Below are 57671 nucleotides of genomic sequence, written 5' to 3'. Positions count from 1 at the left end.
AAAGAATAGCAAAGAGTTTTATATTTACAATCTGTAATATGAAAGGAATTTAAAAATGTTTATACTTTGGGTTACGCTGGCTTTAGTTTATATTCTTTCTTTTTTAGCAAGATATTTTTCTACTCCTGTAATAATGGGACCACACATTGTTCAATCAAAGCCCAATAAGCTGTTAGTATTTTTGACAATAGTTATTCTTGTAATGGTGTCTGGTCTCCGTAATAATATCGGGGATACTTTTTTTTATATGTATTCTTATAAAAAAGATACGTTTGATTGGGAACATATAAAAGAAGGAAAAGATATGGGTTTTAATGTGCTTCAGATGATTTTAAAACAGTTCTCTAATGACCCTCAAATATTGATTTTTGTAACGGCACTGATAACAAATGTGCTTATTGTATTGGTTTTATATAAATATACAAGAATGTTTGAATTAAGTTTATATGTATATATAACAGGTGGAATGTATTTAATATCAATGAATGGGATAAGGCAATTTCTTGCAGCAGCAATTATTTTTGCTGCAACAAAATATATATTTGAAGGTAACTGGAAAAAGTATATTTTAATTATTCTATTTGCATCAACAATACATCAAACTGCACTTATCCTTATTCCAATATATTTTATGATTAGGAGAAAAGCATGGTCATGGGAAACGTATGTAACTCTTTTTTGCTCTGTATTCATAGTTATAGGGTTTAATCAATTTTTAGATACGTTATTCTCAGTCATAGGAGATAGTCAGTATGGAGATTACAAGAACTTTTCTGAGGGCGGAGCAAATATACTTAGAGTTGGAGTTAATATTCCTCCAATTATTATTGCTTACATTGGAAGAGAGAAACTTAGGGAAATATTTCCTAAAAGTGACTATGTAGTAAATATGTCTATATTAGGACTTGTATTCATGATAATTTCAACACAAAATTGGATTTTTGCAAGATTTTCTATATATTTTGGATTATACCAATTAATTTTAATTTCATGGATTATAAAATTATTTACTGATAAAGACCAAAAACTAGTTTATTATGCAATATTAGTATTTTATTTTATTTTCTATGCATACGAGAATGTAATAACATTAAACATTATTTATAAAAGTAATTTTTTAAATTTCTAAGTTTTTTAAGGTGAAATATGTTAATGACTAGTTGATCAATGAAATATGGAAATTTAGGTGTATAGGTATATTATTCTATATAGTTTAGAAAGGGGATACTGAGTTGGCATTTACAGAAAAGATTCCACGCATCATTCACTATTGTTGGTTTGGTAAAGGAGAAAAACCTATAATAGTAAAAAAATGTATAGATAGCTGGAAAGAGAATTTAGCTGGTTATGAAATAATTGAGTGGAATGAAGATAATTTTGATATAAATTGTAATTTATATGTCAAGGAAGCCTATGAACACAAAAAATTTGCATTTGTAAGTGATTATGTAAGAGTATACGCTCTTTATAAATTTGGAGGAATTTACTTAGATACGGATGTGGAGGTATTCAAATCTTTTGATGATATGCTACATCATGATTCATTTTGGGGATTTGAACAAGAGAACTATATAGCTACAAGTACAATAGGAGCGACTAAAGGAAATGTGTTAATAAGAATGTTTCTAGATTCATACGAAGTAAAAAGTTTTATTAAAGAGGATGGAAAGTATGACAGTTTAACCAATGTGGCCATTATAAGCGAGATACTAAAAAATAAAGGATTACAGTTGAATGGAGAATATCAAGAAATAAGTGGGATAGGAGCCTTCTATCCTCAAACATATTTTTCTCCATATGATTATATTAACTGTAGAAAATTTATTACTCCAAATACATATGCAATGCATCATTTTTATAAAAGTTGGTTACCACCTAAAGCAAGATTGAAGAGTGGTTTAAAACTGTTAGCATCTAAGGTTATAGGTGGAGAAAATATAGCGCGGATAAGAAAATTTGTTACAAAAAATTAGGAGGCATATATGAAGGATATACTGGTGGCCTCATTTGATATGGAAGTTGGAGGAGTAGAAAGAAGCCTTATAAGTATGCTTGAGGGTTTTGATTACAAAAAATACGCTGTTGATTTAATGCTGTATAGACATCAAGGGGATTTTATGGAATTAGTTTGTAACAAGGTAAATTTATTAGAAGAAGTTCCACAATACACCACCTTTAGGAAGTCAATCGGAGAAACTTTAAAGGATAAAGAGTATGGCATTGGATTTTCTAGAATTTTATCTAAGATAAATACTCGTTTTGCAGGAAAAGCTAAAGGAATAGTAGAGACGGGATATTATCAAATGCAATTAATGTGGAAATATGCTATTCCATTTTTACCTAAACTAGATAAAGAGTATGATGTTGCAATTAGTTATTTGTGGCCGCATTATTTTGTAGCAGATAAGGTCAAGGCTAAGAAAAAAATAGCATGGATTCATACAGATTATTCTACAATTGAGACAGATATAGAGATGGATTTAAAAGTATGGAATAAATTTGATTGTATTGTAGCTGTATCAGAGGCATGCAAAAATTCATTTTTAAAAAAATATAGTGCATTAAAAAATAAGGTTATAGTAATGGAAAATATAACCTCCCCGCAGTTTATTAGAGACATGGCGAATGAAGAAATAGATACCCCTATGCTTCTTGATAACCGTTTTAAAGTTATAACTGTGGCTAGACTATCTCATGCAAAAGGAATCGATAATGCTGTTAGGGCTTTAAGGATATTGAAAGATAAAGGCTATGAGAATATAGCCTGGTATGTAGTTGGATATGGTGGAGACGAAACAATGATTAAAAATCTAATAAGGGATTTGAAATTAGAAAATAGCTTTGTGTTGCTAGGAAAGCAAATTAATCCATATCCATATATAAAAGAAGCTGATTTATATGTCCAACCATCTAGATATGAGGGAAAAGCTGTTACAGTAGGAGAGGCTCAGATACTTGCAAAACCAGTCCTAATTACAAATTATACAACCGCAAACAGTCAAGTGAAAAATGGGGTTGACGGATATATTACGGAATTATCCGTTGAAGGAATAGCAGATGGAATAGAAAAATTGTATAAGGATGCTACCGTAAGAAAGCAGTTAGCTAACAATTGTAGTAATACTGATTATAGTAATAAGTATGAATTAAATAAGTTGTATGAAATTATAGAGGCTTAAAAGTTTATTAAGTGTATTGGTACAACTACAAAAATTTTTAAAAATGAAAGTATAAGGGATTCAAAGCAAAGGGGTGATTTGCCCATGAATAGAAATGTCAGTGTAATTATACCGGTTTATAATGCTGGTAAATATATTACTCGGTGTATAGAATCACTGTTAAATCAGGTGCTTCATAACTGCGAATTTATCTTTATTAATGATGGTTCAACGGACAATAGCGTAGAGATTATTGAAAAGTATAGGGCACTAGATGACAGGATTATACTTATAAATCAAAAAAATCAAGGTGTGAGTATTGCAAGGAATCAAGGACTTCTTATAGCTAATGGTGAATATATTGGATTTGTTGATGCTGATGATTATGTAGAAGCGGATATGTATGAAACTCTGTATAATTCAGCAAAACAAAGCAATTGTGATGTAGTTATATCAAATTTAAGAAGTGAGATTGAAGGGCATAAGGTAACAATTGAATATCCATTTCCAACTAATATCGTTCTAAAAAAAGAATATATAAATAAAGAGATACTACCCTATTTTCTTAAAAGCGATAATTTAAATACTGCTGTAAACAAAATTTATAAAAATAGCATAATAACGAAAAATAATGTGAAGTTTCCAGAGAAGGTCGCATTAGGAGAAGATGGAATGTTTAATATTCAATTTTTTAGCAATGCAACTAATATGGAATATATAGATTATACGGGATATTATTATAGGGATGTAGCGGGTAGCGCAACTCGGGATATCTCAAAAAAAGATTATTTCAAGCGAGCTGTGGAAGTATATAATATGGAACTACCGAAAATTTACATCGAAAAGGTCGATAAGGCAAAGATACGTGAATTGAAATCAAGAAAGTTTATAAATAGTGTAATTTCCTACGTATATATTTATTTTGAACCGTCTAAGGAAATACGGTTTAGTGAGAGATATGAATACATAAAAAATATGATATGCAATAAATATGTTAGAGAGGCATTGCCGCTATATTGTGAAGTAACTTATAGCAAGCTTGGTAGATATGAGAAATTTTTAATAAATATGATTAAAAGAAAATCTACTGTGGGGTTATACTTCGCAGTCTCTTACAGCAGGCTTAGAAATAAATAAAACTGGAGGAATTTAGTGTGAAGTTTATGATGTTTGCCCATGGGGGCAGTTTGAATAGAGGGTGCGAAGCGATAGTTCGAGCTTCTACAAATATTATAAAAGAAAAAATAGATGGGGCAAAAGTATGTTTGGCATCAGATAGACCTGAAACAGATAAGGTAATCAATAAGTTAGATTATATATATGATGGTTCTAGCCGCAGTCTGAAAAAATATTCATATGATTGGTTATTGTCCTCAGTTAAAGTAAAACTCTTTAACGATGAGTCTTATGCATTAGGGAAAATTCATCATAACATAATAAAGCATATAAAAAGTTCCGATGTATGTTTATCTATCGGAGGGGATAATTATTGCTATGGAGAGCAACCTGGGTGGTATGAGATTGATAGAAGAGTAAAAATGCAGGGGAAAAAGCTAGTACTATGGGGATGTTCTATAGGAGAAGAGGATATGTCTGAAAGAAAGTTGGAAGATCTAAAGCTCTTTGATTTAATATTAGCACGCGAAAGCCTTACCTATAATATGTTAATAAAACAAGGATTAAATAATGTTCAATTGTGTGCTGATGCTGCGTTTACAATGGAAAAAGAAGAATTGGAGTTGCCTAATGGATGGCAGGAAGGAAATACAATGGGTCTTAATTTTAGCCCGCTTGTATGGAATAGAAATGAGAATTCTCAAGTCGCGGTAAGAGAGTTAATTAATCATATATTAAATACTACAGATATGACGATTGCTCTTACACCTCACGTTATTGAAGATGGGAACAATGATTACGAAGTTCTCTACAAATATTACCAAGAATTTAAGGACACAGGCAGAGTGATTCTGTTACCAGATAACTTAAATGCAATACAGTATAAGGGGTATATAGCTAGAATGCGTTTCTTTATAGGAGCTCGAACGCATGCAACTATAGCTGCTTACTCTAGTTTTATTCCGACTATGGTATTGGGATATAGTGTAAAGTCCAAAGGGATATCTAAAGATATATTTGGGGAAGAAAAATTAGTTTTAGATATAGAGGAGATATCTGATAGTAATAAATTAAAAGCAAGATTTGATGAGATGGTACGGGAGGAAGAGGAAATAAGGCAAAAGCTACGACAATCTATACCTAATGTAAAGAAAATGTCCTACAAAGCAGTAGAGTATTTGAAAGAATTGTCTAATTAATTTGGGGTATATTATGAAAAAAAAACTACTATTTGTTATGCCTAGTTTATCTACTGGTGGTGGAGAGAAAAGCTTGATAAATCTACTATCACAAATAGATTACAGTTTATATGATGTAGATTTATTTTTGTTTAGTAAAACAGGAACATTCATGAATTCAATACCAAGAGAGGTAAATATATTAGATTTGCCAAGTGATTATAAAATATTTGCATCGAGCCTTAAAAATTCAATAATGGGCTTTTTAAAGAATGGGCAAATTAAATTGGTATATTCAAGATTAATGTTCACCATCAAGAATAGATTGATAAAGAATGCTGCTATTTCAGAACAGTATACATGGGAATATCAAAGTAAGTCATTTGAAGTTTTAAGGAAAGAGTACGATGTAGCGATTGGTTATCTTGAGAAGTCTTCAATATATTTTGTAGTTGATAAAGTGAATGCGAAAAAAAAGGCCGGATGGATACATACAAACTACTCGAATTCAGGTATGGATCGTCAGTTTGATAATCCATATTTTGAACAACTAGATAATCTAATAACGGTTTCGGAAGAGTGTGCAAAATCGTTACAAGAAAATTTTCCACAACTAAAAAATAAAGTTACGATTATATATAATATAGTAGCTCCTAGCATTATATACGATTTATCTAAAGAAGATATAGAAGATGACAGTTTGTTTGATAGACATTATACCAATATTATTACTGTCGCCAGATTAAGTCATGAAAAGGGTTTAGATTTAGCGGTGAAATCTTGCAAGTTACTTCTTGAAAAAGGATACAAGATAAAGTGGTACGTATTAGGGGATGGAAATGAAAAAGATGCATTAGAACGTTTAATAGAAGATCATCATCTATCAAACCATTTTACAATTTTGGGGGTTCGAGAAAATCCCTATCCTTATATACGAAAAGCAGATATATATGTGCAACCATCTAGGTATGAAGGTAAGTCTATAGCAATTGATGAAGCAAAAATATTGCATAAACCGATAGTGGTGACCAACTTTGAAACTGCAAAAGATCAAATGAATCATGGAATAAACGGAATTATTGCTGAGATGTCTGAAGAAGGAATAGCAACTGAAATTGAAAGGCTTATCAAAGATATAGAATTAAGGGAAAGAATCGTAAATAATTTATCTACAGAAAAGTTAGGAACCGAAAAAGAAATAAATAAGCTCTACGGAATTCTTTAAAAGGTGATTATTATGAAAAAAGACGTATTATTTGTTATCAATAATTTGAACTGCGGTGGGGCTGAAAAGTCATTAATCTCTCTGTTGAATACGATGGATTACTCTCGCTATAATGTGGATTTATTTTTATTTAAGCATGAAGGTTTATTCCTTAATAAAATCCCTAAACAAGTGAATGTATTGGAAGAACCTTCTGAGTATCAGTTGTTTGATATGCCGATAAAAGCAGCTATCATGAAATGCTTGCGACAAGGAAGACTAGATATAGCCTTATCAAGGGTTTGTGCAGGTTACATATTTAAAAGTGAAAAAAACAAAGCCCGTTGTGAACAGAGAGTATGGCGATATCTATCAAAATCTTTACAGAATATAAGTAAAAAGTATGATGTAGCGATTGGGTACTTAGAAAAAAACCCAGTTTACTTTTGTATAGACAAAGTAAATGCGAATAAGAAAATTGGTTTTATACACACTGATTATGACAAATTAGGAATGGATCCTAGCATTGATATGGGTTATTTTCGTTCATTGGATCATATAGTGACGGTGTCTGAGGAATGTGCCAATGTTTTAAAACAAAGATTTTCTATATATAACGACAAAATAGGTGTTATTCATAACATCGTATCTCCAAGTACGATAAATAAAATGTCACAGGAAAAGGTAGATCTAGAGCGTAAAGGGGTAAAGCTTGTTTCTGTAGGAAGGTTAAGTCATGAAAAGGGATTTGATTTGGCTATAGAAGCATGTAAGAATCTGGTTGGAGATGGATATGAAATAAAGTGGTATATCATTGGAGAAGGGGAAGGGCGAGGTAAGTTAGAAAAAATGATAGAAGAAAATCAACTTCAAGATCATTTTTTACTGTTAGGACTGAAAGAAAATCCCTATCCGTATATAAGAGAAGCAGATATATATGTACAACCATCCAGGTTCGAAGGAAAATCTATCGCAATAGACGAAGCAAAAATACTGCATAAACCAATAGTGTTAACAAATTTCAGTACAGCTAAAGACCAAATTAAAAATGAAGAAAATGGGCTGATTATAGACATGGATGCTCACTCACTTTCGGAGGGAATTAAGAAATTAATACATAATGAAGAATTAAGAAATAAGTTAATAAAGAACTTATCAGATGAAGAGCTAGGAACCGAGTCGGAGATAAAAAAATTATATACATTATTTAAGTAGTATAGAAAGGACATAATTATATGGTTATACAGGCAGCGTGCTTTGTGTTACTTGCCGTAATTGCAATTATTGTAGTGATTGATTTCATTCCTATAGGAAAGAATTGGTTGGGAAGAATAAAAATAGGAAGATATACGGATAAAAGCTTATGGAATCAGTCAATCACTCATATAGGTGTTAAGTGGCTAAATAAAACACCAAAGATTAAGGTAACTGATAACACAAGATTAATAGCAATTGATATGTTGAAAGGAAATTATACGAAAAGCGCTATACAGCATTGGCAAGAAGCATCTTTAATATTAGGGTTGTCTGAATACCTGAAATATAATGATGACAGAGCAGTAAAACATGAAATCACAAAGTTTTTGAACTCCAAATTTGATTCTAACGGTCAGTGGGTACACAAACCTCAGTATGTAGATGGAGCAATACTTGCTTATGCTATTATGAAGCTGGATTTTGAGGAGATAGATAAATATAAAAAAGCTTTGGATGCTACCTGGGAAATGATACAAGAGCATATAGGTGAGGATGGTACGATAGAATATAGAAAGTTTATGAAGGGGTATCGATACGTAGATACTATTGGTTTCATATGTCCATTCTTAGTGACTTACGGCATTAGGTATAACAAAAGTGAGTGTATAGATTTGGCTGTAAAGCAGATTAAAGAATATGAAACATATGGAATGTTAAACTTAAGTCATATACCATGTCATGCTTATAGATTAGAAGATAAAGTTCCCCTAGGTTTATATGGCTGGGGAAGAGGTCTTGGATGGTTTGCTATAGGTCTTATAGATACCTGGAATGAATTACCAGAAAACAACGGCTATAAACCTGTATTAGAAGAAAGTGTACGTGAATTTGCAAAAGCTACGATGAAATTTCAACAACAAGGCAATTGGAATTGGACTGTAACCAGGAACGAATGCGGACCAGATTCCTCCGCTACATCCACACTGGGGTGGTTTATGTTGAATGCAGCAAAGATAGAAGATATTTCAAAGGAATGTTTGGAAAGTGCAGATAAAGCTATCGGTTATTTGATGGGAGTGACAAGAAGAAACGGAGCGGTCGACTTCTCTCAAGGTGATACGAAGGATATAGGTGTATATTCTAAGTTATTCGAGATATTGCCATTCACACAAGGGTTTTGTATTAGATTAATTAATTTACGTAATAATTATAAAATTTAGTCATCCTTATAAGGATGACTAAATTTTAATAGTCAGATTAATAAATTTATTTTAGAACAGAGGGAAGAATTATGACGAGACGTTATAAAGAATTGGATTCCCTTCGGGGTATTGCTGCAATCATTGTTCTATTAGGACACTTCTTAGCATTATTTCCGATATTAGGTAAAAAGGTAATGTATTCAACATTTGGAGCCTATTTTTCTATATTATGGCAAGGTCATTCGGCTGTTATTATATTTTTTGTGTTAAGTGGATTTGTTCTATCCTTGCCTTTTTATAAAGGGACGGAATTTAATTATTTAAAGTATCTTATTAAAAGAGTTTGTAGGATTTACATTCCTTATATTGTGATTCTTTTTATTGCAATAGGAATTAAATTGGGGATTCATTCTAAAATTGGTACCATTCCTGGTTTGGTACAATGGGGTTCATGGAACATAGAAGTTTCTTTTAATAGAGTAATGGATCATATTTTATTCTTGAGAGAATTTAATTCTGATGCGTTTATTATGGTGATTTGGTCATTAGTTCACGAGATGCGAATTTCCATAGTGTTTCCTTTAATTATTTTTCTTTTACTTAGAGTAAACTGGAAAGTAAGTATTGGGATAGCGATGTTTTTATCAGTTATTGGTTATTTATTAATGAAGAACATTCCAAGCGAATTTAATATGCCAGTATCCACCAATTACTTTATCACATTACATTATAGCTCAATGTTTATTATTGGTGCACTACTAGCCAAAAACAGAGAATATTTAGTGAGTAAAATTATTAATTCAAAAGTAAAATATATATTATTGCCTTTAGGTCTTTTATTTTTTAGCTATCCACGTATCCCATTTATGTTACTTTCCAAACTAATTGGTGAAATTGATTATGATTTGTATCTTATTATCATCGATTGGTATATATGTTTTGGTGCAGTTTTAATTATTCTATCCGCTCTAAGTTCAAAACTATTTTCTAAATTATTACTGATTAAACCAGTACAATTTATAGGGGAAATATCATATAGTCTTTATTTAGTACATCCAATTGTTCTATTAACAACAGTTCATATTTTCTATGGAAAGATACCAGTGCCTTTAATTTTATTAATTTCTTTCTTATTTACTATGGTTGTGTCGGTCTTATGCTATAAATTTATTGAAATTCCATCAATAAAAATAGGCCGGAAACTTGCCACTAAAAATTCTAGAGGCGATGTTTCGTTGAGAAAAAAGGCTAGTTGAAAAATTGGAAAATAATAAGAATAAATATTATGTAAGATGTGAATAGAGGGATAAGAGTAATTTTCTTAAGAAAAAGAGGAAAGATAATCTAATGCTCTATCGAGAAAAGTATTAGAAAGGAGCTTGGTATGGTGCAAATAAAAATAAAAAGTATGTTAGTTTTTATTTGGAATAAATGGATCGATATCAAAATTCAGAGTTTGAATCGATTAACTATCATAAAAGATCGATTCACGAAGTGCTTTTTCAAGCCCCCTAGAATTCAATCTATAGATGAAACTTTAAAAAAAATTATTCATGATAAAGCTTCCGTAGCCAGGTATGGTGATGGTGAATTTAAATTAATTCATAATCTAGATATAACATTTCAACGGGCTGATCATTTGTTATCAAAAAGATTAAAAGAAATATTGCTAAGTGAAGATGAGAAGTTCTTAGTTTGTTTGCCGGATGTTTTTCAAGATTTATCAAAATATGCAGATGAACCAAAGGATTATTGGAGTCTTCATACTGCAAAATATAGATTAAAGTGGTATAAAGACTTGAAGAAGGGAAAAGTATATTATAATTCCTTTATATCGAGATTCTATTATCCCTTTCGAGATAAGTCAAAATGTAAAGAATGGTTTATATTATTAAAATTAATATGGAAAGATAGGGATATAGTTTTAATAGAGGGTAGTAAGAGTAGATTAGGTATTGGAAATGATCTGTTTGAAAATGCTAAATCAATTGAAAGGATTTTAGTACCAGAGGAGCACGCATTCTTACATTACAATAACATCTTAACAGCAGCAAAAAAAAATAATAAATCTAAATTGATTCTATTAGCAATAGGGCCTACTGCTACTATATTAGCATATGATTTGTATAAAGAGGGATATCAAGCAATTGATATAGGGCATGTGGATATTGAATACGAATGGTTTTTAAGACAAGCAAAAACTAAAATCAAAATTGAAAATAAGTACGTATGTGAAGCGGGTGCTGGACAAAATGTGGGCGATATTCAAGATGAGAAATATTTAAGTGAAATTAAAGCTGTAATAAGATAGGCATGAGGGTTTAACTTATGTAAGTAATGTAGAGGTGAAAGGATTGCATGAATTAATAAGTGTTATTGTTCCCATATATAATGTGGAAAAATGGTTAGCTAGATGTATTGAAAGTGTTTTAAAACAGCCTTTCGTCAATATTGAATTAGTTCTAGTCAATGATGGTTCAACAGATAAATGTGGTGAAATATGTGAAGAATATTTAGAAAAGGATAATAGAATTAAAGTAATCTATAAAGAAAATGGAGGAGTGAGTAGCGCAAGGAATGCAGGGATCGAGGCTGCTACAGGGAAGTATATAGTGTTTATAGATCCCGATGATGAGGTAAGCGAAAACTATTTTACTAGGTTATATGGTATTGCGGAAGATAAAAAGTGTGATGCTGTAATATGCGGATACAAAACTGTTCCAAATAATAATAGTATTATTCCTAACTTCAAATTAGATACTGTTATGAACGGGAGAGATTTTGTACTGAGCTCTCCAAATGTTCATTCCAAGAATGATCTATGCTTTGCATGGAGGTATATATACAATTTAAGCATTATAAAAGAAGAAAACATCAGATTTAATGAACAAGTGTTTATTGGAGAAGATGTTATTTTTAATTTAGAGTTTTTATTGCACTCACAAAGGGTATGTGCAGTCTCAGAAGTTCTTTATTTTTATACTATTAATAATCCAAATAGCTTAATGAGGGTTCCGTATAAACCAAATTTAGAGAACAGTTTAGTTTTACAATATCAAATGAGAAGACAACTTTCACAAGAATTTGGTTTACTACACGATAAGCAATTTAAAAAAGATATGGCTAATTATTATATAAATCACATATATAGACTCTTGATTAATAATTTAAAAAGCGCCCCTAATGTGGATGTTAATAATGCTTTTCGTAGAATAGTGAATTATGAAATGTTCTCAGATAGTGTAAAAGGAATTGGTTTTTCATATCGATGCAATAACTTTAAGGAGTATATATATTATTTAGCAATAAAGTTTAAAGTGTATCCTTTAATAGTTGCAGCATATAAAAGAGAAATCAGGTAATGCTCGTGGGTTGAAAGTGATTTCATACTTTCTGAAGTGGGAGGAAAAATGAGAGTTAAAAATTCAATAATTAATATATCAGCCGGTATAGGTAGTCAAGTTATTATTACGTTACTAAGTTTTGCTTCCAGAACCATATTTATTACTTATTTAGGTGTTGAGTATCTGGGGGTAAATGGATTATTTACTAATATATTAGGAATGTTATCTTTAGCTGAAGCAGGAATAGGATCTGCTATCATATATAATCTATATAAACCAGTGGCAGAAAATAATCAGGATAGAATCAATATGCTTATGAATTTTTATAGAAAGGCATATATGGCAATAGCTTTAATAGTATTGTTACTAGGATTACTTTTGTTACCTTTTCTTGGATATATCGCTAAAGATGCAAAGGTAGACAATATTCATTTTATTTATATTATATTTTTAATTAATACAGCTTCATCTTATCTATTTTCTTATAAAACCTCATTTTTAAATGTTTGTCAAAAGGGATATATTGTTACAGGGATTTATTCTATCTCATCTATTATATCTACTTGCATTAAAATAGGAATTTTATACTTTACGCATAGTTATATTTTATATCTAATAATCGATATTATTATAACAATCAGTACCTCTGCGTTCTTGGCTATATTGGTAGATAAGATGTACCCATTTTTAAAAAATAAAGCAGCAAGCAAATTAGATAGTGAAACCAAAAGTAATATTGTTAAAAATGTAAAGGCTTTAGTGCTACATAATATAGGTGGATATATTGTCTTTGGTACTGATAACATGTTAATTGCGTCTTTTGTCAGTGTTACAGCTGTTGGATTGTATTCAAATTATTATATGTTAATTAACATTTGTAGAACCTTTATAAATCAAATATTTGATAATATTAATCATAGTGTAGGGAATTTGGTGGCAAAAGAAAGCGATGAAAAAATTTATAGTATATTTAAGATTACTATGCTTTGTAATTTTTGGATATACTCATTTTTTTCCATATTTTTATATATTATAATGCAACCCTTTATTACTTTATGGATTGGTTCGAAATTTATTATGGATATAAGTGTGTTAATTATATTAATGATGAATTTTTATGTATCAGGAATGAGACGCTCTATATCTATGGTCAAAACAACATCAGGGATTTTTCATGAAGATAGGTATGCGCCCTTTTTAGAGGCTGCCGTGAATCTGGTGGCTTCTATTGTCTTGGTGCAATATATGGGCATAACAGGTGTTTTTATTGGAACACTTATAAGTACACTAGTGGTTCCATTTTGGATTGCTCCTTATTTAGTATATAAGAAAGTATTCCGTAAACCGGTTAGGGATTATTTTTTAAAATATACTTACTATGTGATGATAGGGCTAGGAGCTTGTGTTATCACAAGTTTAATATGTGGTCTTATTCCGTATAATGGATTACTAGAATTAATATTAAGAGGGATGATTTGTTTAATAATTCCAAATACTATTTATGTATTTGTTTTTTATAAGACAGATGAATTTAAGTATTTATTTGGAGTTGTTAAAAGTATAATGGGAAACCTGAGGGTGAAAATTCAGTCAAACAAAAAGGGCACTTTTTAATTTGAAATCTACATTTCTATAATCCTGTTACTAACCCAATCCATCGAGCACCAGCGCCTAATGAATTGACACAAAATTATAATGCTTTAAAGTAAGAGCAAGTAAATAAAAGGAAAATATTAAGAATCTTTTAGAAATGAAACACCACTATGTTCTGTTGAATATGGTGGTGTTCTTATTACTGAGTATTTTAATTAAATATTTTGCATGACATGTCCCTAAATAAAAAAGTAAATCAATTCGTTATTTTTCAACTATGAATGGGGCTGCTTTTTATGAAGATAGAAGTTTTAGGCAGTTATAGAGTAGAGGTTAATACATAAACCAAATTAGGAGTATGATTATATATGAAAAGACTTTTCGATTTGTTCGTTTCTTTGTCATTATTGGTGTTTCTTTTACCTCTTATTATAATAGTGGCTGTTTTAGTTAGAATTAAGTTGGGTTCCCCTATCATATTTAAGCAGCAACGCCCGGGATTGCATGGTGTCCCTTTTTTTCTTTATAAGTTTAGAACTATGACTGACGAGAAGGATAGTGAGGGGAATGTGTTGCCCGATGATGTAAGGTTTACCCGTTTCGGAGGGTTTCTGAGAAAATATAGTTTAGATGAATGGCCACAGTTGTTTAATGTTATAAAAGGGGACTTAAGTTTGGTAGGTCCAAGACCATTATTGATGGAGTATTTGGAACTATACACAGAAGAGCAGGCCAAGCGACATAATGTCAGACCAGGGATTACGGGATGGGCCCAAGTAAATGGCAGAAACGCGATTTCTTGGGAGGAAAAATTTGATTTTGATGTATGGTATGCAAAAAAACGGACTTTTTGGCTTGATATGAAAATTTTGTTGTTAACGGCAAAGAAAGTATTTAAGTCAGAAGGAATCAATCAGGTTGGGCATGTAACTGTGGAAAAATTTAATGGGACAAAGAATTCTTGAGGAGGTGAGATGGATGCGAATAATTATGATTGGGGCAGGTGGTCATAGTAAAGTAATCCGAGATATTATCCTATCGTATGGAAATTATGAAATCATTGCGCAATTAGATGATGTGTATAAAGAGTTAAAAATTGAGGATGGTGTTTATTTTGGACCTATTTCTGCAGCTGTAAAGTTAATGGATGAGCATGTAGATACAAAGTTCGTGATAGCTATAGGGAATAACAGAACAAGAAAGATAATTATGGAGCAGTTAGAGATTCCCAGTCATCGCTATGCGACGCTTATACATAAACAATCTATTGTTAGTTTAAGTGCAAAGATTGGAGCTGGTACGGTTATTATGCCAGGTGCAATTGTTAATGCAGATGTTGGAATTGGGAATCACGTTATTGTCAATTCAGGCGCTATTATTGAACATGATAATAAGGTAAATGATTTTGCACATATTTCCCCCAATGCAGTGCTTACAGGATCCGTTACTGTAGGAACAGGAGTACATATAGGAGCAGGAGTTAATGTGATTCCAAATATTACAATTGGCGATTGGTCCGTTATCGGTGCCGGAGCAACAGTGATCCGTGACATTGTAGCGAATTGTAAGGCAGTTGGTATTCCAGCTAGAGTAATAAACAAAGAATTATAGGAGAGTGTTTAAAGTGGTATACTCACAGGAAAAAACAAGAATCTATCTCTCCGCTCCACATATGAGCGGTAATGAACAAAAATATATAGGGGAAGCATTTGATATGAATTGGATTGCTCCACTTGGTCCAAATGTAGATGCGTTTGAAAGTGAACTTTCATCCCATGTTGGAGTTCTTGATGCGGCTGCAGTTAGTTCAGGAACCTCTGCTATCCATTTGGCACTTCGCTTACTGGATGTAAAAGATGGAGATACGGTGTTTTGTTCAAGCCTTACTTTTATAGCGAGCGCAAATCCAATTTTATATTTAGGGGCTAAACCAGTATTTATTGATTCTGAGCTTGAAACGTGGAATATGTCGCCACAAGCTTTAGAACGTGCATTACGTGATGCAAATGAGAAAGGAGTACTTCCGAAAGCTGTCATTGTTGTGAATCTATATGGACAAAGCGCTAAAATGGATGAGATTCTTTCGTTATGTAATACATATAATGTTCCAGTAGTAGAAGATGCAGCGGAATCACTTGGTTCTTCCTACAAAGGTAAAGCGAGTGGGACATTCGGGAAATTCGGTGTTTATTCATTCAATGGCAATAAAATCATTACAACCTCAGGTGGAGGTATGCTTGTTTCGGATGATGTCGAAGCATTGAGAAAAGCAAGATTTTTAGCTACTCAAGCAAGAGATCCGGCTCCACACTACCAACATAGTGAGGTTGGATATAATTATCGTATGAGTAATATTTTAGCAGGTGTAGGTAGAGCACAGCTGCAGGTCTTACAAGAGAGAGTACATGCAAGAAGACGAATATTCGATAGATATTATCAAGAATTATCTCATATTCCAGGGATACAGTTTATGCCTGAGTTAGAGGATACTTATTCAAACCGGTGGCTTACAGTTCTTACTGTAGATGAAGAAAAAACAGGAGTACCGATTCAGGCATTACTGAAACAACTGGAAAATGAAAACATTGAGGCGCGTCCTGTTTGGAAGCCTCTTCATATGCAACCTTTATTTGAAGATGTAATGTATTATCCGCATAGTGAGGATGTTTCTAGAAAATTATTTGAAACAGGCGTATGCCTTCCGTCTGGATCAGGTATGACAGAAAAAAATCAGACAAGAGTTATTACATGTATTAAGAATATATTGATGGTAAGTGCTGGCATGTAAAGATAAAAAATAGAAACAGCTTTAATTAAGAAAGGTGTTAATGAACTAGGAGGATTTAATATCTTATTTAGTGCTGTTTTTGTGAAATCTCATTTTACTAAAAAAAATTTTCTTTGAATGAAAGTCACGGCAATCCCTATAAAGAGTGAAATAGTAAGCGTACATAATCTTATGGTAAATGCGGATGGTATTTTTTATTAGTGGTAAACGCATATTATATCATCCCCTTTGTGAAAATGGTATAAATATAAAAAGGTTATTCTCCTGTTTCGATTAAAGAAGCAGGAGAATAAAGTAATAGAGAACATAACACGTGAAAAATCAACTTTAATTAGTGGGTTAATAATAAATTATATAAAATATCATAGCACAGAAATTTTAAAAATATAAAAAGATGAAAATTCTCCTGTTTATTTGTAAGATATAACGTTTATCCTGCTATTTATGAGTATTAAGAGCACTACCTTAAGATTTTAGGGAAACTAAGAAAATAGATGGAATGTTCGTAAAAGCTCGATTGGTGAGATTAATAGTCGGTAGGGATGTAAAGCCTCCTACCGATTAAAGTTTTACTGTATTACTTGTTCTTACAGTTACTAAAAAAGATACATAAATATTCGTTTTATTGAGTATATAGATACTTGACAATGCAATAGTGAAATGGTAATCTGAGTTTATATTCTTTATAAAGAATATAAACGTTTTATTGATATATTAAATTCAGTGATTTTTATTTATATAAAATTCAGATGGTAATATTTTGATTCGAATTAAGAAAATCACACCTTTGTTCTTTTTTTGAGAAAATTAAAATGCGAGGGTTTACAATAGGATAGGTAGCTTGAAAGCTTGAATACTTCAACTGAAAAAAGATTTAAGGCTATAAAATTGGGTTTTAAAATCTGTTATGCGTAAATGAGGTAGTTTGAGGAAAGGGTTTTCTGGTATATTAATAACATTTTTTTGATATATCTAGTAATTTGCTTATCCATCGGGTTTTCCCTTAATTGTCTCGTAGTGGGAGGAAAAAATGAGTGCAATAACCGGAATTTACCATTTAAATGGAGAACCGATACCGCCTGAACATAGGATTGGAATCATGAAAGATTTATCTCGTTATCCAGGTGACAATACCGATATATGGCACAAGGAAAATATTTTTTTTGGCTCCCATGCAAAATGGATAACATCTGAATCTATTAATGAACAATTACCTTACTATGATTATGAAACACAGTTGGTTATAACTGCTGATGCTATTATTGATAATCGCAATGAATTATTCGATAGATTGCAAGTAGACAAGGTACATAGAAGAGAGATGCCTGATAGTAAGTTGATTTTACTCGCTTATCAAAAGTGGGGAGAGCATGTACCAAAGTATCTAATTGGTGATTTTGCTTTTATGATTTGGGATGAGAGAAAGCAATTGCTTTTTGGTGCACGTGATTTTTCAGGAAGTCGGACTTTTTACTTTTACCGCAATCAAAATCAATTTGCTTTTTGTACTAGCATACAGCCGCTGTTTTCTTTACCGTACGTCGGGAAGGAATTGAATGAGCAATGGTTAGCTGAATATTTAGCGATACCTAATATGCTTGATACAATAGATGCATTTTCAACAGTGCATAAAAATATAGAGCAAGTCCCGCCTTCTCATACTATCTCCGTAGTTAAGGGAAGAGTTAGTATTGCGAAATATGACACGTTATTTGTAGAGGAGCAGTTGCAACTCAAATCAAATGAAGATTATGAAGAGGCGTTCAGGGACGTATTTGAAAGCGCAGTAACATCAAGGTTACGTACTCATCGTAATGTTGGTTCTCATTTAAGTGGGGGATTAGATTCAGGAGCTGTTGCTAGCTTTGCCGCGAGAGCCCTGCAAAAAGAGAACAAAAAATTATATACATTCAGCTCAGTACCTGCGGAAGGGTTTACTGATTGGACTCGTGGTCATACGATTGCTGATGAAAAGCCATTTATTCAAACTACAGTACAACATGTAGGGAATATTAAAGGGAATTATTTGAATTTTCCGGGAGAAAATTCTTTCTCAGAAATTGATGATTGGCTTGAGATTATGGAGATGCCATATAAATTTTTCGAAAATTCCGTCTGGGTGAAAGGAATTTATGAAAAAGCCCAACAACAAGGGATTGGGGTGCTCTTAAATGGAGCGAGAGGAAATTTCACAATCTCTTGGGGGCCAGCTTTAGATTATTATGCGATTTTACTTAAAAAGTTCAGCTGGTTGCAGCTTTATCGTGAAATTGATTTGTATGGTAAGAACGTTGGGGTCAAAAAATCGAGAATACTGAAAGTTATAGGGGAGAAAGCATTTCCATCGATAAAAAACATGTTTTCCTCGGAACAGCAATACGAACTGCCAACGTTAGTTAGTCCAGAACTTGCAAAACGTACTGATGTATTTAGAAAGCTTGAAGAACATGGTGTGAAAGTAACAGGGGCTTCTATCCCAAATATATATGAAATAAGGCAGAAACATTTTGAACAGCTAAACTTGTGGAATACAACGGGTACAAGTGGAACAAAGCTCTCCTTGCGTTATGGTTTACAAGGGCATGATCCAACGAATGACTTACGGGTAATTCGATTCTGTTTATCGTTACCACTCGAACAATTTGTTCAAAATGGCTTAAATCGTGCACTTGTCCGGAGGTCCACAAAAGGATTTCTTCCTGACAAAGTAAGATTAAATCAGCGTGTGCGGGGAATACAGGCAGCTGATGTGGTTCATCGCATGATTCCTTCATGGAAAATGTTTATCGAGGAACTTCAGCAGCTTAGTAAAGACCCAGTGGCCTCTAACTTTTTTAATATGGAGATTATTAAGAGCGCGATTTTGAAAATTCAAGGAGAACCACGAGTAGAATACGTGTTTGATCCAGATTTTAGAATTTTGATGCGTAGTCTTATTGTCTATCGATTTATCAAAAAATATATTTGAAAGGGGGTGAAATTATGAAACAAGAATGGCAATCACCAGTATTAGAAGTACTTGATATCAACATGACAATGGCTGGACCTGGAAAGAGACTTGTTGACCAAGTTTTTGAAGATGAGGATGAGCAAGGCGCTCTTCACCACAGCTAATGCACTAATATTTAAATAAGATTTATATGCTTTACAGCCCTTATATAGTTTAATTACGGTATAAGGGTTTTTTTAATCAATTTTTCAACTATTTGGAGTGAGAAAGATGATACATACTGTAAAGAAAGAGATTTACAAAGCCTTCGGATTAGCCCTATTAAGTGAGATTCCCCTGCCGGAATTGCCTCAAGTAAGTAATTACGAAAATGAAGTAGACGTAAAAATAGAAACTGCAGATTTGTCCCAATTATGGGGAGAGTTATCTTCTCCGAAGTCAGTGTTTGTAGTTGAAGAAGAATTAATTATGTTTCAAATCCCCGAAACTGCTACGTTTTGTATTCAAAATGGAGAAAAAATCATTGTTTCACCTATGAAAGGGTCTGATCAAGATAAGATTCGGCTTTATATTCTTGGGACTTGTATGGGGGCATTGTTGATGCAGAGAAAAATACTCCCTCTGCATGGAAGTGTAATAGCCATCAATGGAAAGGCGTATGCTTTTGTAGGAAGATCAGGAGCTGGAAAATCAACTCTTGCATCAGCCCTTTTAAGCAAAGGTTATAAGCTTTTGAGCGATGATGTAATTGCTGTGTCTCTTTCTGAGGATAATACTCCTTTTGTTACACCATCTTACCCGCAACAAAAGTTATGGAAAGAGAGTCTTGATCAGTTTGGAATGGAGACAGCGCATTATCAGCCATTATTTGAAAGGGAAACTAAATATGCTGTCCCCGTTACAGCTAACTTTTTCGAGGAACCATTACCATTGGCAGGTGTATTCGAGTTAGTGAAAGTAGAAAATGGGGATGTTGAACTTCAGCAGATTGAAGGACTGGAGAGACTACGCACATTGCTACGTCATACATATAGGAATTCATTAATCCCACGATTGGGGATGATGGAATGGCATTTTATGCATTCAACAAATATCGTAAACAAAATAGATATGTTTCAATTGAGACGTCCTATTTCAAAGTTTACGGCACATGATTTAGTATCCAAAATTCTAGAGTCTTTAAAAGAGGAGGAAAAATAATGAGTAGTAAACAAACAATTTCATTACACAGTTTTGTTGTACAAGGTCAGGAAAATGTAGTGAGCGATATGGATGGGGAGAAAGTGATGATGAGCATCCATAATGGGAAATACTATAACTTAGGAGGTATAGGTGGTGAAATTTGGAGTTTAATTAATGAATTAATATCTGTCAATCAAGTGATCGATATATTATTGTCTCGATATATGATTGAAGAGGCAGAATGTAAGGAACAAGTACTCTCTTTCTTAAATCATTTGTATGCAGAAGGGTTAATCTCGGTTGATGAAAAACTTTGATTTTTAATTGAACGTTCCAGATTTAATAGATTAGGAGTAGAATCGATGAATATCATAAATAAAGCCAAAGCTTTCTTGTCGTTCGATATGGGAACAAAATTATTACTTATAGAAGCTTTCTTTTATTTAGGCTGGGCTCGTATTCTTAAAAGTATACCGTTTTCTAAAGCTGCTCCTATATTAGGAATTCATATGGCAGAAACGTCTTTAAGCTATGATGAATCGGAAAAGATTACGTTAAGGAAAATTTCTCAAGCAGTGCATATGATGAGCCGTTATACATTTTGGGAAAGCCAGTGTCTCGTTAAAGCTATCGCTGCAATGAAAATGTTGGAGAAGCGTCAAATTGAAAGTACCCTTTACTTAGGGACCGCGAAAGATGAGACGGGAAATATGATTGCCCATGCGTGGTTACGTAGCGGGCCCTTTTATATTACTGGCGTAGAAGAAATGAAGAGATTTACCGTTGTTGGTAAATTTGCAAAAAGGATAGGGTAAAAAAATCTTGAAGGAGAATGAGATGTATACCGGTTGTAATCTTGATTTGAGTCATTTACCTAAAGAACTAAAATTGTTACTTGAAATTATAAAGAAGGAAGATAAAGAGATACAAGAAATCCCGGGAGACTGGTTCATAAATATTGATTGGAACAAATTTTTGAAACTGGCGCTGCATCATCGCATGTACGCGTTCATTTACCCAAAAATGAAATCTATTGATAAACAGTTAGTTCCATCAAATGTTGTGCAAGTATTAAGTACATATTTTAAAAGGAATACATTCCATATGCTTCATTTAAGTGGAGAAATGGGAAAAGTGAGTAAATTATTTGCTGAAAACCAACTTCAGCTTCTATTTTTGAAGGGTCCTATTCTTGGCGCAGACCTATATGGAGATGTTTCCCTTCGAACATCAGGGGATCTGGATGCCCTTGTTCCTATAGATGATCTTGGAAAAGTGAACGAATTACTTGTAAAGAATGGTTATGTCAAAGAGGATGATTTTCCGACGGTTATGAATGAATGGAAGTGGAGACGCCACCATACAACTTACATGCATCCGATAAGTAAGGTGAAATTGGAGATTCATTGGCGACTACACCCAGGGCCGGGAAAGGAACCACACTTCGATGAGCTATGGGGGCGAAAGAGGACGAGTCCTGTCACAAATTATCCTGTCTATTTTTTAGGTAGAGAGGATTTGTTTATGTTTCTTGTGACTCATGGAACTAGGCATGGTTGGTCCAGGCTTCGATGGTTAACGGACATTGACCGTATGGTAAGGCAAGAAATAGATTGGGAAGAACTCACTGTTATGTTGGAAAGATATGGATGTAAACGACTGGTAGGTCAGGCGCTTATTTTATCTTCTGAGCTTTTAGATACTCTTATAATAGCGGGAGAGGCAAAAGTATTAATGTCAGGGAGAAAGGTAACGCAATTAGCGCAGCTTGCTATATATTACTTGGAAAATATGATTAACTTGCATACAGATCCTGTCCCAGAAGAAGTTTCAAAATATCATGAGAGATATTTATATTTGTTAAAGACAAGCTCTCAAAAGCTACTGTTTCATCTTAGTTGGTTGTATCCTTATCCTCAGGATGTGGAAACTTTACCACTGCCAAAACAACTGCATGTTTTATATTTCCCTTTGCGGCCGGTTTTATGGATTTGGAGGGAAATGAGGTACCGTAAGGAGAAGTGAAAATGAGAAATATTTTATATTTTACAAAGCGGTTATACTCTTTTACTGGAAACATTCTCATTGTTAATCTCATGGGAATGGTATTGGTCAGTCTTGTAGAGGGAATCGGCATTTTATTATTAATTCCTATGATAAGTATTAGCGGTATTGCGAAGATGAATGAACAGACAAGTCCTCTTTCAGGGGTTCTTGGATTCCTAGGTGAGATTCCAACTACTTTAGGATTACCACTTGTATTAGGAATATATATTATATTGGTCGTGGGACAAGCGCTTTTGCAAAGGAATATAACAGTTCGTAATGCGAAAATCCAGATACGTTTTATTAATCATTTGAGATTGGAAACTTATCGTGGATTGTTGCAGGCCAACTGGAGTTTCTTTGTGAAAAAGAGAAAATCAGATCTTATCAATTCTTTGACAACGGAATTAGGGCGTGTTAGCGCAGGCACTAATTTATTTTTACAGTTGCTCACTTCTTTAATGTTTACATTTATACAGATTGGTTTCGCTTTTTGGTTAGCGGCAGATATAACAATTTTTGTACTATGTTGCGCTGTGGTACTTGCCTTTCTTTCACGAAGATTTATTAAAAAATCAAAAAGATTAGGTGGTCGAACCTCAGAGAATTCAAAAGCGTATCTTGCAGGTATAACTGATCATTTTAATGGAATTAAGGATATTAAGAGCAATACACTAGAACGATCTCGTTATATGTGGTTACGTAATTGGGCAGAAGATGTGGAACGTGAACAGTTTGCATATATTAAGGTGAGAAATAATTCTCAACTCTTTTATAAAATTGCATCAGCTGTTTTCATTGCTATTCTTATCTTTCTATCTGTTCAGCTGTTTCAGACGAAAACGGAGCAATTATTATTAATTATTCTTATATTTTCTCGTTTGTGGCCACGATTTGCAGGTATACAATCAAACATGGAACAAATTGCAGCGAATCTTCCCGCTTTTAAAGATTTGCTGCAATTACAGGAAGAGTGTAAGAAAAGTATAGAATTGCAAGATATAGAGCAGAATTATGATTGTATAAATCCTATGCAGATAGAACAATCTATTGAGTGTCAAAATATCTCTTTCCGCTACAATAAAGAAAATGCTGTGTACTCACTTAAAGATATTAATTTGCGTATTCCTGCAAATTGTATGACAGCTATCTCAGGGCGTTCCGGTGCTGGAAAGAGTACATTAATTGATATCATAATGGGACTTATGCAGCCGGAGAGCGGTCAGTTATTAATAGATAACAAACCGTTGACAAGTAAGGACCTATTATCATTGAGGAAATCTATTAGCTATGTTCCTCAAGATCCATTTCTATTCAATGCCAGTATAAGAGACAATTTGAGAATGGTTGAACCAAATGCAAGTGAGGAGCAGCTTTGGGAAGCTTTGGAATTTTCTGCTTCCGCTGAGTTTGTTAGCAGGCTCTCGCAAGGATTGGATACACTGATTGGCGATAGGGGAGTCAAACTTTCAGGAGGAGAACGACAACGTCTTGTTCTGGCTAGAGCGATACTTCGAAAGCCTTCTATTTTAGTGTTAGATGAGGCAACAAGTGCGTTAGATGCTGAAAATGAAGCGAAAATACAAGAAGCATTGGAAAGATTGAAAGGGAGCATGACAATTATTGTCATTGCACATAGACTATCTACTATACGTAAAGCTGACCAAGTAATTGTAATGGATCAAGGACAAATTATTCAACACGGTAGTTTCGCACAACTGGCAAAAGATGAAAGTGGTTTGTTTAGTAGCCTACTTGGACAACAGGCCAAAGTTAATATTTAAATATGACTTGTTATAATTGTTTTTTATAAATTTAAGGAATACACTGCCTTTATTTCTTTCGGGCCGGTAACACAATTTGATTATTTATGGTTTGGGGGATAATTGGTATTTGTGTACTGGTTTTTTTATGGAAATATGAGCTTAATTTAATTGCGTGACCAGTAAAAAAATTAGAAATACTTTTGTGACTTATTAATATACCATCTATATACATGTATAAATATTCGTGTTATAATTTAACATGGAACCTGATTTTATTTATACCATATAACAAAAAGCAGCGAGACCCCTCGTTTTTAGGACTAGAGGTCTCGCTGCTTTTTGTATATAAAGGTTTATTAGTGTAGTTGTGATAATATATTTTGAAGCACCTTGTAGACGTTTTTATGGGCAGTGATTAATGAGAGGTAGTGCCTAATGAATTGTTAGTATTTTGAATTGCTACTAATTTTATATAAGTAATTAAGAAGGGAAATGATTTGAGGAGATGAAAGAGAGATAGTGAAGAATATTATATAAGTATTTCTTTTTATTTCATTTGAGTTTTTCTCTCAAATACCTTATTTAACAGATAAACAAGGAAAAGCAACAATTTCTTATTAGTTATACTTTATTTTTATGTATTGTTAAATAGATTTAAAAGATTTTATATGTAATGTTGGATATTTCTGTAAAATATAAATGTATCTTTTGTGATGATATTTTATAGGATTTTTATTAAAGGCTAATCCACGAAGATTTATTTTTTTATAAAGCATAGTGTTCTGGATTACGAATCTTAATTTCTAGATATGCTATTTAAGATAATATAAGAAAAATGAAGAAATTTGTAGAAATTTGTAGAAAATTAAGGGTATGATGGTAAAAAGGAGTAAATATTAAATTTTTCTTTCTTATTTTTGTCCTTTATAATGAGCTATGAATACGACATATGAGGAAAATGATGTATATTTCCTCTCCCTAACTTTGATATACACCTTTTTCCAACCTCCGTGTTAATTGCTATTATTTTGTTATACCGATTAGCGAAGGGAAAAGGGTGTATCTTTTTTGTATGAATAGTCCTAATAGATATTTTGGGTAGAAAGCATTTCTTGTTTTTCGTGACAAAAACAATGGAGAATGGGATAATAAGGACAGTGCGTTGGTGGTATGACCAATTTGGTATATAAGGAGAGAATGATATGCTAGATATTCAACAGATTAAAGAAATTATTCCACATCGTTATCCATTTCTACTAGTCGATCAAATTTTAGAAGTAGAAGAAGGAAAGCGTGCGGTTGGGATTAAAAATGTAACGGCAAATGAGGAATACTTTAATGGACACTTTCCAGATTATCCTGTGATGCCAGGTGTTCTAATTGTAGAAGCATTAGCGCAGGTGGGTGCTGTTGCGGTACTGAAGAAGGAAGAAAATCGCGGTCGCCTTGCATTCTTTGCTGGCATTGATAACTGCCGCTTCAAACGTCAAGTTCGCCCAGGTGATCAACTTCGCCTAGAAGTCGAAATGACACGTGTCCGTGGACCGATTGGAAAAGGAAAAGCAGTAGCAACTGTAAATGGTGAAATCGCTTGTGAAGCTGAAATCACATTTGCAATTGGTGATAAGAAAGAATAAAGATTTGTTAACATAACTTTACGTTGGAAGATGAATGAAGAGAGTATGGTCATTCATCTTTTTTATTGTTATTGAAGCGAATTATGAAGAAATGGACGAAAGGTAAGAGGATTTGTCGATAGGTAAGTTCTCTTACTTTTAAACAAACGTTTGATTAAAAAAATAGGGGACTTTCGAAAAAAGTTTATCAACTAAAGTCTGAAAAAGATATCTAAAGATTAAGAAAAAACAAAATAAAAATCAACAATGGTAATATTTTTATAAACAGGATAGTATAAATGCACAGATCAATCAATGATATATTCACTAGTAATACTAATAATACCCATATATCGACAGTATATAGCAAATGAAAATCTATACATTAAAAACTGTGTCGAAATTCGTCAGATTCGGTAGTATAGTATTTGTCAATTCCTCCAACAATTTTCTCAACCATTCTTGCTATACTAATATAAGTTCTTTAATATATTAAATAGTTATCTATTACTAAACAACTTTAGGACTAGATAACAGATTTTTGTTGTCAGATTAAAATCCAACAATTTATTTTTTTTTAGAAGTTTTTATGACAAATTATTGAAAGCTGGAGGAAGGCATGGAAGAAACAATAAGTTTGAAAGAGTTATTTGCTATTTTAAGGAAACGATTAGTTATGATCCTTGTAATTACGATTGGTGCAGCACTTGTAAGTGCGATCGTAAGTTTCTACTTTATAACGCCGATTTATCAGACTTCGACGCAAATTCTTGTTAATCAAAAGAAGCAAGAAGGTGTTTTTCAACCTGGTGAAGTACAAACAAGTCTTCAATTAACAAATACATATAAAGTTATTGTGAAAAGCCCAGTTATTTTAGATCAAGTGAAAGAAAAGTTAAAGCTTAACATGTCAACTGGGGCTTTAAATAGCAAAATTAACGTCGCAAACGAGAAAGATTCACAAGTGATCGCTGTTACTGTACAAGATAAAGATGCAAAGCTAGCTCGTGATATCGCAAACACAACAGCGGAAGTATTCAAGAGTGAAATTGCAAAAATCATGAGTGTTGATAACGTAACAATCTTATCAAAAGCAGAAGTAACAGAAGGACAGTCACCAATTAAACCAAATAAGATGCTGAACGTAGCAATTGCATTTGTTGTTGGATTAATGGCTTCTGTTGGAATTGCATTCTTACTAGAGTACTTAGATAACACGATGAAAAAAGAAGAAGATATTGAAAAACAACTTGGTGTACCAGTTCTTGGCGTCGTTTCTCATATGGAGGAAGATGGCACAAAGAGCGGTAGTTTATCAGCAACGAAGAGAGTAGGGGGGCATACAATTGGTTCTTAAGAAAAAAATATTACGTGCTCGCCGTCAGCTGATTGCATATGAACAACCAAAATCATCTGTGTCAGAGCAATACCGAAATATACGAACAAATATTGAATTTGCATCTGTTGATAAGAAGATTCGTTCTCTTATCGTAACATCTGCGAATCAAAGTGAAGGAAAGACAACAACGGCTGCTAATATTGCAGTTGTTTTCGCACAACAAGGTAAGAAAGTATTACTTATCGATGCAGACTTACGTAAACCAGCATTACATCAAATGATGCAAGTGGATAATATATTTGGCTTAACAAGTGTATTAACACGTAGTAATACACTAGAAACATGTGTGACACAAACGAAAATCGGTAATTTAACATTTTTACCATGTGGTCCAATCCCACCAAATCCAGCGGAATTACTGGGTGCAAGCTCGATGAAAGATTTACTTTCAGAAGCTTTTGGCACGTATGACCTTGTCATTTTTGACACATCACCAATCTTACCAGTTACAGATGCACAAATTATGGCAAATCAATGTGATGCTTCTGTACTTGTTATTCGAAGTGGTGTAACAGAAAAAGAGGCGGCACTTAAAGCAAAACAATCATTAGATAGCGCAAAAGGTACATTACTTGGCGTTGTCTTAAACGATAAAGAACAAAATGGATCCGAATATTACTATTACGGTTCTAACTAAATGCAAAAGAAGGAAAGGTGAACATTCATCTTTTCTTCTTATATTCAGTATGTGAAGAATATGTGGAGAGAGGATGAAATAGAATGATTGATTTACATTGTCATATCTTGCCTAATGTCGATGATGGAGCACAATCAATCGAAGACAGCATTGCAATGGCAAAGGCAGCATGCGAAGAAGGAATTCATACAATCGTTGCTACTCCTCATCACCAAAATGGGGTTTATATGAATCTAGCAGAAAGCATTCTTCATCAGGTAAAGCAGTTAAATGAAAGATTAAAAGAAGAGGATATCAATTTAACCATTTTACCTGGTCAAGAAATCAGGTTGTACGGAGAGTTATTAGAAGACTATGATTCGAGGCGTATTGTTACATTGAATCGTACGGATAAATATATATTAATTGAATTTCCAACAAACCATGTCCCGCGCTATGCAGAAAAAATGTTATATGAATTACGTGTGAAAGGGATCACGCCGGTTATTGTTCATCCAGAACGGAATATGGAAATTATTGAACGCCCCGATGTGTTGTATAAGCTCGTCAATCAAGGGGCACTAACACAAATTACCGCAGGAAGCGTCACAGGAAAGTTCGGAAAGAAAATCAAGAAGTTTTCATTGCAACTTATTGAGCATCATTTAACACATGTCATATCATCAGATGCTCATAACACAACAACGCGCTCCTTTCACTTGCAAGCTGCGTATGAAACAGTAGAGAAAACATTTGGGAGTTCTACATTGTACGACTTCAAGGAAAATACATATGAACTAATAAGTGGAAAAATGATTTATCGAGAAGAGCCCGAGAAAATAAGACAAAGAAAAATATTCGGTCTCTTTTAAAGAGAAAACCACTTGGTGATGCCTCCTAACCGTTATCAATGGGGACACTCGGTCGTGCTGTGGGTAGAAATTATATTTCAACCTACCTTAGACGCTTGTCGTCGGGAGCATGATGTGAGGTAGGGTTAGATGCCCATAGTTTATTTATGATAGAAACTCTACCTATGGAGTTATAAATATGACTCTATAGGTAGGTTTTTTTATTATTGTTATATACATATGTATATATAGATTTTTGGGGGTATTGATTTGAAAAAAGTAAGGAAGGCAATTATTCCAGCTGCTGGACTGGGAACAAGATTTTTACCAGCGACGAAAGCGATGCCGAAAGAAATGTTACCTATCGTTGATAAACCGACGATTCAGTACATTGTAGAAGAAGCAATTGAATCTGGCATTGAAGATATTATTATTGTAACTGGAAAAGGAAAACGTGCAATTGAAGATCATTTTGATCATTCTTTTGAACTGGAACAAAACCTTTTAGAAAAAGGTAAATATGAAATGCTTGAAAAAGTACAAGCATCTTCAAAGATTAATATTCATTACATAAGACAAAAAGAACCAAAAGGATTAGGTCACGCAGTATGGTGTGCTCGTAAATTTATTGGGAATGAGCCATTTGCAGTATTACTTGGTGATGATATCGTACAAGCTGATACGCCATGTTTACGTCAGTTGATGAATGAGTACGAGGCAACACATTCGTCTGTAATTGGTGTGCAAACAGTACCGGAAAATGAAACGCATCGTTATGGAATTATTGATCCAATCACGCAAAATGGTCGTCAATATCAGGTGCACCGATTTGTTGAAAAACCAGCACAGGGAACAGCACCATCTAATTTAGCAATTATGGGGCGTTACGTATTAACACCAGAAATCTTCATGTTCCTTGAAGACCAACAAACAGGTGCAGGTGGAGAAATTCAATTAACAGATGCGATTCAACGTTTAAATGAAATTCAACATGTGTTTGCATATGATTTTGAAGGTACTCGATATGATGTTGGGGAAAAATTCGGATTTATTAAAACAACGATTGAGATGGCACTTCAAAACGAAGAATTGAAATTAGACTTGATGAAGTATATAAAAGAACTTGTAAAAAAAGAAGAGGTACATTCATAAGAGAATGTCCTTTTTTATTATCAATAAGATGCGAATTATATAAAGAAGGGAACAGGTATATTGAGTTATCGAAAACGGCTCTCATTATTAATTTTATTAGATTCATTTATTGTATTAACCGCCGTATATTTAAGTTATTGGTTCATACATCCGAATGTATTAAACAAAATCCCTGCGACAGTAATTATTAGCTCTATTACATTATTGTGTAGTCATCATATTTTTGCGGCTATTTATAAGCTTTATAACAAGGCGTGGGAATATGCAAGTGTTGGAGAATTAATACAAATATTTAAAGCAATTACACTTTCTATTATTGTAACAGCAATTGTTCAACAAATTATAAATCATGATATTTATGTTCGAATTTTAGCAATCGCATGGATGTTACATTTATTATTAATTGGTGGTTCTCGCTTTGTATGGCGTATGTTTCGCGATACATATATTACGAAAGCTACAGATAAAAAACGAACATTGATTATCGGTGCTGGTTCAGCGGGAACTATGGTAGTAAGACAATTGCAACATAATAAAGAAGCGGATCTATATCCAATTGCGTTTGTTGATGATGATAGAAATAAACAAAAATTGGAGATTTATAATGTGCCGGTTGTTGGTACAACAAATCATATTCAAGAGATTGTGGAAGATAATGATATAGAGCATATCATTATTGCTATTCCATCTTTAAATAGAAATCAAATAAACGAAATTTTTGAGAAGTGTACAAAAACGAAAGCAAAAACGCAAATTGTACCAATGCTTGAAGATCTTTTAGATGGCAAAGTTTCTGTTAATGAATTTCGAGATGTACAAGTGGAAGATTTATTAGGTAGGGAGCCAATTCAATTAGATGACGCGGGCATCGGGGAAAAAATCGCAGGTAAAACGATTTTAGTAACGGGTGCGGGCGGATCAATTGGATCAGAAATTTGTCGTCAAGTGATGAAGTATAATCCTGCAAAAATTGTTCTTTTAGGACATGGTGAAAATAGCATTTATACTATTGAAATGGAAATGCGAGTTACTTATAAAGATGCAGTGGAAATTACGACAGAAATTGCTGATATTCAAGATCGACATAAAATCTTTGAAATAATGAACAAGCATCAACCATATATCGTATATCATGCAGCTGCACATAAGCATGTACCTTTAATGGAACGTAATCCTGAAGAGGCTGTAAAAAATAATATTTTTGGTACGAAAAATGTAGCAGAAGCGGCTGATACATTTAAAGTAAATACGTTCGTAATGGTTTCTACAGATAAAGCGGTAAATCCGACGAATGTAATGGGAGCTACAAAACGATTTGCGGAAATGATTGTCCAACATATGGCATCCATTAGTACTGGTACACGTTTTGTTGCAGTTAGATTCGGTAATGTTCTTGGAAGTAGAGGAAGTGTAATCCCATTATTCAAGAAACAAATTCAAAAAGGTGGACCTGTAACAGTTACTCACCCTGATATGATTCGTTACTTTATGACAATACCAGAAGCTTCAAGATTAGTTATTCAGGCTGGAACGCTAGCTAGGGGTGGAGAATTGTTCGTACTAGATATGGGGGATCCAGTAAGGATTGTTGATTTAGCTAAAAATTTAATTACTCTTTCGGGGTATTCTATTGAAGAAATTGGAATTGAATTTACTGGATTAAGACCAGGCGAAAAAATGTATGAAGAGTTATTAAATGAAGGTGAAATTCATCCGGAGCAAATATTCCCTAAAATTCATATAGGAAAAGCTGTTCTAATGGATCAAGAGATTTTAAGACAGTTTATGAATGATTTTGAGGAAATTAGTAACGAGGAAATAAGAGAACGATTATTAGATATTGCAAATAATAAAATTAATCTTAAAAATTAATTTAGGGGAAGGAAGTTTTTTAAATGGGAGATAGAATATTTCTTTCATCACCACATATGAGTGATGAAGGTTATGAAATGCAGTATGTTAAGGAAGCATTTGATACAAATTGGATTGCACCACTTGGGGAAAATGTGAATGGATTTGAAAGAGAACTAGCAACGAAAGTTGGCTCTAAAGCAGCCGCAGCGCTATCTTCTGGGACAGCTGCAATTCATCTGGCTCTAAAAGCAGCTGGAGTAGGGGAGGAAGATGTTGTTTTTTGCCAAACGCTTACATTCTCAGCTACTGCAAACCCTATTATCTATCAAAATGCTACGCCTGTTTTTATAGATAGCGATTATGAAACTTGGAATATGTGCCCTAAAGCATTAGAAGAGGCTTTTAAAAAATATCCAGATGTAAAGGCAGTTATAGTAGTTCACCTTTATGGGCTTTCTGCAGATATGGATAAGATTGTTGAACTTTGTAAGAAATATGATGTTGCTTTAATTGAAGATGCAGCAGAGTCTTTAGGGACTTACTATAAAGGTAAGCATACTGGTATTTTTGGAGATTATGGTATTTTCTCTTTTAACGGTAACAAAATCATCACTACCTCTGGTGGCGGAATGCTTGTTTCTGATAATGAAGAACGAATTTCAAAAGCAAGATTTTGGGCCACTCAAAGTAGAGATCAAGCAAGACATTATCAACATAGTGAATTAGGTTTTAACTATCGTATGAGTAATGTAGTTGCTGGCATTGGTAGAGGACAACTTAAGGTATTAGATCAAAGGGTTCAAAAGAAAAGATACATATTTGATTTTTATAAGAGAGAATTAGAAAATCTTGAAGGTATTGAATTTATGCCTAGTAATGAATGGAATGAACCAAACTATTGGCTAAGTTGCATGACTTTAAATGGTGAAATTCGACCAATTGATGTTATGGTAGCTCTTGAAAAAGAAAATATTGAATCTAGACCAGTTTGGAAGCCAATGCACATGCAGCCGTTCTTTGGGAAATATGATTTTGTTGGTACAGATGTATCAGAGAAACTTTTTGAGAATGGTGTTTGTTTACCAAGCGATACGAAGATGATAGACGCAGATTTAGAAAGAGTTGTGAAAATTATTAAAGGGTTGTGGTTAGCGTAATGAGGAATTCTAGAGGTGGCATCTATAGAAGACTTATAAAAAGACCGATGGATTTTATACTGTCTGTAATTGCTATTATAGTGCTTAGTCCAGTATTTCTTATAGTTGCTTTTCTTGTAAAAATAAAATTAGGTAGCCCAGTGTTGTTTAAGCAAGAGCGACCGGGATTACATGGGAACATTTTTAAAATGTATAAATTTAGAACAATGACTGATGAAAAAAACGAAGATGGTGAATTGTTACCTGATAGTGTAAGACTTACTAAGTTCGGTAAATTTTTACGCTCAACATCACTTGATGAGTTGCCAGGCTTGTTTAATATTTTTAAAGGTAATATGTCAATTATAGGACCTAGGCCTTTATTAGTTCAATATTTACCGTTATATAACGAACATCAAAAACGACGTCATGAAGTTAGACCAGGATTATCGGGATTAGCGCAAGTTAATGGTAGGAACGCTATTAGATGGGAAGAAAAGTTTAATTATGATGTAGAGTATGTTGAGAGTGTAAGTTTCATTACAGATTGGAAAATCATTCTTTTAACGATTAAGAAAGTTTTTATTAGAGAAGGAATTAATTCAGAAACTGCTGCTACAATGGAGCCATTTAAAGGGAATGGAAAAGGAAGTATAAAGTTATGAAAGAAAAACTTCTTATAATAGGAGCTAGTGGCCACGGAAAAGTCATAGCTGATATCGCACTGAAAATGAATAAATGGCAGAGTATTTCCTTTTTAGATGATAACGAAACTCTAAAATCTTCAATGGGAATAGAAATTATTGATAAATCAGCAAGTATCTCAAAGTATATAGATGATTACGATTTTTTTGTTGGAATTGGTAATAATGTCATACGAGAGAAGATTCAGAGGCAACTTGAGACCGAAGGGGCGAGCATTCCGGTATTGATCCATCCGAGTGCAATTATCGGAGAACAAGTCTATTTGGAAGCAGGAACTGTAGTTATGGCAGGAGCTGTGATTAATTGCTGTACTAAGATCGGGAAAGGATGCATTATTAATACTACTTCTACGGTGGATCATGACAATATAATTGAGGATTATGTTCATATATCACCGGGGGCACATTTGGCGGGTACGGTCAATATTGGGCGAGGTACTTGGTTGGGAATTGGTAGTATTATAAGTAATAATATTAATGTTACTGGTGGTTGTAGAATTGGTGCAGGAACTATTGTTGTTAAGGATATAACTGAATTAGGAACTTATGTTGGGGTTCCATCTAGGAGATTATAGAATGAAAAAGGTTTTAATATTAGCAAATAACGATGTCGGTTTATATAAATTTAGAAAAGAGCTTATGCAAGAATTAGTGAAAGAATATAAAGTTTATATTTCACTCCCAGATGGTGAATTTATACATCAATTAAAGGAAATAGGATGTGAGTTCATTAATACACCAATCAGTAGAAGGGGTACTAATCCGATAACCGACGTAAAATTATTTATGAACTATAAAAAGATTATTAAAGAGGTAAAACCTGATGTGGTGTTAACCTACACAATAAAGCCTAACGTATATGGCGGTCTAGCTTGTAGGATGGCAGGTATTCCTTATGTATGTAATATTACTGGTCTTGGAACAGCGGTAGAAAATGATGGGATATTACAGAAAGTCACTTTATTTCTATATAAAAATGCCCTAAAAGACGCGACATGTGTATTCTTTCAAAATGAATCAAATAAAACCTTTTTTAGTACAAAAAAGGTTGTTAAGGGGAAATCAAGATTAATACCAGGATCTGGTGTTAATCTTAATTATTATCCCATACTGGAATATCCATTGGATAAAGAGGTTAATTTTTTATTTATTGCTCGTGTAATGAGGGAAAAAGGTATTGATCAATATTTAGATGCTGCTAAATACATAAGAGAGAAATACCCAAATACTATATTTCATATTTTAGGATTTTGTGAAGGTGAATATGAAGAAAAATTAAAGATAATGCAGGAAAAAGGGATAATTCAGTATCATGGAATGCAAAGTGATATAAGAGAGTTCCATAAAATTTCTCATTGTACTATTCATCCTACATATTATCCAGAAGGTATGTCTAATGTATTACTCGAAAGTGCTGCTTGTGGAAGGCCTATTATTACCACTGATAGAAGTGGCTGTCGGGAAATTGTGGAACATGGAGAAAATGGTTTAATTGTCAAACAAAAGAATAGTCAGGACTTAATAGAAAAAATAGAGCGCTTTTTAAGTATGGATTGGCAGGATAAAAAGAACATGGGCTTAGCGGGTAGAAAGAAAGTTGAAAAGAAATTTGATAGAAATATTGTTCTGAATGCTTATCTAGACGTAATAAACAGTGTACAGAAATAATTATAAGTAAGAGGGTTATATGATATTATGATTAATTCTAAGTCTATGTTACTTAAGGTTATATCGGTTTTTATGGGATCAGCATTTTTTATGGCATCACAATTTTTAATAATAATAATATTGGCGAGACTAGGTAATGCTGAAGTTGTAGGAGAGTTTGGGTTAATGCTAGCGATTACAGGTCCTGTATACATGTTTTTTACGATGCAAATTAGAAATAAAGTTACTAGTGAAGAAAGTAACTCATCTGCGTATATTGAAATTGTAATTTTAAATGTAATATTAGCAACTATAATATCCTTAGGTATTTGTTTTATTACAAAAGCTAGTTCTGACGTAACACAATTAGTATTTATCTACTTGTTAGCAAAAAATGTTCAATTAGTTTCCGAATTAGTTTATGGTATTTTGCAACAACAAGAAAAACTTCATGAAGTAGGATTTTCAAATTTTATAAAAGGTATTTCATCAACTTTTTTGTTTTTTATTTTTTATTATTTCACAAGAGATATTTTATTGGCCACTCTTAGTATAGGATTATCATGGTTAGTAACGCTTTTAATATATGATATTTCTAAAATTAATATGAATAAGAAGAGAAATATTAAAGATTACTTGAAATTACCTGATGATATGAAAAAGGTTAGTTATTTATATAGGGCTCTGTTACCTTTGGGGATTATCTCACTTCTATATTCATTAAATACAAATATAACTAGATATTTTATTACTTATTATACTGATACAGAACAATTAGGTTATTTTACAGCCCTCTCGTATCTAATGATAGCGGGAAATACCCTCGTTGGGGCGATAGGGCAGTCGTTTTGCAATAAATTATCTCGTTATAGTGATCGGGAGTCAAAAAGTGATTTTAATAAATTATTTAATAAACTAGTTGTCTTTGGCTTGATGTTAGGCCTGGTAAGTACATTATTGACCTTTTATCTTGGAGAGTTCTTATTGTATATTCTTTTTGGATCAGATTATATCGAATATTCTTCGCTTTTAACTCTTTTAATGGCAGCGACTATTTTTAGATATCCTGCTGAGTTTATGGGATACGCAACTATTGCTACTAAAACTTATAAGAATGAGTTACCTCAACTTATTTTCATGTTAATTGCAACATGTATTTGTGCATTTTTGTTAATCCCGATATGGGGATTATACGGTGCTGCTGTTACATTACTTGTAGGCTCTTGTATTACTGCGATTGGAAGATTTGTAATAATTTTAAGAGTGAATAAAGAAAGTGAAAGGAAAGTAAGTTATGAAACACAGTAAAATGAGAAATAGTGGGAATGTAATTTCATTTCCACTATTAATTAATGTATTACTCGTAGCTCTACTTGTAATACTTAGTTCAATATCACTTTTGTTTTTTAGCACCAATGAAGTAGTTACTTTAATCCCGATTGCAATTACAGCTTTATTTATCATTCGAAGAATAATATTAATAATTTTTCATAAGGTACCCACTTTGGATATTTGGGCTATTTTTACGTATACTTCGATACTAATTTTTATCTATTCTCCATTGTACCATCTAATAACGCATCAGCCGATTGCGAATAATTTACCATCTGATTTTACAAACCTAATAGCTATTATTGCTTGGACTTCATTACCGGTGATACCATTGTTTTATTTTGGGAGCTATATTAGAAAAAATATTAAATGGAGAATAAAAAAAGAAGCTTTTAAGAATGAAGAAATAAAAGTACCTAATATTTCTTTCATCGCTTTTGTTTATATACTGGTTGGTTTTAGTGCAAATATGATTATAGAGTCAGGGATAGGCTTAGGTGTATTAACGGGTACCCTTTATGTTTTAAATGATTTTTTTAGTGTAGGGTTAATATTTTTATATTTTAACTGGGCTAGTAAAGTTGCTAAGAAAGATAAAAACGTAAAGTTTCTGGGGCTAATATATTTACTAGTTATTGTGGTCTTAATTTCTTTATTTAACTTAGATAGAGGTAGCAGGTTCTTCATTCTAGTTTATGCATTTTGGGGATTATATATCTATGTAAATTATTTAAATAAAAAATTTAATATTACAAAGTTAATAATAATTACAATTATATTAATACCATTACTTACACAATATAAGTTATTCAAGTATGCGGAATATAATACCGATTATTTGGTAGATAGTAATTACCGAAAGTCTATTCAAAACCAATATGAACAATTGACACCTGGTTACACAATTGCTACAGATTTAGGGCGCTATTACATTTGGATGTTATATTATAAGGAATTGCAACCCAATGGTAATATTGATTACCAGCATGGAAAGACTTATGTTGATGCTGCTTTAACTATGTTACCTAGTTGGATTGTACCTAATAAGCCCCCGGGTATGATTGCTTTGTCTCATGATGCAGAATCTGGTAGAGGATTTTATGAACAATATCGGCCTACTACAGCAAAAATAGGAGGATTCTGGGCAGAAAGTTATGTGAACTTTGGATTTTTAGGGATATGGACTTTAGCAATTATATTTGGCTATTTCCTAGAAGTTATAAATGAAGTAATAAATAGAAATAAATTTGGGAGTATTACACCGGTTGTAGCAGGTTTGTTAGTTACATTTGGTGCGGAATTTTTACTGCACGATTCAAGGTTAATATTATGGCATGTTGCAAAGGATTTGTTTTTAATCTTTCCATTAATAATATATGTGAAATTTAAGAAAAAGAGGTTTAATACATGAAAATAATTTTTGCTATAAGTTCACAATACTATGAAAGTGAAGATGGGGTTTGGACAACGACATCATATAATAATACGATGTGGGATGAATATCTTAAAAGTTTTGATGAAATTTTTGTCTTAGCTCCATTAAAAAAAGTAAATGAGCTTCCAACTGGATGTAAAAGAGCTGATAATAAGAATGTCAAGTTTATTGACTCATCTGCTATTAAGAAAAAGGATGCAATTGGTATAATAAAGGTGAGAAATAAGATTAATTTATTAGTTAAATCATTAGATGGTGGGATATTGCATAGCCCATCATTTGAAGCGGAGTTAGCATTTAGTGCTTTAAAAAAATATAAAAAGCCTTATGTTGTTGAAAGTAGAGGCGAGCAATCAATGCACGAAGGCTTTTTAAAAGCTAGAGGTATTCCTTTTGCCAAGTTTGTAAAGCAAATTTTTCTAAAAATGCATATGAGACATCTTGAAGGGGCATACGGATGTATTTATGTTTCTGATACTTTAAAAGAAAGATATGCGCCAAAAAATATAATTAAAGCAGCAGTAATAAGTGATTTAAGATTACCAGATTCCTTTATTAAAACACCAAGGGTTTGGGAGCAAACTTCAGAACCTTTTAAAATAATTAATGTAGGTAATTTAAGTCCTTATAAGGATCAAAGAACTTTAATAAAGGCGCTTCATTTTATTATAAAAAACTTTAATTATAATATTCAATTAAATATGGTGGGGAAGGGTCCCCTTGAATCAGAATTAAAACAGTTTGTAAAAGAGTTGGAACTAGAACAATATGTAAAATTCCATGGTTTTGTACCATGGGGGGAGGAACTTTTTAGTTTATATGATCAAAATGATTTATTTGTTCTATCTTCTCTTACAGAAGGTATGCCAAGGGTAGTACTTGAATCGTTAGCAAGGGGATTACCGGTAGTATCAACAGAGGTTTCTGGATCAATTGAAATTTTGCCTAAAGAGTGTATAGCTCCTGTTGGTGACTATAAGACATTAGCTCAAGCAATTAGAAGATTAATGGAATCTCCTTCTTTACTAAGTGAACTTTCTAATTTAGGAATTAATGAGATTAAGAATTATAGAGAGGACATTTTAAAAGAGAAAAAAATAAACTACTTTAATGAATTTAAAGAAGCTTTTAAGGTGGATGGAGATTGATGAAAGAGCCATTGGTTAGTATTATAATACCAAGTTATAATCCAGGACGATTAATAGAATTTGCGGTGAAAAGTGTAGAAAACCAAACATATACAAACAAAGAAATTATCATTATAGATGATGGTTCAACGGATGGGACGCTAGAGTGGTTAGAAAATAATAAGGAAAGATTTAAATATGTTACTCAAAAAAATAGTGGAGCTTCTAGTGCAAGAAATAAAGGTGTAAATATTGCTACCGGAGATTTTATTGCTTTTCTTGATGCTGATGATATTTGGTTTCCTAATAAACTTGAAAAACAAATGGGAATTTTTAAAGAGGAACAGGATATTTCTTTTGTATTTTCAAACGGCTTAATAATACATGATGATATTGAAGTAGATAGTATAATTTTGGAGAATCATGAAAAAGTATTTGATTTATACACTTTACCGCCAAAAATAATAGATTTTGATTGGAATTTTCGTATTCATTCAGTGCCTACTAGTAGCCTTATTGTAAGGAAAGATGATTTTATTAAGGTGGGTGGATTTCCTACCTTAATTCAGGGAGAAGATTTTGCCTTAATACAATTATTATTGGCTTATAATAAAGGTTATGCTTTTAAGGAACCTTTAATGTGTTATAGGAGACATCAGAATAATACAAGTTCGTCTATACAAAAGGTATCTATGAAAAAAAGGATGGGGAAAATTTTAAATAAGGATTTGGCAAGAATTATATTGTTCAATATTTTAAAAGAAAATAATCACCCAATACCAAAAATTATTAATAAATATAGGGTTTATCCAGTCCCTTGTAGAATGCTTGCTTTGTTTATTTGGAGATTTAGGTATGGTGCAAACAAAAATAAAGTAAAACGGGATATTATTAATTATTTAACGGGAAGGGCTTGAAAAAGTTGAGAGGAAGAGAAAAAGCAAAGAAATTCCAATTTTTTTTAAGAATAGTGATAGGAATTTGGAGTTTGTTTCCAAGGAAAGTATTGTATTCTTTATTAGTGTTAAATCGAAACTTGCCAGGATATTTAGGATTAGGCATAAGATATACTATATTTAAGGTTTTATGTAAATCTTGTGGGGAGAATGTTTTAATTGGACCTGGAGTATATTTCTTTAAGCTAGAAAATTTAGTAGTAGGAGATAATGTTAGTTTTCACCCTTTATGTTATATTGACGCTACTGGTGGAGTAGAAATACAAAAAGATGTTTCGATTGCACATAATTGTACGATTGTTTCCTTTGAACATGATTATACATCTGGAACTATATACAGAGATAATCCAGTAATCTCTAATCCCATTAGTATAGGCTCTAATGTTTGGTTAGGGGCAGGGGTAAGGGTTTTATCAGGAACGATTATTGAAAATAATGTTGTTATTGGTGCTGGTTCGATTGTTAAGGGAAAGATCAATAAAGATTCATTATATGTTGGGGTACCAGCTAAAAAGATAAAAGAGATTTAGTTTTATTTTAGTGGGATACTAAATTATGAGATTTTATTTATGAAGTACCCCTATTTATTTTTTATGAAATGAATATTGGGGCAATAATATAAAATAGTATAATGCTTGTCGCTTCTATATTATTGAGGAATATAGAATTGTTAATTAACATATGAAGAGGAAGGTAAATATGTACAAGATAGCGGTAGCAGGAACAGGTTATGTTGGTCTAGTGGCAGGTGTATGTTTTGCTGAAGTTGGGCATCAAGTAACTTGTGTTGATATTGATGAAAAGAAAGTAGATTTAATGAAATCAGGTGTTTCACCAATCTATGAAGCTGGTTTAGAGGAATTAATGCAAAAAAATTATGCTGCTGGCAGAATTAATTATACAACTAATTATAAATCAGTATATAAAGATGCAGATGCGATTTTTATTGGTGTAGGAACTCCAGAACAAGCTGACGGTTCTGCAAATCTTTTATATATTGCAACTGTTGCAAAGCAAATTGCTGAAAGTATAGAAAAAGATTGCCTTGTTGTTGTAAAGTCAACTGTTCCGATTGGAACGAACGATAAAGTAGAGCAGTTTATTCAGGACTTTTTAGTTAATGATGTGAAAGTAGAAGTTGCATCGAATCCAGAATTTTTAGCTCAAGGTTCTGCTGTTCATGATACGTTATATGCAGAAAGAATTGTCATTGGTACAGAAAGTAAATGGGCTGAAGGAGTATTAATGAATCTTTATAAACCGTTTCATTTACCTATCGTTTCAGTAAATAGACGATCAGCTGAAATGATTAAATACGCTTCTAATGATTTTCTTGCCCTCAAAATTTCTTATATGAATGATATTGCAAATCTTTGTGAATTAGTTGGTGCGGATATCCAAGATGTTGCAAAAGGTATGAGTTTTGATGAGCGTATTGGAAGTAAGTTTTTAAATGCGGGCATCGGTTTTGGGGGATCATGTTTCCCTAAAGATACAAAAGCATTAGAATATTTAGCGAGACAACATGGTTACGAATTAAGAATAGTAAAGGCTACAATTGATGTGAATAAAGATCAAAAGACTTTATTATATAAAAAAGCTAGCCAAAGGTTAATTACTTTTAGTGGTTTAAAAGTAGCGGTACTAGGACTGACGTTTAAACCTGGAACAGATGATTTAAGAGAAGCTGCGTCTCTTGAAAATATCCCTTTACTATTAGAACAAGGTGCAGATATTTATGCGTTTGATCCAGTAGGTGCAAGCAACTTTGCTAAGGTATATCCAGAAGGTAAAAATAAAAATGGTAATATTACATATGTTGCTAATGTTGAACAAGCTTTAGAAGGTGCAAACGTCTGCTTTATTTTTACAGAATGGGGAGAAGTGAAAGAATTAGCTCCAGAAAATTATAAGAAGTTAATGAGAACGCCCCTAGTATATGATGGAAGAAATATTTATGATGTTTCAGCGATGCAAGAAGCTGGGATAGAGTATCATTCTATCGGAAGAAAAGCTACAAGTAGAGAATGTATGAGGGAGTCGGATTATATTGAATTACAAGCCTCTAGATAATAGTAAAGTATACCTTGTTACTGGAGCGGCAGGTTTTGTTGGATATTTCTTATCTAAGAAATTATTAGAACAAGGTTGCCAAGTAATAGGTATCGATAATATAAATGATTATTATGATGTAAATCTTAAATATGCTCGTTTAGAGCAACTGAAACCGTATGAGAAATTTACTTTTATTAAAGGTGATATTTCTGATAAGGATATGATTACTAAGCTTTTTGAAGAGTACAAACCAAATATTGTAGTGAATTTGGCTGCGCAAGCTGGTGTGAGATATTCAATTGAAAATCCGGATGTATACATTCAAAGTAATGTTATTGGTTTCTATAATATTCTTGAAGCATGTAGACATTTCCCGGTTGATCATCTTGTATATGCATCATCGAGTTCTGTTTATGGAGCAAATAAAAAGGTTCCTTTCGAGGAAACAGATTTTGTAGATAATCCAGTATCACTTTATGCATCTACTAAGAAATCAAATGAACTAATGGCTCATACGTATAGTCACTTGTATAAAATTCCTGCTACTGGGCTTCGCTTCTTTACGGTGTATGGTCCAATGGGACGTCCAGATATGGCTTACTTTGGTTTTACTGATAAGTATTTTGCTGGTGATTCAATCAAAATATTTAATAATGGTGATTTTGAAAATGATCTATATCGTGATTTTACTTATATAGATGATATTGTTGAGGGGATCCAACGTCTTTTAAGTAATCCACCTAAAGGCGATGTTGAACATAAAGTATTCAATATTGGAAATAATAATCCTGAAAAACTAATGGTATTTATCGAAACATTAGAGAAAGTACTAGGTAAAGCTTTAGGAAGAGAAGTGACATTTGAAAAGGTATTTGAGCCTATCAAACCAGGAGATGTACCGGCTACTTATGCATCAACTGATTTATTACAGGAGGCTGTAGATTTTAAACCTGAAACTTCTATAGAAAAAGGCTTACAGGAGTTCGCTAATTGGTATGTAAAATACTATACAGTAAAATAATCGTGATTCTTTTTGAAAAGGCCACTAGCGGCTTAGAATACTTAAGATATAATATACTAAATTAATATTTGTATTATCTGGAGATTTATTCAGAATGATTGAAAGATGAGGTCTATAATAATGAAAAAGAAAATTCTATTTTGGATATTAGGAATCATAGGAGTACTAATTATAGGTGGAGGAGTATACGCTTATAATGTATATTCTAAAGTCTCAAGTACATTAAATGAAGTTCATAAACCTTTAAAGCGTGATCAAGGTAACAAACAAGAAGAAAAAATTAATAAATCTGAACCTGTTTCAATCCTGTTGCTAGGTGCAGATGAACGCGGTGAAGATAAAGGGCGTTCTGATTCTTTAATGGTCATTACTTTAAATCCGAAAAACAATTCTATGAAGACGTTAAGTATCCCTCGTGATACGTATACGGAAATTGTAGGTAAAGGAAAAAGTGATAAAATTAATCATGCTTACGCATTTGGTGGCGTGGATATGTCTGTCGCAACAGTCGAAAAATTCTTAGGTGTGCCTATTAATTACTACATAGAAGTTAATATGGAAGGATTTAAGGATATTGTTGATGCTGTGGGCGGTGTTGATGTAAATAATGATTTAGAATTCTCTCTTGAAGGAAAGCACTTCCAAAAAGGGAATATTCATTTAACAGGTGATCAAGCTTTAGCGTATACTCGTATGCGTAAAGAAGATCCACGTGGTGACTTCGGTCGTCAAATGCGTCAACGCCAAGTGATGCAAGCAGTTATTAAAAAAGGTGCAAACTTATCTTCTTTAGCAAATTATGGAGATGTACTTACAGCAATCCAAAAGAACGTGAAAACAAACTTAACACAAGATCAAATGTTTGATATGCAAAAGAATTATAAGAATTGCTTGCAAAATAGTGAAGATATTCAAATCCCAGGTGACGGACATAAAGCAGCTGACGGTATTTGGTATTACTATGTTCCGGACGCAGCGAAGCAAGATTTAACAAATAAATTAAAAGCAAATCTTGAGCTAAAATAAGTAATAATACGGATAAACCCAACTCTTTTGGAAATAGTTGGGTTTATTTTTTGTTTTTATATTAGTATTATATAATGTAAGACTATTAGAAGAGGTGAAGGGAAGTAACTCTAAGATTCTAACATATGAGCAGGAGGAAGAACATGAGTTCAATTTTAGTATGCGGTGGAGCTGGTTACATCGGTTCTCACGCTGTAAAAAAATTAATAGATGAAGGCCTATCTGTAGTAGTAGTTGATAATTTACAAACTGGGCATGAAGATGCGATTACAGAGGGTGCAAAGTTTTATAAAGGAGACCTTCGTGATAAAGGTTTTCTAAGAGATGTTTTTAAACAAGAAAATATTGAGGCGGTTATGCATTTTGCAGCTGATTCTTTAGTTGGCGTTAGTATGGAGAAACCTCTTCAATATTATAATAATAATGTGTATGGTGCACTTTGCTTGCTAGAAGTAATGGATGAGTTCAAAGTAGATAAGTTTATCTTCTCTTCTACTGCAGCAACTTACGGTGAGGTAGATGTTGATCTTATTAATGAAGAGACGGTAACAAATCCAACGAATACGTATGGAGAGACGAAGTTAGCGATTGAAAAGATGCTTCATTGGTATAGCCAAGCTTCTAATTTAAAGTATAAGATTTTCAGATACTTTAATGTAGCTGGTGCAACGCCAAACGGTATTATTGGTGAAGATCACCGTCCCGAGACGCATCTTATTCCTTTAGTTTTACAAGTAGCTTTAGGACAACGTGAGAAGATTATGATGTTTGGCGAAGACTATAATACACCAGATGGTACTTGTATTCGCGATTATATTCATGTCGAAGATTTAGTAGCAGCTCATTTCCTTGGTCTTAAAGACTTACAAAACGGCGGGGAAAGTGATTTTTACAACTTAGGAAATGGAAATGGGTTTAGCGTTAAAGAAATCGTTGAAGCTGTTCGTGAAGTTACGAATCATGAAATCCCAGCAGAAGTAGCACCAAGGAGAGCGGGAGATCCAGCACGTCTAGTTGCTTCTTCACAAAAGGCGAAAGAGAAATTAGGATGGAATCCACAGTATGTAGAGGTTAAAATAATTATTGAACATGCTTGGAATTGGCATCAGAAGAAACCTCATGGCTATGAGAAGTAAGTAGAAATGGAAAAGAGAGGGTATCGTCGTTCAACATATGTTCGACAATACCCTCTCTTTTTTTGTATGATTTTTGCTATACTAAACTGTACTATAATACGGGATGGAAGGAGGATGATGATGAAAATACTTGTAGTTGATGATGAATCGAGTATCCGCAATTTAATTCGGATGCAGTTAGAGATGGAAGGATATGAAGTATTGACGGCAGCTGATGGGAGAGAAGCTTTAGAGAGATGGAATGAGCAGCCGGATGTACTCATTTTAGATGTGATGCTTCCTGATACGGATGGGTATGAGTTATTACGTTTATTCCGAGAGAAGGATCGTGATATCCCAGTGCTTATGCTGACAGCAAAGAGTCAGATGAATGATAAATTGCTTGGCTTGCAGCTTGGTGCGGATGATTATGTGACGAAGCCTTTTAATTATGCGGAGCTTATTCTTCGTGTGAAAAATATGAGTCGGCGTGTGAGGAAGGAGGAAGTGTCTTCTACTCATGAGGTGATCCGAGCAGGGGAATTGGTAATTTGTCCAAAGGAAAGAAAGGTACATGTGAGTGGGCAAGAAATTCAGTTAACGTATCGAGAGTTTAATTTATGTCAGTTGTTTGTTTCGAATCCTCAGCGTGTGTTCATGAGAGATGAGTTGCTTGAGAAAGTATGGGGATTTGAGTATATCGGAAATACGAGAGCGGTTGATATTATGGTGCAAAGACTTCGAAAGAAACTCGGGAATAGTGGGGAGCATATTAAGACGATTTATGGTGTTGGATATAAGCTTGATTGCTAAAAGGTGATGATATGTCTTTAAAACGAAATATGGTGTTTGGAATAGTTGGATTGTTGATTCCAATTCTTGTTCTTTTATACGCGGTTGTTTATATTGCACTGGAGAAGAATGTGTATCATAATGCGGCGGATTCCTTAGAAAAGTTAAGTGTGGAAGCGCAAATTTATACGATGAATTATTTAGAGAAGGAAGCAGAAGTAGAGACGTTAGGTCCTAATTCGCTTTTAATTGCTTCGTATTTAGCGAAGCGAATGGATGTCCGGGTGCAGATGATTGGGAAGAATGGAGATGTTGTTGCAGATACACAAAAAGGGGCATTACTTCATCGGAATATTGATATTGAGAGTTCTTTGAAGGGAAAGAAATCTTATGTTTTCGAGGAGGGAGACCCAGCTCCAATTCTTTTGTTTTCAAGTCCAGTTTATTATGGAAACGATGTCATTGGGAGTATTCGTTTTATAAATGAGTTAACGGATGAGAAGGAAGTTTTAACAAATGTGAGTTGGACGTTTTTGATGACGTCGCTTTGTTTAGTAGCTGCTGGTATTTTCTTTGCGATTCGTTTGGCGAAGTCTCTTCATAAACCAATTGATCAGTTAAGGCAAATGGCGCATCGGCTCGCGAATGGGGATTATGAAAGTAAGATTGAGCTGAATGAGTATGTGGAGATTGCACAGCTTTCAGCATCCTTTAATGCGATGGCTGATGGAATTGAACTGCATATTAAGCAGCTGAAGGAAGAGAAAGAGAAACAGAAAGATTTCTTAGACCGCATTACACATGAGCTGAAAACACCGCTTACGGCAATTATTGGTTATGTTGATTTAATTCCGAAGTTGCAGTCGAAGGAGGATGTGCAGGAGAGCCTCCGTTATGTGTCTGTAGAAAGTGAGCGTCTATTATCACTTGTAGAGGAATTACTTAAGTCTTCAAAGTACGGGAAGAGTACGTTTGAAGTGTCACCTACAGTCGTGAATATTAAAGAATTGGCAGAAGAAGCGGTTTCGATTGTGAAACTTAGGTTGCAGCAGTTTGAAATTGAAGTTATGAATGAGTTAACAGAAGTACACGTCGTTGCGGATTTTGATAAGACGAAGCAAATTTTCTTGAATGTGCTTGATAATGCGATTAAATATAGTGATGCTACGCAAGTTCGTATGAATGTAATTATAAATGAGCAGGAAGCGAAAGTTTTTGTTCATGATGATGGTATTGGTATGGATGAAGGTGTGCTTGCAGAATGGAATGAGTCTCCGGAAGGTAAGGTGCTTCCTTCAAGTTACGGGAATGGCTATGGTTTATACATTTGTCAGGAGATTATGAAGAAGCAAGGTGGAAGTATGCGAATTGAGAGTAGTGAAGAGATGGGGACTACAATATGCATTACATTTTTACTTCCGAGACGGATGGAAGACATAAAAAACTTGAAAGCGGTTAAATGATACATTTATGAAACAATTATGCGGTATTTTCGAAACAACGTTTTTTTATCTTGGAGGTAGGCAGAAATGAAAAGGCTATCATTTCAAATTCTTATGTTTGTCTTTTGTATGATCGTTTCTCTTATTTTGTTTTATGTTATTGAGAAGCAAATATATAATCGAATTACAATTGTGGATGACAAACAAGCCGTTTTACAAAGAGTGAATGAATCCCTTCCTACTGAAGTGAAAGTAAGGCATGAGAAGTGGGGAGAAATTGTTGTAACGGATGAAGTTCGTTTGCATACGATTGTTTCATTCTTTGACCGAATTCGAATAGAACCGAGAGAAGTGAGGAATCAAGAACAAGTATTTACTGGAGAAGTAACGTACTTGAATGGACATAAACGTACTTTTGCAGTAGGTGACTTGTTCCAGTATGAGGCTAATGTATACGGAAAGAATGGTACGGATCCGATGATCTCAGCATTTCAAACGTATTTGTTAAGTCTGTATTATACACCAGAGCGCATTAGTAATTTCTTTGCGGAGGCAAAGGAAGTTGTAGTGAGGCAAGGGGATGTAATACGTACTATAGATCTTACGCAAATATTTGATTCTATTCGATACGCAAAGCAAATTACAGATTACGGAGAAATTCAGAAATTATTACAATCACAGAATGAGCCGATTGCTTATATTACTGCCTATAAAACAGGCAAACGTGTAAAGAATGAGCGGGAGGATATTCTAACTATTTCTGTGTATCCATCGTACTTTGTTGTGCAATATCTCGGTGATAATAACGGGAATGTCATGTATATGAAGGGCTCCCTAGCAGAATTCCTTGTAAAGGAGAGTGTGTCATGAGAAAGATAGCCTTTTTCTTCTTTTTGCTAGTAATCGGAGGAGCGATGTCTAGTTGCTCTCGAGATACAACCTCTATTAAATATAATAAAAGTGGTCTCCCTATTTTGGATGATCGTCATCTCGTTGCGTATGTAGCGGCCCGCGAGGAAGTTGGTGAAGCTTTGCTTTCGTCATTTTGTAAACAACGCGGGTGTACATATGAATTTATTCGTCTATCGACAGAAGAACTTCTTCGGAGAGTAGAAGAGGAAGCTGGAAATCCGAAGGCGGATATTATTATTGGCGGTACAGTAGATGCGCATCAAATGATGAAGCAAAAGAACCTTTCTATTCCTGTTACGACCCAGCATGCGAACCGTATTTCAAAGACTGTTAAAGATAAAGATGGTTATTGGTACGGTTATGAAGTGGAGAAACTGGCAATCGCGATTAATAAAGAGCGGTGGAATGAAGAAATAGCGCCGCTCGGTCTTCCATATCCATCAAGGTGGCAAGATTTATTAGATCCGGTATATACGGGTAAGATTGCAATGCCTGATCCAAACGTTTCCGGCACAGCATATACTTTGTTTCAATCACTTATTGATACTTTAGGTGAAGAAGAATCGAAAGAGTATGTTAAGAATCTTGCAAGGCAAGTTGGTGAAGTAACGGTGAATGGTTATATGCCCGCAGAACTGGTTGCGAGCGGTGAATATATGATAGGCATCAATTTTGCGGGAGATCAGAGAATGCTTCAGAAACAAGGCTTTCCTATTGTAAGTAACGAACCTGAGCAAACAGGATTATCTGTTAATGCGATTTCGAAACTGAAGCGTGCACCGAGTGGTTTTATAGCGGACTTATTTATTGATTATTGTTTATCAGAAGAAGCGGGGCACATTTTAGAAAAAGTTTCGTTTGGCGTACCAACGATGTTTGCGAAGAATCAGAAAGAGATAGAAGGTCAGCCGGTTAGAAGGACGAACAAAAATATATCAAATAGTGGAATAATCGAGATATGGAATAGACAGCGTCTCTCTCAGCAGTGAGAAAAGGAGACGAAAGAATATGTTTAAATGGCTTAAGCCAGCACCTGCAATTGAGAGATTGCCGGCGGATATGATTGACAGGGTATACAAATTATTACGTATTCGTGTGCTAATGGGAATTTCAGTTGGGTATGCTGCTTATTATTTAGTGCGTAGTAACTTTACGTTATCAAGTACGTATTTAGTACAAGAATATGGTTTTAGTACAGCGGAAATTGGATTGCTAGGTTCAGTAATGGCAATTGTTTATGGATTTAGTAAGTTCTTTATGGGGAATTTATCCGATAAAGCTTTCGCCCAGCGCTTTATCGCAGTCGGATTATTCTTATCGGGGCTTGTAAATATTTGTTTCGGTTTTGCATCTTCATTTGGGATGATTGTTACATTACTTGTCTTAAATGGTATTGTACAAGGTATGGGAGCACCACCTTGTAGTATCGTTATGACGAAATGGTTCTCGAAGAAAGAACGTGGTACGAAAACAGGTATTTGGAATATTTCACATAACGTTGGTGGAATGCTAGTGCCGCCCCTTGTCGGAATTGGTGTAGGTATTTTCGGTGAAAATCATTGGCAGGGCGGGGTATTTATTTTCCCAGCGATTATCGCAATGGTAATTGCAGTTCTTGTTTGGATTAATGCGAAGGATACACCAGAATCTGAAGGTCTTCCTCCAATTGATGAGTATCGTAATGACTATGAAAATCTTGAAAAAGCAGATAATGCTAATAAGATGTCACCGAAAGAAATTTTAATGAAATATGTAGTGACAAATAAGTTCGTTTGGTATTTATGTATTGCAAATGCATTTGTTTACTTAATTCGTTTCGGTGTTATTAACTGGGTTCCGCTTTATTTAACGACAGTTAAAGGTTTTTCAAAAGCAGAAGCGCATGCTGCATACGCGATTTTTGAAGGTATGGCAATTCCAAGTTCATTAATCGTTGGTCTTTTAAGTGATAAGTTATTTAAAGGAAAACGTATGCCATTATGTATTATGAGTATGGCCGGAGTTGTTGTTGGTACGGTTGTATATTGGCAAGCATCTAGCGTACTTGTTGTAAGTATTGCAGTTTCTATTATCGGTTGTTTAATTTACGTACCACAGTTTTTAATCGGTTTAAGTGCGATGGAATTAGTACCGAAATTTGCAGTAGGTACAACAGTTGGTATGTGTGGTCTGTTCGGTTATGTAGGCGGAAGTCTTGTAGCAAACGCAGCAATTGGTGTTATTGTTGATCGTTCTGGCTGGGATGGCTGCTTCATCTTACTATTAGCAGGCGGTATTTTATCAACAGTATTCTTATTTATCGTGCAACGTGGGCATGAAAGAAAAGGTCCTAAAGTGGCGTAATAGTTTATTCAGAAAAGCGATCCAATCATTATTTTGGATCGCTTTTTTTATATAAGGAAACCTTTCCTTAAAACTATCTTAAAAGATAGAATGTCATATTTCTAATCATTGGTATTTTTGTTACAATATAAATGATTGTGTAAAACTTTGTAAAATGAGTGTAACAATGTAAGTGGGGATGCAATTTTCCGAAAGTTTTATACAATTAAATATCTATTAAACTATTAAGATATAAAAGGAGAGAGAATATGTTACCAAATACGGTTCGTACTCCAAACAAGAAGAAGAAATGGATTATCATCGGAGTTATTGCACTAATTGTTATTGTAGCAGCAGTTAATATTTTTGTTATGCAAGGTAAGAAGAAAGGTACGGCGAAGACAGATGCTGTAAGTTTTGAGAAGGTGACAGAGCGAAAGCTTAATAATACGAAGTTAATTTCTGGTCAAGTAAAGCCAGGAAATATTGAAAGTTTCTATGCGGATCCGACTAAAGGAAAAGTGAAAGATATTGCAGTGAAAGAAGGACAAGAGGTAGAAAAAGGAACGAAACTATTCTCTTATGATAATGAAGAAATTAATCTTCAAATGAAGCAAGCTGATCTTGATCAGAAGATGGCTGATATGCGTTACGATCAAGGGAAAAAGAAGATTGATTCATTGAAGAAAGAAATTAAGAAGGTAAAAGATAGTGGGGCTGGGAAAGAAGTAACAGACCCAATGGAAGAGCAAGTAAGCGAATTAGAAATGGCACAAAAAACAACTGATCTTGAAAAAGAAAAAGGAAAGTTACAAAAAGAAGAGTTAAGTAAAAAACAGAAAGAACTTACGATTTATAGTAATTTCACTGGTGTTGTACAAAAGTTAGACAAAGATGCGGCACAAAGTTCATCTCAAGCGTTAGGTGGTCAAGGGAAAGCATTTTTACAAGTTGCTTCTAAAGACCCGTTCCAAGTTCAAGGGACTTTAACAGAGCTTCAAAAGTCACAAATTCAAAAAAATCAAACGTTCACTGTAACTGCGAAAGCAAATAATAAGAAAAAGTGGACAGGTAAAATTACGGAAGTAAGTGAATTCCCAACGAGTGCAGAGATGGCTCAAGCTGCTGGTGAGGGAACTCAAAATATGTCTCAATATACATATAAAGCAAGTCTTGATAGCCAAGATGGTTTATCTCCAGGTTATCACGTTTCTCTGCAAGTAAATTTAGAGAATAAGACAATGATTGCTGTTCCAAGTAAGAGCATTGTAGAAAAAGGCGAAGATGCATTTGTTTATATTGAAGAGAAAGGAAAGCTTCGTAAACAAAATGTGAAAAAAGGTTCTACTGATGGAGACTGGACAGAGATTGTTGAAGGCGCAACAGTGGGGCAAAAGGTGGTTAAAAATCCTTCCGACGACGTGTATGACGGAATGGAAGTGAAAGAGAAATGATTACGTTAAATAATATTGCTAAGACGTATTATCAAGGGAAACTTGCGGTGCCGATTTTACATGGTATTAGTTTAACAATTCAAAGCGGTGAGTTCGTTTCTATTATGGGACCGTCTGGTTCTGGTAAATCAACGCTTATGAATATTATCGGTTGTTTAGATCGTCCAACAGAAGGTGAATATATGTTGAATGATGTGAATATCTTAACAGCAGACGAGTCAAAACTAGCTTTAATTCGTAATGAATATATCGGCTTTGTGTTCCAGCACTTTAATTTGCTGCCGCGTCTTTCCGCAGTGGAAAACGTTGAACTTCCGCTCATCTACGGTGGAGTGAAGAAAGCAGAGCGTCGTCAAAGAGCTCTTGAAGCGCTTGGAAAAGTTGGATTATCAGATAGAGTAGACCATTTACCTAGTGAATTATCAGGTGGACAGAAGCAACGTGTAGCTATCGCAAGATCGATTGCAAATAATCCAACGTTCATTATGGCCGATGAGCCGACAGGTGCGCTTGATACGAAGTCTGGTGCACAAGTTATGGATATTTTCACGAAGCTAAATGCAGAAGGTACGACGATTGTTATGGTTACGCATGAAGAAGAGGTAGCAGCGTATTCTTCCCGCCGCATTGTACTGCGAGATGGGAAAATTACGGAAGATAGAAGGTGTGCAGTATGAGTTTACTAGATAGTATAAAAATTGCCCTATCTTCTATTTTAGCTCATAAACTGCGTTCAGCTCTTACGATGCTCGGTATTATTATTGGTGTTGGTTCTATTATTACTGTCGTTGCGATTGGGCAAGGCGGGGAAGCGATGCTGAAGTCGAAATTCGCAGGTTCTGGTGGTAATAACCTTATGCCAATTCAATTTAAACCAGATATTAATGATGAGTTTGCTATAGGTGGATTTCAAATACCGAAGTTAACTGAAGAGGATATTTTGGAAGTAAAACAAGTGAAAGATGTTTCACACGTTATTACGACAAACCAGAATTCAGAGGTACTTGATGTAAATGATAAAAAAGCAAATCTAAATGTTATTGGTCTTGATAATGAATATTTTGCGGTTAATAAAGTAAAGGTCGTAAAGGGACGTACTTTAAATGAATCCGATATTTCTCATGCAAATAACGTTGTGATGATTAGTACAAAAACAGAAGAGACGTTATTTAAGGACGTAAACCCAGTTGGACAAATTATTGAGATGAAGGGGCAGCCAATGCAAATTATTGGTGTGTATACATCTGACAATGAGTTTATGGGATTTGAAATGGAAGAAGCGTTAATTCCCCTTACTTTATGGCCTGTTTTATACGGAACAGATGAGATTCAAAGTATAGCAATTCAATCTAAAAATGTAGACAATTTAGAATCAGCAGGGAAACAAGCTGTTGATGTATTAAATAGTCGTAAGCCAAGTGAAATTCCAGGTAAATATGAACTGGTGAATTTAAAAGAGTTCCAAGAAAATGTTTCTAAAGTTACTAATATCATGACGATGATCATCGGTGGTATAGCTGGTATTTCATTAGTCGTTGGTGGTATCGGTGTAATGAACATCATGCTCGTATCTGTAACAGAGCGTACGCGCGAAATTGGAGTACGCAAAGCGCTTGGGGCAACGCGTAGTAAAATTTTATTACAATTTTTAATTGAAGCGGTTATGTTAACGCTTCTAGGTGGTTTGATCGGAATTGGTCTTGGATATGGCGGGGCATATATTGTTTCCACATTTGCGAAATGGCCACCGCTCGTTTCATGGGAAGTTGTCGTTGGAGGCGTATTGTTCTCTATGACACTCGGTATTATTTTCGGATTAATTCCAGCAAACAAAGCTGCGAAATTAGATCCAATCGAAGCACTTCGTTATGAGTAGATTATTAGTGTAGTAGAGAAGTTCTCTACTACAAGTTACCGTTCTAGTGGGCGGTTCGTAGCCTCTACATGAGGATGTGAACCGCCCGTTAGAACGGGTTATATAAATAGAGGGAGGCGTTATAATGGAAGCGAATATTAATACGCAAGATGTAGGTTCGAAAAAGCCATCATTATTTGGAATGATTACATCTCCAGGTGTGCAGTTTGAGAGAATGAAAACGAAAAGTCCGGTTTGGGGGGCATTTTTCCTGTTTGCTATACTTGGGACAATCACGGCAGCGGTAGTGGCTTATTTAGCGTTAGTTAATACTCAGGAGTTGGCAAAAGAGCTTAAGGGCGATTCAGCAGGTATGGTTAAAGGGTTTACTCTTGGAGGGGGAGCGATTTTTGGTTTCCTTGGAACAATTGTTGGTTTGTTTATTGTAGCTGGATTTTATAAGGTTATTATGATGTTCATGAGTAATGATACACCGTATATGAAGATATTATCTATTTACTTATATGCAAATATTGTTTATTATCTTGGTGGTATTCTAAATGCAGTGCTAGGTTTTATTCTTGGTGGAACTGGTACTGATAAATATACAAGTTTAGCGCCTTTATTTGATCAGGGAACGATTGCTTATGGTATTGGTTCTGCGTTTGAAGTGTTTAACATTTGGAGCTTGATCTTAACTGGTTTAGGCTTGCATATCGTTGCCGGTTTAAGTAAAAAACAGGCAATAATTTTAATTTCTATATTCTTTATCCTTACAATTGGATTTAGTATGTTAGGCGGTATGTTCTCTGGCTTTGGTAAGTAATATGTTATTTTGAAAAGGTGGCTCTTCCTAGAGTCACCTTTTTTATTTTTACCCCTATTTCAAATACCCCCAGCAGAATTTCAAATTCTGCCTAGTGTAATTTCAAATTACGGCTGCAGTATTTGAAATTACCCACAATGAAATTTCCTTTCTCATTTTATATTGTAGAGGTACCGCGGAATACTGAAGAGGTATACCTTTTAGAAACGGGCACTGTGTGAAGCCAGCGACTTTTGCAGATACGGTTGTTTTGTATGAAGGTATGATTGTAAATCAAATAAAGAGGTTAAATATTTACCAAGATTATGAAGAGTATTATCAATGTGGTTTAATTGGTCTTTGGCATGCTTATGAAAGGTATGAGGAGGAGAAAGGGAGTTTTCCTGCTTATGCGGTTGTAACGGTACGTGGTTATATATTGGAAAGGTTGAAGAAAGAATGCGTAGTGCAAGAGCGCTATGTATGCACGGACGAGTATGAGGAACGATTTGAGTGTGAAGATGCTGGAACGAGGGCGAAGGATTTTATGAGTGTGTTAGATGAGAGGGAGAAGCATATCATTTCAGAGCGATTTTTTACAGGGAAAAATATGGGAGAGATAGCTTCTGAAATGGGGATGACGTACTATCAAGTGAGATGGGTATATCGACAAGCACTTGAGAAAATGAGAGATAGTGTAAGGGGATAAGAATAATAAGTAGAATGGAAGGCAAAGGAAATATTGCGTTCCATTCTATTTACTTTAAGGCAGTAAATGTGGCAAGAGGTTTTTTAAGGTAATGAATCTTTCATGTTCATTCGGGATAATACATGTCCAGATTTGAAAAATTGTTGCTGTAACTTATGAGAACCTATTTGTATTGTTATGGTAGTTCCGTTAAAAAAATGAATGTTAGCTTTGTTAGTTTTTTTGGAAAACTCTATCTCATCTATATGGTTATAGAACAACCAAATGCAGCTTGGAGAAGAAGGAGATTCTGTTGGGAAAACGCAAATATATTCTTTGTGATTAATCGGAATTGGAACATTTTGTTTGAGCTTAAAGTTTATTTGGACTGCATGACGTCTACCTTGATAAGTAGAATGAACATGTGTTAGACAAGATTTCTTTATGAGTTGGATAGCTGTTTGGCAAGAGTACAGAGGGTTTCCGCTACTGTCGATAATTTTTGTCCGGTAATAAGGGTGTTTGCAAGGTTCGAGCATCATTGTAGAACTAGAAATAAAAATATCATTTTCATTATCCATGATTCTAAAATCCTCCCTTATAAAAATTGTTATTCTGAATATAATTATATACGAATTATGTAAAATATTATTAATCTTTTGTTTCGTATTGTAAATTTTTACGGTTCGTTTACAATCAATAGATGATAGTCTTTCTAATTTGCATCGCTTGTACATATATATGAAAATAGAAAAGAGTAGGCGGTGATATAGCATGAAGAAAAAGTATATTATTATGGCTCTAGCTGTTGTTCTCTTAGTTTATTTAGCAAACAGTAATCCGGGTAAGGGAGAATATACGGATTGGGCAGCAAAACAATTTATGAAGCGTAATGATGTGAGTAAGAAGCTAGACGAGGTTGAGAAAGAAAACAAAGAGGGTATACTTGGCGATCTAGCATCGGCGGGAAAGAAATTGGCAAATAAGTATGTTGAGCCACAAGTTGGATTATTAATCGATCATTATACAAAGCGAAATGATTATATTTTCTTCTCGACATATAAGACAGAGTTTGATGTAGGCGGAGAGAATTATAAGTATGTTTGCGTTGGCTTTTCAAACATCTTTATCCCGATTGAAATGCCGAAGAAAAAAGACGAATCTGCAAAATAATGCAGATTCGTCTTTTTGATTTACGGAGTAATCTGAACTTCAGATAAAGTTTTTTTGGTTCTGGTGCAAACACTCCAAAACGCTTGTAAATGACCTCCTAAACTTGGACATACTGATATTAGTACTCTAAAAAAGGATGTGATTGGTATGGAAGAGAACAATCTATTCAAGTGGAAACATTCTCAACCGGATATTATTTTATTAACCGTGAGATGGTACCGGCGGTATAGCATCAGTTTTCGTGATTTAGTTGAAATGATGGAAGAACGTGGGCTATCCCTTCCTTAAAACAATTTGACCTATCGTCAAAAGAAACTACGCTTTTGCTAGACTAAGCTGATACTTAATGAGACTAAGCTGATACTTAATGAGACTAAGCTGATACTTAATGAGACTAAGCTGATACTTAATGAGACTAAGCTGATACTTAATGAGACTAAGCTGATACTTAATGAGACTAAG

Annotated in this window: 53 protein-coding genes and 1 pseudogene; 53 read left to right on the top strand and 1 reads right to left on the bottom strand. The window is 33.9% G+C overall.

Features of this window, described 5'->3' with window-relative positions; translation table 11 throughout:
- Positions 1-55: 55 nt before the first annotated feature.
- The 51 genes from AC1DKZ_RS15255 (at position 56) to AC1DKZ_RS15005 (ending at position 56057) form a co-directional block, all read left to right on the top strand.
- Positions 56-1129: an EpsG family protein gene (locus AC1DKZ_RS15255; protein WP_002184568.1), complete on the top strand. Its 1074-nt coding sequence runs from the start codon at positions 56-58 to the stop codon at positions 1127-1129.
- 103 nt (positions 1130-1232) lie between these two features.
- The gene (locus AC1DKZ_RS15250; protein ID WP_002184569.1) at positions 1233-1973 is read left to right on the top strand and encodes a glycosyltransferase family 32 protein; all 741 of its coding nucleotides are present in this window, start codon (positions 1233-1235) and stop codon (positions 1971-1973) included.
- A 9-nt stretch (positions 1974-1982) separates the two neighbouring features.
- A complete protein-coding gene (locus AC1DKZ_RS15245; RefSeq protein ID WP_044439486.1) occupies positions 1983-3179 on the top strand; it encodes a glycosyltransferase in 1197 nt (398 codons plus the stop codon).
- Positions 3180-3263: 84 nt separating this feature from the next.
- Positions 3264-4295 (top strand): glycosyltransferase, encoded by a 1032-nt coding sequence (locus tag AC1DKZ_RS15240; protein WP_002184571.1) that lies wholly within the window; start codon positions 3264-3266, stop codon positions 4293-4295.
- A 17-nt stretch (positions 4296-4312) separates the two neighbouring features.
- Positions 4313-5473, top strand: a complete 1161-nt coding sequence (locus AC1DKZ_RS15235; protein WP_002184572.1) for a polysaccharide pyruvyl transferase family protein — start codon at positions 4313-4315, stop codon at positions 5471-5473.
- Between the two features lie 13 nt (positions 5474-5486).
- The gene (locus AC1DKZ_RS15230) at positions 5487-6677 is read left to right on the top strand and encodes a glycosyltransferase (protein WP_033734336.1); all 1191 of its coding nucleotides are present in this window, start codon (positions 5487-5489) and stop codon (positions 6675-6677) included.
- 12 nt (positions 6678-6689) lie between these two features.
- On the top strand, positions 6690-7871 hold the full coding sequence (locus AC1DKZ_RS15225; RefSeq protein WP_002184575.1) for a glycosyltransferase: 1182 nt from the start codon (positions 6690-6692) through the stop codon (positions 7869-7871).
- A gap of 20 nt (positions 7872-7891) precedes the next feature.
- A complete protein-coding gene (locus AC1DKZ_RS15220; protein WP_476996548.1) occupies positions 7892-9073 on the top strand; it encodes a glycoside hydrolase family 88 protein in 1182 nt (393 codons plus the stop codon).
- Between the two features lie 71 nt (positions 9074-9144).
- Positions 9145-10311 carry an acyltransferase family protein gene (locus AC1DKZ_RS15215; RefSeq protein WP_476996547.1) on the top strand — a complete coding sequence of 389 codons (1167 nt, stop codon included), beginning with the start codon at positions 9145-9147 and terminating at the stop codon, positions 10309-10311.
- Between the two features lie 128 nt (positions 10312-10439).
- The gene (locus AC1DKZ_RS15210) at positions 10440-11366 is read left to right on the top strand and encodes an SP_1767 family glycosyltransferase (RefSeq protein WP_002184581.1); all 927 of its coding nucleotides are present in this window, start codon (positions 10440-10442) and stop codon (positions 11364-11366) included.
- A gap of 43 nt (positions 11367-11409) precedes the next feature.
- The gene (locus AC1DKZ_RS15205; protein WP_033734338.1) at positions 11410-12417 is read left to right on the top strand and encodes a glycosyltransferase; all 1008 of its coding nucleotides are present in this window, start codon (positions 11410-11412) and stop codon (positions 12415-12417) included.
- 48 nt (positions 12418-12465) lie between these two features.
- Positions 12466-14013 carry a lipopolysaccharide biosynthesis protein gene (locus tag AC1DKZ_RS15200; RefSeq protein WP_002184583.1) on the top strand — a complete coding sequence of 516 codons (1548 nt, stop codon included), beginning with the start codon at positions 12466-12468 and terminating at the stop codon, positions 14011-14013.
- Between the two features lie 347 nt (positions 14014-14360).
- A complete protein-coding gene (locus AC1DKZ_RS15195; RefSeq protein ID WP_002184584.1) occupies positions 14361-14957 on the top strand; it encodes a sugar transferase in 597 nt (198 codons plus the stop codon).
- A gap of 13 nt (positions 14958-14970) precedes the next feature.
- Positions 14971-15603, top strand: a complete 633-nt coding sequence (locus AC1DKZ_RS15190) for an acetyltransferase (protein WP_002184585.1) — start codon at positions 14971-14973, stop codon at positions 15601-15603.
- A 13-nt stretch (positions 15604-15616) separates the two neighbouring features.
- Positions 15617-16780, top strand: coding sequence for a DegT/DnrJ/EryC1/StrS family aminotransferase (locus tag AC1DKZ_RS15185; RefSeq protein WP_476996546.1), 1164 nt, complete (start codon positions 15617-15619; stop codon positions 16778-16780).
- Positions 16781-17810: 1030 nt separating this feature from the next.
- Positions 17811-19748, top strand: coding sequence for a lasso peptide isopeptide bond-forming cyclase (locus AC1DKZ_RS15180; RefSeq protein WP_002184588.1), 1938 nt, complete (start codon positions 17811-17813; stop codon positions 19746-19748).
- A 14-nt stretch (positions 19749-19762) separates the two neighbouring features.
- A complete protein-coding gene (locus tag AC1DKZ_RS15175; RefSeq protein ID WP_000808480.1) occupies positions 19763-19894 on the top strand; it encodes a paeninodin family lasso peptide in 132 nt (43 codons plus the stop codon).
- 106 nt (positions 19895-20000) lie between these two features.
- A complete protein-coding gene (locus AC1DKZ_RS15170; RefSeq protein ID WP_002184589.1) occupies positions 20001-20930 on the top strand; it encodes an aldolase in 930 nt (309 codons plus the stop codon).
- Positions 20930-21229: a lasso peptide biosynthesis PqqD family chaperone gene (locus AC1DKZ_RS15165; protein WP_000095761.1), complete on the top strand. Its 300-nt coding sequence runs from the start codon at positions 20930-20932 to the stop codon at positions 21227-21229. The genes AC1DKZ_RS15170 and AC1DKZ_RS15165 overlap by 1 nt, the downstream gene beginning before the upstream one ends.
- Before the next feature lie 45 nt (positions 21230-21274).
- The gene (locus AC1DKZ_RS15160; protein ID WP_001021513.1) at positions 21275-21727 is read left to right on the top strand and encodes a lasso peptide biosynthesis B2 protein; all 453 of its coding nucleotides are present in this window, start codon (positions 21275-21277) and stop codon (positions 21725-21727) included.
- A 22-nt stretch (positions 21728-21749) separates the two neighbouring features.
- A complete protein-coding gene (locus tag AC1DKZ_RS15155) occupies positions 21750-22937 on the top strand; it encodes a nucleotidyltransferase domain-containing protein (RefSeq protein ID WP_476996545.1) in 1188 nt (395 codons plus the stop codon).
- A 2-nt stretch (positions 22938-22939) separates the two neighbouring features.
- The gene (locus AC1DKZ_RS15150; RefSeq protein ID WP_002184591.1) at positions 22940-24742 is read left to right on the top strand and encodes an ABC transporter ATP-binding protein; all 1803 of its coding nucleotides are present in this window, start codon (positions 22940-22942) and stop codon (positions 24740-24742) included.
- A gap of 1184 nt (positions 24743-25926) precedes the next feature.
- Positions 25927-26361, top strand: a complete 435-nt coding sequence (gene fabZ / locus AC1DKZ_RS15145) for a 3-hydroxyacyl-ACP dehydratase FabZ (protein ID WP_002184592.1) — start codon at positions 25927-25929, stop codon at positions 26359-26361.
- 598 nt (positions 26362-26959) lie between these two features.
- Positions 26960-27697, top strand: a complete 738-nt coding sequence (locus AC1DKZ_RS15140; RefSeq protein WP_002184593.1) for a YveK family protein — start codon at positions 26960-26962, stop codon at positions 27695-27697.
- On the top strand, positions 27687-28376 hold the full coding sequence (locus tag AC1DKZ_RS15135) for a CpsD/CapB family tyrosine-protein kinase (protein WP_002184594.1): 690 nt from the start codon (positions 27687-27689) through the stop codon (positions 28374-28376). The genes AC1DKZ_RS15140 and AC1DKZ_RS15135 overlap by 11 nt, the downstream gene beginning before the upstream one ends.
- Positions 28377-28459: 83 nt before the next feature.
- The gene (locus AC1DKZ_RS15130; RefSeq protein ID WP_002184595.1) at positions 28460-29227 is read left to right on the top strand and encodes a tyrosine-protein phosphatase; all 768 of its coding nucleotides are present in this window, start codon (positions 28460-28462) and stop codon (positions 29225-29227) included.
- A 249-nt stretch (positions 29228-29476) separates the two neighbouring features.
- Positions 29477-30358: a UTP--glucose-1-phosphate uridylyltransferase GalU gene (galU, locus tag AC1DKZ_RS15125; RefSeq protein ID WP_002184596.1), complete on the top strand. Its 882-nt coding sequence runs from the start codon at positions 29477-29479 to the stop codon at positions 30356-30358.
- A 60-nt stretch (positions 30359-30418) separates the two neighbouring features.
- The gene (locus AC1DKZ_RS15120) at positions 30419-32230 is read left to right on the top strand and encodes a polysaccharide biosynthesis protein (RefSeq protein ID WP_002184598.1); all 1812 of its coding nucleotides are present in this window, start codon (positions 30419-30421) and stop codon (positions 32228-32230) included.
- A gap of 23 nt (positions 32231-32253) precedes the next feature.
- Positions 32254-33369: a DegT/DnrJ/EryC1/StrS family aminotransferase gene (locus AC1DKZ_RS15115; RefSeq protein ID WP_002184599.1), complete on the top strand. Its 1116-nt coding sequence runs from the start codon at positions 32254-32256 to the stop codon at positions 33367-33369.
- The gene (locus AC1DKZ_RS15110; protein WP_002184600.1) at positions 33369-34013 is read left to right on the top strand and encodes a sugar transferase; all 645 of its coding nucleotides are present in this window, start codon (positions 33369-33371) and stop codon (positions 34011-34013) included. Before AC1DKZ_RS15115 ends, AC1DKZ_RS15110 begins: the two co-directional genes overlap by 1 nt.
- Positions 34010-34627, top strand: a complete 618-nt coding sequence (locus tag AC1DKZ_RS15105; RefSeq protein WP_002184601.1) for an acetyltransferase — start codon at positions 34010-34012, stop codon at positions 34625-34627. The genes AC1DKZ_RS15110 and AC1DKZ_RS15105 overlap by 4 nt, the downstream gene beginning before the upstream one ends.
- 1 nt (position 34628) lies before the next feature.
- Entirely contained in the window at positions 34629-35720 is a 1092-nt protein-coding gene (locus AC1DKZ_RS15100) for a glycosyltransferase family 4 protein (protein WP_476996544.1), read from the top strand.
- 27 nt (positions 35721-35747) lie between these two features.
- Positions 35748-37007, top strand: a complete 1260-nt coding sequence (locus tag AC1DKZ_RS15095; protein ID WP_002184603.1) for an oligosaccharide flippase family protein — start codon at positions 35748-35750, stop codon at positions 37005-37007.
- Positions 36994-38442: an O-antigen polysaccharide polymerase Wzy gene (locus AC1DKZ_RS15090; protein ID WP_002184604.1), complete on the top strand. Its 1449-nt coding sequence runs from the start codon at positions 36994-36996 to the stop codon at positions 38440-38442. Before AC1DKZ_RS15095 ends, AC1DKZ_RS15090 begins: the two co-directional genes overlap by 14 nt.
- Positions 38439-39614, top strand: coding sequence for a glycosyltransferase family 4 protein (locus tag AC1DKZ_RS15085; protein WP_002184606.1), 1176 nt, complete (start codon positions 38439-38441; stop codon positions 39612-39614). The genes AC1DKZ_RS15090 and AC1DKZ_RS15085 overlap by 4 nt, the downstream gene beginning before the upstream one ends.
- Positions 39614-40510: a glycosyltransferase family 2 protein gene (locus AC1DKZ_RS15080; protein ID WP_078176119.1), complete on the top strand. Its 897-nt coding sequence runs from the start codon at positions 39614-39616 to the stop codon at positions 40508-40510. The genes AC1DKZ_RS15085 and AC1DKZ_RS15080 overlap by 1 nt, the downstream gene beginning before the upstream one ends.
- A complete protein-coding gene (locus AC1DKZ_RS15075) occupies positions 40507-41079 on the top strand; it encodes an acyltransferase (RefSeq protein ID WP_002184608.1) in 573 nt (190 codons plus the stop codon). The genes AC1DKZ_RS15080 and AC1DKZ_RS15075 overlap by 4 nt, the downstream gene beginning before the upstream one ends.
- A gap of 169 nt (positions 41080-41248) precedes the next feature.
- Positions 41249-42622: a UDP-glucose dehydrogenase family protein gene (locus AC1DKZ_RS15070; RefSeq protein WP_002184609.1), complete on the top strand. Its 1374-nt coding sequence runs from the start codon at positions 41249-41251 to the stop codon at positions 42620-42622.
- The gene (locus tag AC1DKZ_RS15065; RefSeq protein WP_476996543.1) at positions 42600-43625 is read left to right on the top strand and encodes a GDP-mannose 4,6-dehydratase; all 1026 of its coding nucleotides are present in this window, start codon (positions 42600-42602) and stop codon (positions 43623-43625) included. The genes AC1DKZ_RS15070 and AC1DKZ_RS15065 overlap by 23 nt, the downstream gene beginning before the upstream one ends.
- Before the next feature lie 120 nt (positions 43626-43745).
- Positions 43746-44651: a polyisoprenyl-teichoic acid--peptidoglycan teichoic acid transferase TagU gene (tagU, locus tag AC1DKZ_RS15060; protein WP_002184611.1), complete on the top strand. Its 906-nt coding sequence runs from the start codon at positions 43746-43748 to the stop codon at positions 44649-44651.
- A gap of 143 nt (positions 44652-44794) precedes the next feature.
- On the top strand, positions 44795-45787 hold the full coding sequence (gene galE, locus AC1DKZ_RS15055) for a UDP-glucose 4-epimerase GalE (protein ID WP_002184612.1): 993 nt from the start codon (positions 44795-44797) through the stop codon (positions 45785-45787).
- A gap of 120 nt (positions 45788-45907) precedes the next feature.
- Positions 45908-46579 carry a response regulator transcription factor gene (locus AC1DKZ_RS15050; protein WP_002184613.1) on the top strand — a complete coding sequence of 224 codons (672 nt, stop codon included), beginning with the start codon at positions 45908-45910 and terminating at the stop codon, positions 46577-46579.
- 11 nt (positions 46580-46590) lie between these two features.
- Complete coding sequence (locus AC1DKZ_RS15045; RefSeq protein ID WP_002184614.1) at positions 46591-48021, top strand: HAMP domain-containing sensor histidine kinase; 1431 nt, start codon at positions 46591-46593, stop codon at positions 48019-48021.
- 66 nt (positions 48022-48087) lie between these two features.
- Positions 48088-48870, top strand: a complete 783-nt coding sequence (locus tag AC1DKZ_RS15040; protein WP_016127655.1) for a DUF3919 family protein — start codon at positions 48088-48090, stop codon at positions 48868-48870.
- The gene (locus AC1DKZ_RS15035; RefSeq protein WP_002184616.1) at positions 48867-49901 is read left to right on the top strand and encodes an ABC transporter substrate-binding protein; all 1035 of its coding nucleotides are present in this window, start codon (positions 48867-48869) and stop codon (positions 49899-49901) included. Before AC1DKZ_RS15040 ends, AC1DKZ_RS15035 begins: the two co-directional genes overlap by 4 nt.
- 19 nt (positions 49902-49920) lie before the next feature.
- Positions 49921-51255, top strand: coding sequence for an MFS transporter (pgtP, locus tag AC1DKZ_RS15030; protein WP_002184617.1), 1335 nt, complete (start codon positions 49921-49923; stop codon positions 51253-51255).
- A gap of 248 nt (positions 51256-51503) precedes the next feature.
- The gene (locus AC1DKZ_RS15025) at positions 51504-52688 is read left to right on the top strand and encodes an efflux RND transporter periplasmic adaptor subunit (RefSeq protein WP_003192865.1); all 1185 of its coding nucleotides are present in this window, start codon (positions 51504-51506) and stop codon (positions 52686-52688) included.
- Entirely contained in the window at positions 52685-53365 is a 681-nt protein-coding gene (locus AC1DKZ_RS15020; protein ID WP_002089682.1) for an ABC transporter ATP-binding protein, read from the top strand. Before AC1DKZ_RS15025 ends, AC1DKZ_RS15020 begins: the two co-directional genes overlap by 4 nt.
- Positions 53362-54564 (top strand): ABC transporter permease, encoded by a 1203-nt coding sequence (locus AC1DKZ_RS15015; RefSeq protein WP_002089681.1) that lies wholly within the window; start codon positions 53362-53364, stop codon positions 54562-54564. Before AC1DKZ_RS15020 ends, AC1DKZ_RS15015 begins: the two co-directional genes overlap by 4 nt.
- Positions 54565-54688: 124 nt before the next feature.
- Positions 54689-55369: a YknW family membrane protein gene (yknW, locus tag AC1DKZ_RS15010; protein ID WP_476996542.1), complete on the top strand. Its 681-nt coding sequence runs from the start codon at positions 54689-54691 to the stop codon at positions 55367-55369.
- Positions 55370-55586: 217 nt separating this feature from the next.
- A complete protein-coding gene (locus tag AC1DKZ_RS15005; protein WP_002089676.1) occupies positions 55587-56057 on the top strand; it encodes a sigma-70 family RNA polymerase sigma factor in 471 nt (156 codons plus the stop codon).
- 83 nt (positions 56058-56140) lie between these two features.
- Here AC1DKZ_RS15005 and AC1DKZ_RS15000 read toward each other — a convergent pair whose 3' ends face one another.
- Positions 56141-56617 carry a competence protein ComK gene (locus AC1DKZ_RS15000; protein ID WP_044439437.1) on the bottom strand — a complete coding sequence of 159 codons (477 nt, stop codon included), beginning with the start codon at positions 56615-56617 and terminating at the stop codon, positions 56141-56143.
- 193 nt (positions 56618-56810) lie between these two features.
- On the opposite strand from AC1DKZ_RS15000, the gene AC1DKZ_RS14995 reads away from it, so the two are divergent.
- Both AC1DKZ_RS14995 and AC1DKZ_RS14990 read left to right on the top strand, forming a co-directional pair.
- A complete protein-coding gene (locus AC1DKZ_RS14995) occupies positions 56811-57209 on the top strand; it encodes a DUF4359 domain-containing protein (protein WP_003192852.1) in 399 nt (132 codons plus the stop codon).
- A 147-nt stretch (positions 57210-57356) separates the two neighbouring features.
- A pseudogene (locus AC1DKZ_RS14990) lies at positions 57357-57491 on the top strand (IS6 family transposase); the annotation flags it as partial.
- Positions 57492-57671: the final 180 nt, after the last annotated feature.

It is taken from the genome of Bacillus sp. 05T21 (assembly GCF_056396785.1).
Note: the sequence above shows the minus strand (reverse complement) of the source record. Positions and strands in the feature narration are given on the sequence as shown.

Excerpts from the sequence above, each read along its gene's own strand:
- AC1DKZ_RS15255 (WP_002184568.1), top strand. The coding sequence starts at position 56 with ATGTTTATACTTTGGGTTACGCTGGCTTTAGTTTATATTCTTTCTTTT.
- AC1DKZ_RS15245 (WP_044439486.1), top strand. The coding sequence starts at position 1,983 with ATGAAGGATATACTGGTGGCCTCATTTGATATGGAAGTTGGAGGAGTA.
- AC1DKZ_RS15240 (WP_002184571.1), top strand. The coding sequence starts at position 3,264 with ATGAATAGAAATGTCAGTGTAATTATACCGGTTTATAATGCTGGTAAA.
- AC1DKZ_RS15230 (WP_033734336.1), top strand. The coding sequence starts at position 5,487 with ATGAAAAAAAAACTACTATTTGTTATGCCTAGTTTATCTACTGGTGGT.
- AC1DKZ_RS15225 (WP_002184575.1), top strand. The coding sequence starts at position 6,690 with ATGAAAAAAGACGTATTATTTGTTATCAATAATTTGAACTGCGGTGGG.
- AC1DKZ_RS15220 (WP_476996548.1), top strand. The coding sequence starts at position 7,892 with ATGGTTATACAGGCAGCGTGCTTTGTGTTACTTGCCGTAATTGCAATT.
- AC1DKZ_RS15215 (WP_476996547.1), top strand. The coding sequence starts at position 9,145 with ATGACGAGACGTTATAAAGAATTGGATTCCCTTCGGGGTATTGCTGCA.
- AC1DKZ_RS15210 (WP_002184581.1), top strand. The coding sequence starts at position 10,440 with ATGGTGCAAATAAAAATAAAAAGTATGTTAGTTTTTATTTGGAATAAA.
- AC1DKZ_RS15200 (WP_002184583.1), top strand. The coding sequence starts at position 12,466 with ATGAGAGTTAAAAATTCAATAATTAATATATCAGCCGGTATAGGTAGT.
- AC1DKZ_RS15195 (WP_002184584.1), top strand. The coding sequence starts at position 14,361 with ATGAAAAGACTTTTCGATTTGTTCGTTTCTTTGTCATTATTGGTGTTT.
- AC1DKZ_RS15190 (WP_002184585.1), top strand. The coding sequence starts at position 14,971 with ATGCGAATAATTATGATTGGGGCAGGTGGTCATAGTAAAGTAATCCGA.
- AC1DKZ_RS15180 (WP_002184588.1), top strand. The coding sequence starts at position 17,811 with ATGAGTGCAATAACCGGAATTTACCATTTAAATGGAGAACCGATACCG.
- AC1DKZ_RS15175 (WP_000808480.1), top strand. The coding sequence starts at position 19,763 with ATGAAACAAGAATGGCAATCACCAGTATTAGAAGTACTTGATATCAAC.
- AC1DKZ_RS15170 (WP_002184589.1), top strand. The coding sequence starts at position 20,001 with ATGATACATACTGTAAAGAAAGAGATTTACAAAGCCTTCGGATTAGCC.
- AC1DKZ_RS15165 (WP_000095761.1), top strand. The coding sequence starts at position 20,930 with ATGAGTAGTAAACAAACAATTTCATTACACAGTTTTGTTGTACAAGGT.
- AC1DKZ_RS15160 (WP_001021513.1), top strand. The coding sequence starts at position 21,275 with ATGAATATCATAAATAAAGCCAAAGCTTTCTTGTCGTTCGATATGGGA.
- AC1DKZ_RS15155 (WP_476996545.1), top strand. The coding sequence starts at position 21,750 with ATGTATACCGGTTGTAATCTTGATTTGAGTCATTTACCTAAAGAACTA.
- AC1DKZ_RS15150 (WP_002184591.1), top strand. The coding sequence starts at position 22,940 with ATGAGAAATATTTTATATTTTACAAAGCGGTTATACTCTTTTACTGGA.
- fabZ (WP_002184592.1), top strand. The coding sequence starts at position 25,927 with ATGCTAGATATTCAACAGATTAAAGAAATTATTCCACATCGTTATCCA.
- AC1DKZ_RS15140 (WP_002184593.1), top strand. The coding sequence starts at position 26,960 with ATGGAAGAAACAATAAGTTTGAAAGAGTTATTTGCTATTTTAAGGAAA.
- AC1DKZ_RS15130 (WP_002184595.1), top strand. The coding sequence starts at position 28,460 with ATGATTGATTTACATTGTCATATCTTGCCTAATGTCGATGATGGAGCA.
- AC1DKZ_RS15115 (WP_002184599.1), top strand. The coding sequence starts at position 32,254 with ATGGGAGATAGAATATTTCTTTCATCACCACATATGAGTGATGAAGGT.
- AC1DKZ_RS15110 (WP_002184600.1), top strand. The coding sequence starts at position 33,369 with ATGAGGAATTCTAGAGGTGGCATCTATAGAAGACTTATAAAAAGACCG.
- AC1DKZ_RS15105 (WP_002184601.1), top strand. The coding sequence starts at position 34,010 with ATGAAAGAAAAACTTCTTATAATAGGAGCTAGTGGCCACGGAAAAGTC.
- AC1DKZ_RS15100 (WP_476996544.1), top strand. The coding sequence starts at position 34,629 with ATGAAAAAGGTTTTAATATTAGCAAATAACGATGTCGGTTTATATAAA.
- AC1DKZ_RS15095 (WP_002184603.1), top strand. The coding sequence starts at position 35,748 with ATGATTAATTCTAAGTCTATGTTACTTAAGGTTATATCGGTTTTTATG.
- AC1DKZ_RS15090 (WP_002184604.1), top strand. The coding sequence starts at position 36,994 with ATGAAACACAGTAAAATGAGAAATAGTGGGAATGTAATTTCATTTCCA.
- AC1DKZ_RS15085 (WP_002184606.1), top strand. The coding sequence starts at position 38,439 with ATGAAAATAATTTTTGCTATAAGTTCACAATACTATGAAAGTGAAGAT.
- AC1DKZ_RS15080 (WP_078176119.1), top strand. The coding sequence starts at position 39,614 with ATGAAAGAGCCATTGGTTAGTATTATAATACCAAGTTATAATCCAGGA.
- AC1DKZ_RS15070 (WP_002184609.1), top strand. The coding sequence starts at position 41,249 with ATGTACAAGATAGCGGTAGCAGGAACAGGTTATGTTGGTCTAGTGGCA.
- tagU (WP_002184611.1), top strand. The coding sequence starts at position 43,746 with ATGAAAAAGAAAATTCTATTTTGGATATTAGGAATCATAGGAGTACTA.
- galE (WP_002184612.1), top strand. The coding sequence starts at position 44,795 with ATGAGTTCAATTTTAGTATGCGGTGGAGCTGGTTACATCGGTTCTCAC.
- AC1DKZ_RS15050 (WP_002184613.1), top strand. The coding sequence starts at position 45,908 with ATGAAAATACTTGTAGTTGATGATGAATCGAGTATCCGCAATTTAATT.
- AC1DKZ_RS15045 (WP_002184614.1), top strand. The coding sequence starts at position 46,591 with ATGTCTTTAAAACGAAATATGGTGTTTGGAATAGTTGGATTGTTGATT.
- AC1DKZ_RS15040 (WP_016127655.1), top strand. The coding sequence starts at position 48,088 with ATGAAAAGGCTATCATTTCAAATTCTTATGTTTGTCTTTTGTATGATC.
- AC1DKZ_RS15035 (WP_002184616.1), top strand. The coding sequence starts at position 48,867 with ATGAGAAAGATAGCCTTTTTCTTCTTTTTGCTAGTAATCGGAGGAGCG.
- pgtP (WP_002184617.1), top strand. The coding sequence starts at position 49,921 with ATGTTTAAATGGCTTAAGCCAGCACCTGCAATTGAGAGATTGCCGGCG.
- AC1DKZ_RS15025 (WP_003192865.1), top strand. The coding sequence starts at position 51,504 with ATGTTACCAAATACGGTTCGTACTCCAAACAAGAAGAAGAAATGGATT.
- AC1DKZ_RS15020 (WP_002089682.1), top strand. The coding sequence starts at position 52,685 with ATGATTACGTTAAATAATATTGCTAAGACGTATTATCAAGGGAAACTT.
- AC1DKZ_RS15015 (WP_002089681.1), top strand. The coding sequence starts at position 53,362 with ATGAGTTTACTAGATAGTATAAAAATTGCCCTATCTTCTATTTTAGCT.
- yknW (WP_476996542.1), top strand. The coding sequence starts at position 54,689 with ATGGAAGCGAATATTAATACGCAAGATGTAGGTTCGAAAAAGCCATCA.
- AC1DKZ_RS15000 (WP_044439437.1), bottom strand. The coding sequence starts at position 56,617 with ATGGATAATGAAAATGATATTTTTATTTCTAGTTCTACAATGATGCTC.
- AC1DKZ_RS14995 (WP_003192852.1), top strand. The coding sequence starts at position 56,811 with ATGAAGAAAAAGTATATTATTATGGCTCTAGCTGTTGTTCTCTTAGTT.